The 57,671-nt window shown below is 38.2% G+C and carries 60 protein-coding genes and 1 riboswitch (2 of these 61 cut by a window edge); of the genes, 30 read left to right on the plus strand and 30 right to left on the minus strand.

Annotated features, from left to right (window positions below; translation table 11 throughout):
• Window positions 1-151: the end of a response regulator transcription factor gene (locus ACJJVU_RS15200; RefSeq protein ID WP_013750197.1), read on the plus strand. The gene continues 479 nt to the left of window position 1, outside the view; only the last 151 of its 630 coding nucleotides appear in the window; its start codon lies off the left edge, out of view; the stop codon is at window positions 149-151.
• Window positions 152-168: 17 nt separating this feature from the next.
• Here the strand turns inward: ACJJVU_RS15200 and ACJJVU_RS15205 are convergent, their stop codons facing one another.
• Entirely contained in the window at window positions 169-513 is a 345-nt protein-coding gene (locus ACJJVU_RS15205) for a DUF1801 domain-containing protein (protein ID WP_405227179.1), read from the minus strand.
• Between the two features lie 37 nt (window positions 514-550).
• Between ACJJVU_RS15205 and ACJJVU_RS15210 the strand changes: the two genes are divergently transcribed.
• The 11 genes from ACJJVU_RS15210 (at window position 551) to ACJJVU_RS15260 (ending at window position 9,423) form a co-directional block, all read left to right on the plus strand.
• Window positions 551-1,531: a transglutaminase domain-containing protein gene (locus ACJJVU_RS15210; protein WP_405227181.1), complete on the plus strand. Its 981-nt coding sequence runs from the start codon at window positions 551-553 to the stop codon at window positions 1,529-1,531.
• A gap of 63 nt (window positions 1,532-1,594) precedes the next feature.
• A complete protein-coding gene (locus ACJJVU_RS15215; protein WP_405227184.1) occupies window positions 1,595-3,406 on the plus strand; it encodes a sodium:solute symporter family protein in 1,812 nt (603 codons plus the stop codon).
• Complete coding sequence (locus ACJJVU_RS15220; RefSeq protein WP_405227187.1) at window positions 3,406-3,891, plus strand: hypothetical protein; 486 nt, start codon at window positions 3,406-3,408, stop codon at window positions 3,889-3,891. Before ACJJVU_RS15215 ends, ACJJVU_RS15220 begins: the two co-directional genes overlap by 1 nt.
• Before the next feature lie 3 nt (window positions 3,892-3,894).
• Complete coding sequence (locus ACJJVU_RS15225; protein ID WP_405227190.1) at window positions 3,895-4,812, plus strand: glutaminase; 918 nt, start codon at window positions 3,895-3,897, stop codon at window positions 4,810-4,812.
• Window positions 4,813-5,161: 349 nt separating this feature from the next.
• The gene (locus ACJJVU_RS15230; RefSeq protein ID WP_405227193.1) at window positions 5,162-5,812 is read left to right on the plus strand and encodes a hypothetical protein; all 651 of its coding nucleotides are present in this window, start codon (window positions 5,162-5,164) and stop codon (window positions 5,810-5,812) included.
• A gap of 59 nt (window positions 5,813-5,871) precedes the next feature.
• On the plus strand, window positions 5,872-6,165 hold the full coding sequence (locus ACJJVU_RS15235) for a winged helix-turn-helix domain-containing protein (RefSeq protein WP_405227196.1): 294 nt from the start codon (window positions 5,872-5,874) through the stop codon (window positions 6,163-6,165).
• Window positions 6,166-6,215: 50 nt separating this feature from the next.
• Window positions 6,216-6,686 (plus strand): Coq4 family protein, encoded by a 471-nt coding sequence (locus ACJJVU_RS15240; protein ID WP_405227199.1) that lies wholly within the window; start codon window positions 6,216-6,218, stop codon window positions 6,684-6,686.
• Complete coding sequence (locus ACJJVU_RS15245) at window positions 6,683-8,107, plus strand: DUF4153 domain-containing protein (RefSeq protein ID WP_405227202.1); 1,425 nt, start codon at window positions 6,683-6,685, stop codon at window positions 8,105-8,107. The genes ACJJVU_RS15240 and ACJJVU_RS15245 overlap by 4 nt, the downstream gene beginning before the upstream one ends.
• Window positions 8,076-8,381, plus strand: a complete 306-nt coding sequence (locus ACJJVU_RS15250) for a hypothetical protein (RefSeq protein ID WP_405227205.1) — start codon at window positions 8,076-8,078, stop codon at window positions 8,379-8,381. The genes ACJJVU_RS15245 and ACJJVU_RS15250 overlap by 32 nt, the downstream gene beginning before the upstream one ends.
• A 2-nt stretch (window positions 8,382-8,383) precedes the next feature.
• Entirely contained in the window at window positions 8,384-9,046 is a 663-nt protein-coding gene (locus tag ACJJVU_RS15255) for a DUF1361 domain-containing protein (protein WP_405227207.1), read from the plus strand.
• Window positions 9,046-9,423 (plus strand): DUF2809 domain-containing protein, encoded by a 378-nt coding sequence (locus ACJJVU_RS15260; protein WP_405227210.1) that lies wholly within the window; start codon window positions 9,046-9,048, stop codon window positions 9,421-9,423. Before ACJJVU_RS15255 ends, ACJJVU_RS15260 begins: the two co-directional genes overlap by 1 nt.
• On the opposite strand, the gene mnmD is transcribed toward ACJJVU_RS15260, so the two are convergent.
• Both mnmD and ACJJVU_RS15270 read right to left on the minus strand, forming a co-directional pair.
• Window positions 9,413-10,096 (minus strand): tRNA (5-methylaminomethyl-2-thiouridine)(34)-methyltransferase MnmD, encoded by a 684-nt coding sequence (mnmD, locus tag ACJJVU_RS15265; RefSeq protein WP_405227213.1) that lies wholly within the window; start codon window positions 10,094-10,096, stop codon window positions 9,413-9,415. The two genes, ACJJVU_RS15260 and mnmD, sit on opposite strands and share 11 nt — an antisense overlap.
• Window positions 10,097-10,172: 76 nt before the next feature.
• A complete protein-coding gene (locus ACJJVU_RS15270; RefSeq protein ID WP_405227216.1) occupies window positions 10,173-10,697 on the minus strand; it encodes a DUF4920 domain-containing protein in 525 nt (174 codons plus the stop codon).
• 81 nt (window positions 10,698-10,778) lie between these two features.
• Here ACJJVU_RS15270 and ACJJVU_RS15275 point away from each other — a divergent pair, with 81 nt between their 5' ends.
• From ACJJVU_RS15275 to ACJJVU_RS15320, 10 genes are all read left to right on the plus strand, one after another.
• Entirely contained in the window at window positions 10,779-11,843 is a 1,065-nt protein-coding gene (locus ACJJVU_RS15275; RefSeq protein WP_339849295.1) for a branched-chain amino acid aminotransferase, read from the plus strand.
• A 137-nt stretch (window positions 11,844-11,980) separates the two neighbouring features.
• Window positions 11,981-12,766: a M48 family metalloprotease gene (locus ACJJVU_RS15280; protein WP_298330133.1), complete on the plus strand. Its 786-nt coding sequence runs from the start codon at window positions 11,981-11,983 to the stop codon at window positions 12,764-12,766.
• An 81-nt stretch (window positions 12,767-12,847) separates the two neighbouring features.
• Entirely contained in the window at window positions 12,848-14,362 is a 1,515-nt protein-coding gene (gene gpmI / locus ACJJVU_RS15285; protein WP_405227221.1) for a 2,3-bisphosphoglycerate-independent phosphoglycerate mutase, read from the plus strand.
• Window positions 14,363-14,374: 12 nt separating this feature from the next.
• The gene (locus ACJJVU_RS15290; protein ID WP_405227224.1) at window positions 14,375-14,986 is read left to right on the plus strand and encodes a thioredoxin family protein; all 612 of its coding nucleotides are present in this window, start codon (window positions 14,375-14,377) and stop codon (window positions 14,984-14,986) included.
• Entirely contained in the window at window positions 14,976-15,548 is a 573-nt protein-coding gene (locus tag ACJJVU_RS15295) for a thioredoxin family protein (RefSeq protein WP_405227226.1), read from the plus strand. Before ACJJVU_RS15290 ends, ACJJVU_RS15295 begins: the two co-directional genes overlap by 11 nt.
• Before the next feature lie 129 nt (window positions 15,549-15,677).
• Window positions 15,678-16,064, plus strand: a complete 387-nt coding sequence (locus ACJJVU_RS15300) for a DUF805 domain-containing protein (RefSeq protein WP_405227229.1) — start codon at window positions 15,678-15,680, stop codon at window positions 16,062-16,064.
• 109 nt (window positions 16,065-16,173) lie between these two features.
• On the plus strand, window positions 16,174-16,632 hold the full coding sequence (locus tag ACJJVU_RS15305; RefSeq protein WP_405227536.1) for a BT0820 family HAD-type phosphatase: 459 nt from the start codon (window positions 16,174-16,176) through the stop codon (window positions 16,630-16,632).
• A complete protein-coding gene (map, locus tag ACJJVU_RS15310) occupies window positions 16,632-17,453 on the plus strand; it encodes a type I methionyl aminopeptidase (RefSeq protein ID WP_405227232.1) in 822 nt (273 codons plus the stop codon). The genes ACJJVU_RS15305 and map overlap by 1 nt, the downstream gene beginning before the upstream one ends.
• Window positions 17,454-17,456: 3 nt before the next feature.
• A complete protein-coding gene (locus ACJJVU_RS15315) occupies window positions 17,457-18,221 on the plus strand; it encodes a class I SAM-dependent methyltransferase (protein WP_405227235.1) in 765 nt (254 codons plus the stop codon).
• 35 nt (window positions 18,222-18,256) lie between these two features.
• Entirely contained in the window at window positions 18,257-19,801 is a 1,545-nt protein-coding gene (locus ACJJVU_RS15320) for a T9SS type B sorting domain-containing protein (protein WP_405227238.1), read from the plus strand.
• On the opposite strand, the gene ACJJVU_RS15325 is transcribed toward ACJJVU_RS15320, so the two are convergent.
• From ACJJVU_RS15325 to ACJJVU_RS15360, 8 genes are all read right to left on the minus strand, one after another.
• Window positions 19,798-20,793 (minus strand): FAD:protein FMN transferase, encoded by a 996-nt coding sequence (locus ACJJVU_RS15325; RefSeq protein ID WP_405227240.1) that lies wholly within the window; start codon window positions 20,791-20,793, stop codon window positions 19,798-19,800. The genes ACJJVU_RS15320 and ACJJVU_RS15325 overlap by 4 nt on opposite strands.
• Entirely contained in the window at window positions 20,793-21,155 is a 363-nt protein-coding gene (locus ACJJVU_RS15330; RefSeq protein ID WP_298330150.1) for a Na(+)-translocating NADH-quinone reductase subunit F, read from the minus strand. The genes ACJJVU_RS15325 and ACJJVU_RS15330 overlap by 1 nt, the downstream gene beginning before the upstream one ends.
• 135 nt (window positions 21,156-21,290) lie before the next feature.
• Window positions 21,291-22,598, minus strand: a complete 1,308-nt coding sequence (gene nqrF, locus ACJJVU_RS15335; RefSeq protein WP_013750223.1) for an NADH:ubiquinone reductase (Na(+)-transporting) subunit F — start codon at window positions 22,596-22,598, stop codon at window positions 21,291-21,293.
• 2 nt (window positions 22,599-22,600) lie between these two features.
• Window positions 22,601-23,332 carry an NADH:ubiquinone reductase (Na(+)-transporting) subunit E gene (gene nqrE, locus ACJJVU_RS15340; RefSeq protein ID WP_013750224.1) on the minus strand — a complete coding sequence of 244 codons (732 nt, stop codon included), beginning with the start codon at window positions 23,330-23,332 and terminating at the stop codon, window positions 22,601-22,603.
• Between the two features lie 50 nt (window positions 23,333-23,382).
• Complete coding sequence (locus ACJJVU_RS15345; RefSeq protein ID WP_013750225.1) at window positions 23,383-24,030, minus strand: NADH:ubiquinone reductase (Na(+)-transporting) subunit D; 648 nt, start codon at window positions 24,028-24,030, stop codon at window positions 23,383-23,385.
• Window positions 24,030-24,776: a Na(+)-translocating NADH-quinone reductase subunit C gene (locus tag ACJJVU_RS15350; RefSeq protein ID WP_298330155.1), complete on the minus strand. Its 747-nt coding sequence runs from the start codon at window positions 24,774-24,776 to the stop codon at window positions 24,030-24,032. Before ACJJVU_RS15350 ends, ACJJVU_RS15345 begins: the two co-directional genes overlap by 1 nt.
• A 2-nt stretch (window positions 24,777-24,778) precedes the next feature.
• Window positions 24,779-26,002, minus strand: a complete 1,224-nt coding sequence (locus ACJJVU_RS15355; protein WP_405227246.1) for an NADH:ubiquinone reductase (Na(+)-transporting) subunit B — start codon at window positions 26,000-26,002, stop codon at window positions 24,779-24,781.
• 3 nt (window positions 26,003-26,005) lie between these two features.
• Window positions 26,006-27,352: a Na(+)-translocating NADH-quinone reductase subunit A gene (locus ACJJVU_RS15360; RefSeq protein ID WP_405227249.1), complete on the minus strand. Its 1,347-nt coding sequence runs from the start codon at window positions 27,350-27,352 to the stop codon at window positions 26,006-26,008.
• A 455-nt stretch (window positions 27,353-27,807) separates the two neighbouring features.
• Between ACJJVU_RS15360 and ACJJVU_RS15365 the strand changes: the two genes are divergently transcribed.
• The 3 genes from ACJJVU_RS15365 to apaG all read left to right on the plus strand — a co-directional run bounded on the left by ACJJVU_RS15365 (window position 27,808) and on the right by apaG (window position 30,721).
• Entirely contained in the window at window positions 27,808-29,061 is a 1,254-nt protein-coding gene (locus ACJJVU_RS15365; RefSeq protein WP_405227252.1) for a type IX secretion system plug protein domain-containing protein, read from the plus strand.
• Between the two features lie 77 nt (window positions 29,062-29,138).
• Window positions 29,139-30,332, plus strand: a complete 1,194-nt coding sequence (locus ACJJVU_RS15370) for a DUF3667 domain-containing protein (RefSeq protein ID WP_405227255.1) — start codon at window positions 29,139-29,141, stop codon at window positions 30,330-30,332.
• 2 nt (window positions 30,333-30,334) lie between these two features.
• Window positions 30,335-30,721 (plus strand): Co2+/Mg2+ efflux protein ApaG, encoded by a 387-nt coding sequence (gene apaG / locus ACJJVU_RS15375; RefSeq protein WP_013750231.1) that lies wholly within the window; start codon window positions 30,335-30,337, stop codon window positions 30,719-30,721.
• Here apaG and ACJJVU_RS15380 read toward each other — a convergent pair.
• Together ACJJVU_RS15380 and ACJJVU_RS15385 are read right to left on the minus strand one after the other, a co-directional pair.
• Window positions 30,690-31,700 (minus strand): DUF6695 family protein, encoded by a 1,011-nt coding sequence (locus ACJJVU_RS15380; protein ID WP_405227258.1) that lies wholly within the window; start codon window positions 31,698-31,700, stop codon window positions 30,690-30,692. The two genes, apaG and ACJJVU_RS15380, sit on opposite strands and share 32 nt — an antisense overlap.
• A complete protein-coding gene (locus ACJJVU_RS15385; RefSeq protein WP_405227261.1) occupies window positions 31,697-32,413 on the minus strand; it encodes an NRDE family protein in 717 nt (238 codons plus the stop codon). Before ACJJVU_RS15385 ends, ACJJVU_RS15380 begins: the two co-directional genes overlap by 4 nt.
• Window positions 32,414-32,605: 192 nt before the next feature.
• Between ACJJVU_RS15385 and pruA the strand changes: the two genes are divergently transcribed.
• Entirely contained in the window at window positions 32,606-34,237 is a 1,632-nt protein-coding gene (gene pruA / locus ACJJVU_RS15390) for an L-glutamate gamma-semialdehyde dehydrogenase (protein WP_339849247.1), read from the plus strand.
• 82 nt (window positions 34,238-34,319) lie between these two features.
• On the opposite strand, the gene ACJJVU_RS15395 is transcribed toward pruA, so the two are convergent.
• From ACJJVU_RS15395 to ACJJVU_RS15415, 5 genes are all read right to left on the minus strand, one after another.
• Window positions 34,320-35,564 (minus strand): sulfate adenylyltransferase subunit 1, encoded by a 1,245-nt coding sequence (locus ACJJVU_RS15395; protein WP_405227265.1) that lies wholly within the window; start codon window positions 35,562-35,564, stop codon window positions 34,320-34,322.
• Between the two features lie 3 nt (window positions 35,565-35,567).
• The gene (gene cysD, locus ACJJVU_RS15400; protein WP_298330183.1) at window positions 35,568-36,467 is read right to left on the minus strand and encodes a sulfate adenylyltransferase subunit CysD; all 900 of its coding nucleotides are present in this window, start codon (window positions 36,465-36,467) and stop codon (window positions 35,568-35,570) included.
• Between the two features lie 12 nt (window positions 36,468-36,479).
• Window positions 36,480-37,103, minus strand: coding sequence for a phosphoadenosine phosphosulfate reductase family protein (locus tag ACJJVU_RS15405; protein ID WP_405227268.1), 624 nt, complete (start codon window positions 37,101-37,103; stop codon window positions 36,480-36,482).
• On the minus strand, window positions 37,103-37,366 hold the full coding sequence (locus tag ACJJVU_RS15410) for a DUF2061 domain-containing protein (protein ID WP_204161766.1): 264 nt from the start codon (window positions 37,364-37,366) through the stop codon (window positions 37,103-37,105). Before ACJJVU_RS15410 ends, ACJJVU_RS15405 begins: the two co-directional genes overlap by 1 nt.
• Window positions 37,367-37,478: 112 nt before the next feature.
• The gene (locus ACJJVU_RS15415) at window positions 37,479-37,904 is read right to left on the minus strand and encodes an Rrf2 family transcriptional regulator (RefSeq protein ID WP_108877849.1); all 426 of its coding nucleotides are present in this window, start codon (window positions 37,902-37,904) and stop codon (window positions 37,479-37,481) included.
• A 254-nt stretch (window positions 37,905-38,158) separates the two neighbouring features.
• On the opposite strand from ACJJVU_RS15415, the gene ACJJVU_RS15420 reads away from it, so the two are divergent.
• The gene (locus ACJJVU_RS15420; protein WP_405227272.1) at window positions 38,159-39,298 is read left to right on the plus strand and encodes a fibrinogen-like YCDxxxxGGGW domain-containing protein; all 1,140 of its coding nucleotides are present in this window, start codon (window positions 38,159-38,161) and stop codon (window positions 39,296-39,298) included.
• 19 nt (window positions 39,299-39,317) lie between these two features.
• Window positions 39,318-39,887: a hypothetical protein gene (locus ACJJVU_RS15425; protein ID WP_405227275.1), complete on the plus strand. Its 570-nt coding sequence runs from the start codon at window positions 39,318-39,320 to the stop codon at window positions 39,885-39,887.
• Window positions 39,888-39,909: 22 nt separating this feature from the next.
• On the opposite strand, the gene metF is transcribed toward ACJJVU_RS15425, so the two are convergent.
• From metF to ACJJVU_RS15460, 7 genes are all read right to left on the minus strand, one after another.
• Window positions 39,910-40,875, minus strand: coding sequence for a methylenetetrahydrofolate reductase [NAD(P)H] (gene metF / locus ACJJVU_RS15430; RefSeq protein ID WP_405227278.1), 966 nt, complete (start codon window positions 40,873-40,875; stop codon window positions 39,910-39,912).
• 3 nt (window positions 40,876-40,878) lie between these two features.
• Complete coding sequence (metH, locus tag ACJJVU_RS15435) at window positions 40,879-43,569, minus strand: methionine synthase (RefSeq protein WP_405227281.1); 2,691 nt, start codon at window positions 43,567-43,569, stop codon at window positions 40,879-40,881.
• Window positions 43,569-44,567: a homocysteine S-methyltransferase family protein gene (locus ACJJVU_RS15440; protein WP_339849231.1), complete on the minus strand. Its 999-nt coding sequence runs from the start codon at window positions 44,565-44,567 to the stop codon at window positions 43,569-43,571. Before ACJJVU_RS15440 ends, metH begins: the two co-directional genes overlap by 1 nt.
• Window positions 44,564-45,736, minus strand: coding sequence for a trans-sulfuration enzyme family protein (locus ACJJVU_RS15445; protein WP_405227285.1), 1,173 nt, complete (start codon window positions 45,734-45,736; stop codon window positions 44,564-44,566). The genes ACJJVU_RS15440 and ACJJVU_RS15445 overlap by 4 nt, the downstream gene beginning before the upstream one ends.
• On the minus strand, window positions 45,736-46,824 hold the full coding sequence (locus ACJJVU_RS15450) for an aspartate kinase (protein ID WP_405227288.1): 1,089 nt from the start codon (window positions 46,822-46,824) through the stop codon (window positions 45,736-45,738). The genes ACJJVU_RS15445 and ACJJVU_RS15450 overlap by 1 nt, the downstream gene beginning before the upstream one ends.
• Window positions 46,812-47,789, minus strand: a complete 978-nt coding sequence (locus ACJJVU_RS15455) for an alpha/beta fold hydrolase (protein WP_405227291.1) — start codon at window positions 47,787-47,789, stop codon at window positions 46,812-46,814. The genes ACJJVU_RS15450 and ACJJVU_RS15455 overlap by 13 nt, the downstream gene beginning before the upstream one ends.
• A 74-nt stretch (window positions 47,790-47,863) precedes the next feature.
• Window positions 47,864-49,156: an O-acetylhomoserine aminocarboxypropyltransferase/cysteine synthase family protein gene (locus tag ACJJVU_RS15460; protein WP_405227294.1), complete on the minus strand. Its 1,293-nt coding sequence runs from the start codon at window positions 49,154-49,156 to the stop codon at window positions 47,864-47,866.
• 179 nt (window positions 49,157-49,335) lie between these two features.
• Window positions 49,336-49,457, minus strand: a riboswitch (SAM riboswitch).
• Window positions 49,458-49,896: 439 nt separating this feature from the next.
• Here ACJJVU_RS15460 and metK point away from each other — a divergent pair.
• Entirely contained in the window at window positions 49,897-51,150 is a 1,254-nt protein-coding gene (gene metK / locus ACJJVU_RS15465) for a methionine adenosyltransferase (RefSeq protein WP_339849216.1), read from the plus strand.
• Window positions 51,151-51,293: 143 nt separating this feature from the next.
• Here metK and ACJJVU_RS15470 read toward each other — a convergent pair whose 3' ends face one another.
• The 5 genes from ACJJVU_RS15470 to ACJJVU_RS15490 form a co-directional block, all read right to left on the minus strand.
• Window positions 51,294-51,836 (minus strand): CIA30 family protein, encoded by a 543-nt coding sequence (locus ACJJVU_RS15470; RefSeq protein WP_405227297.1) that lies wholly within the window; start codon window positions 51,834-51,836, stop codon window positions 51,294-51,296.
• 65 nt (window positions 51,837-51,901) lie between these two features.
• Entirely contained in the window at window positions 51,902-52,525 is a 624-nt protein-coding gene (locus ACJJVU_RS15475) for a TMEM175 family protein (protein WP_405227300.1), read from the minus strand.
• Window positions 52,526-52,603: 78 nt separating this feature from the next.
• Window positions 52,604-55,342 (minus strand): carboxypeptidase regulatory-like domain-containing protein, encoded by a 2,739-nt coding sequence (locus tag ACJJVU_RS15480; RefSeq protein ID WP_405227303.1) that lies wholly within the window; start codon window positions 55,340-55,342, stop codon window positions 52,604-52,606.
• Window positions 55,343-55,510: 168 nt separating this feature from the next.
• Entirely contained in the window at window positions 55,511-56,419 is a 909-nt protein-coding gene (locus ACJJVU_RS15485; protein ID WP_405227305.1) for a GLPGLI family protein, read from the minus strand.
• A gap of 82 nt (window positions 56,420-56,501) precedes the next feature.
• Window positions 56,502-57,341 carry a GLPGLI family protein gene (locus ACJJVU_RS15490; RefSeq protein WP_405227308.1) on the minus strand — a complete coding sequence of 280 codons (840 nt, stop codon included), beginning with the start codon at window positions 57,339-57,341 and terminating at the stop codon, window positions 56,502-56,504.
• A gap of 134 nt (window positions 57,342-57,475) precedes the next feature.
• Here ACJJVU_RS15490 and ACJJVU_RS15495 point away from each other — a divergent pair, with 134 nt between their 5' ends.
• Window positions 57,476-57,671: the beginning of a sensor histidine kinase gene (locus ACJJVU_RS15495; protein WP_405227311.1), read on the plus strand. 1,466 nt of this gene lie beyond the right edge of the window; 196 of the gene's 1,662 nt are visible here — the first part of the coding sequence; it begins with the start codon at window positions 57,476-57,478; its stop codon lies beyond the right edge, outside the window.

Genomic DNA, 57,671 nt, shown 5'->3' on the forward strand with positions numbered 1-57,671 from the left:
AGAGATGACTTATAATGAGATTGCAGATGTTATGTTTTTAAGTCCAAAAACGGTGCAAGGATATCGTGATAGTGTATTCTCAAAACTCAACTTAAAAAACAGGACAGGCTTGGTGATTTATGCACTTAAAAATGGGCTATTTAGACCATAATAATGTGCTAACTTAGGTTAAGTTAATCTAGCAACTGCTTTGAGTACTTCCTCTAGCCTACGCACATCAATCTCCTCTGGAGCATGATATCTAAGCGAGCGTAATTGCTTTCGGCCTTCTCCAGTGATTAATACATCATCAAATCCCTGTACAAGTATCCCCTTAGGAAAACCTATATCTACAAAAGTTTTTCTGAAATTTAAAAAGCAGAACATTTTACCGTTTAAGCTATAAAATGGTAAATGCCATTTATAACCCTCCTCTACGTCAGGAACGGTACGCTTAATCACTGCTTGCAACTCCATAAGCATAGAGCACCAAGGCTCTGGTTTAGTGAGGATGTATTCTTCGGCTGGGTTCATTGTTTTGTTTTATCTTTAATTTTTAAAACTAAAGATCTTGAAAATAAAACATTTAGCAATTACATTTCTCTTTTTCTCACTTTTTGCAAACAGTCAGACAATTGAAGAACTGGAGCTACAGGTAAATACTTACCCAAAAACACTAAATACCATTGAAGACATTGCTTATAGAATCCACAATGACTTCAACTCCAAAGAACTACAGGCAAGAGCTGTCTATACATGGATTAGTAAGAATATCGCATACGATTTAAGCAGTTATTACAGCTTTAGATCTCCTCCATTGATGATATATCGTTCATCAAAAGAACAAGCGAGACAATTAAGAAACTTAGAGGAACAAAGGATTACAAAAGCTTTAAAAAACAGAAAGGGAATTTGCGGTGATTATGCATCTTTATTTGTCGCCCTTTGCGAAAAATTAGAAATTCCCGCAAAAAAAATCCGTGGTTATACAAAACTAAACCCCAATTTTATTGGGGCAGATCCTGGCATGAAAGATCATGTATGGAACGCTGTATACTTGAATGAGGAGTGGCACTTGGTAGATACTACGTGGGGAGCCGGTTATGAAGTTGAGTATAAAACGAAATGGGAATTTCATTTTTCAAATAAATTTTATAAAGCTCCACCAGAGGTTTTTATTCAGCACCACTACCCTGGAAATCCAACTTGGCAATTACTCGAAAAACCAATATCAAAAAAAACATTTTTCTCAAAACCAGTATTTTACACCTACTACAGCTCATCAGATGTTAATCTAGCTGATGATCACGAAGGTATTTTAACAGAATATAAAAAAGACACTTATCTGATTTATTTTGATAAGCTCCCAAAAGGAAAGGATATTTATTATCAAAATGCATCATTTAAATTTGCTAAAAAGCTTTTTATCCACAGAGAAAACAACAAATTGGTAGCAAAAGTTAAAGTCAAAAATCCCAGCCAACCTTTTCTTACACTCTTTACTGATAACAAAGCAATTGTAAATTTTAAATTAGAAACGGCATCTCAATAAATATAGATGCTATTTTAAATCATTATCTTCCTACTCTAATTTACCATACATTATCCTTTGTTTATGATTGACTTATCTGGCTTAGACATTGCCATTATTATTGCTCTTTTTGTAATCATTTTAGGCGTAGGTTTTTACGTAGGCAAAAGCGCAGGAAAAAATACCACGCAGTACTTTCTATCGGGTCGTAATATGCCGTGGTGGCTTTTAGGGCTTTCTATGGTAGCAACAACATTCTCTACAGATACTCCTAATCTTGTTACAGATATTGTACGTACTAACGGCGTCTCAGGTAACTGGGTATGGTGGGCATTTCTCGTTACTGGATTACTAACGGTATTTGTCTATGCAAAACTATGGCGTAAGTCTGAGGTAAAAACAGATATCGAGTTTTACGAACTGCGCTACGGTGGCGCTCCTGCTCGTTTTTTACGAGGATTCAGAGCTATCTATCTTGGTATTGTATTTAACGTACTCGCCATGGCTGGTGTAACTCTTGCCGCAATAAAAATAGGAGAAGTTATGCTTGGTCTAGATCCCATCACAACAGTGGTTGTTGCTGGAGTGATTACCGTTGTTTTTAGTGCCATAGGCGGATTTAAAGGAGTGGTTTATACAGATTTTATACTATTCTTTGTCGCGATGGCAGGAGCATTTGGCGCTGCATATTACATCGTAGGCATGCCAGAAATAGGCGGACTAGAAGCTCTAATTTCGCATGAAAATGTAAAAGACAAAATCAATCTCCTTCCAGATTTTAACGACACAGAAATGCTTATCACACTTCTCATCATCCCGCTAGCAGTACAATGGTGGAGTTCCTGGTATCCAGGTTCTGAGCCTGGCGGTGGAGGCTATGTAGCACAACGTATGCTTGCTGCCAAGGATGAAAACCACGCTATAGGAGCAACCTTTTTCTATAACATCATGCACTACGCCTTACGCCCATGGCCGTGGATTTTAGTAGCATTAGCGTCACTTATAGTATTTCCAGACCTCGCAAGTATACAGGAGGCTTTTCCAAATATATCTGAAGATAAACTAGGACAAGATCTAGCGTACTCTGCAATGCTCACAATGTTACCTAGCGGATTGCTAGGTCTCGTGCTCGCATCACTCTCTGCCGCATATATGAGTACCATAAGTACACACCTCAACTGGGGAGCATCTTATGTAGTAAATGACGTGTATGCACAACAAATTAAACCTGATGCAACAGAAAAAGAACTCGTTGCTGTAGGTCGTATTACCACGGTAATTCTTATGGTGATAAGCGCACTAATTGCCCTTGCACTTACAAATGCACTACAACTATTCAACATCATACTGATGTTTGGTGCAGGTACTGGGCTTATTTTTATTTTGAGATGGTTCTGGTGGCGTATTAATGCGTGGACAGAGATCAGCGCCATGCTTGCCTCTGGTGTGATTTCTATCCTCATAGAGTTTACTTCACTGGGTGAAATGCTTTTTGGAGCTAGCGGCATTTTGCCAGCGTATGCAAAATTTCCTTTTGTGGTATTTAGCTCGACGCTTATTTGGGTTGTTGTCACCTATCTCACACAACCAGAAACTAAAGAAACACTTTATGCGTTCTATAAAAAAACTCAACCTGGAGGCCCAGGATGGAAGAAAATTATACTTCAAGCAGACCAAGAACAAGTAAACATCATAAAAACTACAGAAAAGTGGAGTGTACCTATGGGTATTGTCGCAATGCTGCTGGGTTGTGTATTAATTTACGGAACGTTATTTACCACCGGTTACTTCATTTATGGCCAACTTACTAATGCACTTATTGGATTGAGCATTTGCGTTGTATCTGGAGGATTACTACTCACTGTCTGGAAAAAAATAAAAGGAAAAGTACTATAATGAGACTATCAATATTTATCACCATTTTGTGTTTGAGCTTAGGACTACAAGCGCAAGAAACTACGGAGACATATCAAAAGGCTGTCGCTTTAATCAAAAAAACGCCAGAATTTAAACAGACGGGAGCCACTGTAATTACAGCTTCGGCAGAGACCGTAAGTTTTACAAATCAAGCCTATGCATTCTGGCTAGATGGTATGGACACTCGTTTTGCAGACAAAGATTTTGAGAACTTCTTTGGTGATTTATATCAACCTATTGAGATTCCTGCTTTTAAAAAAACACGAGATAAAAGAAGATTACGCTACCAGCTTTATGTTTCTGAGACCGAGAATGATATGTTTGTGATAGAAATGCTTTCGCGAAAGCGTAAACGTACCGCAAAGTATCCTACATTTTATCAAGGAGGAAGTACCTCATTTTTATTTGAAAAAACAGCAACCGGCGTACGACTCGTTGAGACACTAACATTGCAGAATAATTAGAGTATGATAGATTGCCAAAACATACTAGATAACACATACCAGAAAGTGTTGAAAATGGAGCATGTAGGTGATGTGGCTAGCTATATCCCTGAGCTATCGACCGTAAATTCAGATCAATTTGGCGTTTGTCTCATTACAAAAAGCGGAGAACAGTTTACTTGTGGTGATGCCACGGTAAAGTTTTCTATACAAAGTATTGCTAAGGTATTATCCTTAAGCCTTGTACTTTCAAAAATAGGCGATAAACTCTGGGAACGCATGGATTTTGAACCTTCTGGAACTGCTTTTAATTCGCTGGTACAACTGGAGAGTGAGAACGGAATCCCGAGAAACCCTCTTATTAATGCTGGGGCGATTGTAATGTGTGATATTATTTGTGACCTCTTTGATGATCCTAAAACGGCATTATTAGATTACGTGCGAGAAGTATCAGGAATTAAGGATTTACAATACGCAACTGATATCGCAGCCTCAGAGCAGGCAACGGGATATCGAAATTATGCGCTAGCAAATTTTATAAAGTCCTTTGAGAACATTCATAACACATGTAATCAAGTAACAGATTTATACTTTCACCTCTGCTCTATAGAGATGACGTGCGAGCAGCTGGCTTATACTTTTGGGTTTCTTGCAAATCAAGGTAAGCAGATCAAAACAGATATGAAAGTAGTAAAACCCGCTCAGGCAAAACGCATAAATGCCATTATGCAAACCTGCGGCTTTTATGATGAGGCTGGTGAGTTTGCCTTCCGTGTGGGTCTTCCAGGGAAGAGTGGCGTGGGTGGCGGTATGGTGGCTATTTTGCCTAACGCATTTTCTATCGCCGTATGGAGCCCAAAACTCAATAAGCATGGTAACTCTTACCGTGGCATGAAATTTCTAGAATACTTTACAGACGAGACTCAGGATACGGTTTTTTAAGAATTCCCTGCCCTTTTTTACATTCATTCTTTCTTTTTTGAGCAGAATAGGTATTGTATGTTTTGCAAGGTACTACCCGCTTTACATTACAATTCCTCATTACGCTAGCGCTCCATTGCGGGATTTTCATTGCAATCGGGGCTATGAAGTCATGCAGTTGTTTCTTTACACATGCCTTATCTATCTAAGAATAAGTAATAACAGTTTCTTTCCAAGAGCCTACATTCCCTCATCACCTACCTAGATTACCATTAAGCACATATCTCACAAACACTTAGAAAAAAATAATTTGTAATGTGATATGAAATTCAAAATTAAAGTTTAACTTTGAATTTCAAAGTACTTTAATATGGAGTCATCAAAATATCTAGAAGACATTGCCAGCATCAAAACAATGATGAGTAAATCTTCACGTTTTATGTCATTGAGTGGCCTTTCTGGTATACTTGCTGGAGTGTATGCTCTTATAGCTGCCATTATTGCACATTATTTAATACAAGGACATATTCAATTATTTGCTTCAAATAGAGAAGATTTTTTAAATCTCATTTTACGCATTTTTGCAACAGCAGAGCTTGCAGGAAACTTAATCATATTATTTCTCGTTACATTACTTCTTGCAATAGGAACTGGTATTATTTTAACTTATAAGAAAGCAGCTAGAAACAAAGAATCCATCTGGGACAGTTCGTCAAAACGCCTTATTGCAAATTTTGCCATTCCATTAATTGCAGGAGGTATTTTCTCTATCGTACTAATTCAATATGGTATTGTTGGTCTTATTGCTCCAGCAACACTTATCTTCTATGGCCTAGCCTTAGTAAACGCGAGTAAATACACACTAGGAGATATCAAATTCCTAGGACTTGCAAATGTGATTATTGGTCTCTTTGCTACTCAATTTATAGGATATGGATTGTATTTTTGGGCATTGGGATTCGGTGTATTTCATATTATTTATGGAGCAATCATGTATAATAAATATGATAGAAGGAACTAATATTTTCGCGAAAGCGTACACCACACCATACATCATAGAGACGCTACAAAAACACAATAATGTCCATCATAAACAACATAAACAAAGCTTTTGATCATCGTATCCGCCTAGGGATTATGAGCGTGCTTATGGTGAATGAAAAGGCAGATTTTAAAGAATTAAAAGAGCTTCTAGGAGCCACGGATGGTAACCTTGCAAGTCATGCAAAAGCATTAGAAAAAGAAGCCTACATCATTGTCCAAAAAGCATTCATTGGCCGCAAGCCTAACACGAGTTATAGTGTCACAACAAAGGGTAAAAATGCATTTAAAAAACACATTGAAGCGCTTGAAAAGTTATTAGGCAACAACTAAATATATATTTTTTTATCATTTTACTTTGAAATACAAAGTACTTTATAATTATGGAAACACTTCGTTATTTATTACTAGAACGCCTATATGAATGGAGTAAAATCCCCTATAGATTGCTTTTTAAAAAAGAAGCTGCTTGGGGAATTTCTCTTAAAGAATTACTAGAGTACTCACCAGAAACGCTAGGTTATCATCTAGGCTGCTTTTTACTTACTCATCACTTCACTTCAGAACCTCAACTAGAAGATCACGACGTCTTTCACGTACTTACTACTACTAGTATTACTGTGCCTGACGAAATCGCCATGCAATGGCTACTCTTTGGGAATGGAAAGCGATCTCTATACCTCTTTATTGCACTCACCGTAGGTTCAACATTATTTATAGATCATTTTAAGTCATTTATAAAAGCTTTCAAGAGAGGAAAAAAGGCAAATCGATTTTATAACCTCAATTACTTAGAGCTTCTCACAGAACCACTCGCAGATTTACAACATACTTTAAAAATCAAACTTTCATGAAAAATTCAATAATCAGATGTCTAGGCGCTATACTTTTTAGTCTTCTATTTTACGGTCAAAGCCTTGGCCTCAATATGCTATTATTTTCAATAATTGCAGTAGTAGCGGTTCTTATCATTCGTCCGGAAACCAAGTCCAACAAATCATTTCTCCTTGCTGCAGGGCTCTATCTATTGAGTACCGTATTTGTATTTACAGTAAATAGTTTGCTAGCGATGACCACTTGTATTTTGGCTTTTATTGTATTTGCAGGTAGTATCTCGGGAATTAAAAACGCAGTATATGTCCAGTGGCTCAACGGACTGTATCAATCTTTGCTAGGTGCTTTACATAGTACGATGAATCCTAATAAAGACATCCCTAAGGTAAAAAGTAATCACAATTATAAATTTATCATCCTTACCACAGCTATTGTCACTACGCTGGTAGTGGTTTTTGCGATGCTTTATGGTAAAGCAAACCCTATACTAGGTGAATGGATTGCGGCTATTAATCTTGATTTTATAAACTTTAATTGGATACTCACTACAGCTATGGGGTATTACTTACTTATAAATCTAACCTCAAAAGCAGAGCTAGACATCATTACTTCTATAGATCGCGATGCTTCCACTACCCTATCTGAACAACCTATATCTGACATTAAAGCTACTACCCTTAATAGAGAACAACTACTGGGCACCATTCTATTAGGAGCACTTAATGCGCTCATTATAATATTTATCACTACAGATATTTGGTATATACTTCATGATCCGCTTGCGGATGCAGCTACACTTTCTACCACGGTACACGATGGCGTGAGTGCGCTTATCACTTCTATTATTATTGCGATTACTACGATATTAATTCTCTTTCGCGGTAATCTTAATTTTTACAAAAAAAGTGAGACACTAAGACGTTTTACCTATATCTGGATTGCGCTTAACATAATTATCATCCTATTCACGGCTTACAAAAACTATATGTACAGCAGTGGTTTCGGGCTTACTTACAAAAGAATAGGTGTCTTTATCTACCTCGCACTATGTATTGCTGGTATGATTACCACTTATGTAAAAATTGCTCGTAAACTCAATCTATTATTTATGCTCAAAGCAAATACCCGTACTGCTTTTTTGCTTGTTATCATGATTTCAAGTTTTAGTTGGGATCGTGTGATTACTACATATAATCTGCATGAAGTAGCCTCTCCAGATGTCAATTATCTCCTCTCTATGGGGAGTAGCAATGGAGATATTTTACACGCTTTCGCGAAAGCGCACCCCGAAAAACCTATGAATCGTACAAGTATTCAACATAGATATGAGCAATGGCAAACTTCTTTATCTCAAGAAACCTGGCAATCCAAAACACTTCTAGGCCTACTAAACCCAAACACCTCAACTTATGAAATTACCGACACCGCAGCACGCAATTAATCGATTTGCGATAAAGCTAGCAGCATTTAGTGCCTGTCTTGGGATCTTATTTGTATTTGTATATATGATTACAAAAGATATTGAAGTTGCTATGGCAGGTTATTTACACCTAATCCCAACAGTAATCGTACATCTTGTGGTTTTTATATGGGTATTCTTTAATGCTGCAATACATCGCAATGAGCTTCCAGAGCATTTTTTGACACTAGTCATTATGCTATTAAATATTCCGCTAGCTTTTGCATGTGGAGCAGTTGTTCTTAATTTTTTATAGTCATGGAAAAAATTATCATCTCAAAACTTAGAGAATTCTATATTCTCATAGGAGGTCTTTTATTATGCTTCATTTTGCTTGCAATACGCATTAAGATGACTGGTTCATTTTTCTTTCTCTTTTTAGTGTGGAACCTGTTTCTTGCATTTATACCCTATGCTTGCTCACTACTTTTAGTAACAAAAAAACAATGGATGCAATCTAGCTGGAAGTGGATTCCAATAGCAATGATATGGTTACTGTTTTTGCCTAATACGCCTTATTTAATAAGTGATTTACAGCATTTGCAACATAGCACCCCAGATGTTATTTGGTACGACATCTTAATGCTGACAGCCTTTGTTTGGTACGCGCTATTTATAATGTACTTAACGGTAAGTGACATGCAAAATCTACTCATTTTAAAATTGAGATCTCGATATATTCTTTATGTTACCATAGGCATATTTATCCTTTGTGGCTTTGGTATTTATCTAGGTAGATTTTTAAGATGGAATAGCTGGGACATTATTCAAAATCCCTTGGGTCTTACTAACGACATATGGAATCAAATTAGGCATCCATTTATAAATAGTAAGACCTGGATAGTCACATTTGGTTACGCAGCTATCATGATTCTATCCTTTTTTGGGCTACAATTCACTCATTCAAAACACAAAAACTAATGCGCTTATCACTTAAATACATCATCGCATTCTTAGTACTACTAGCAACGGAAATATTTATTGCCATTTACGTACATGACGATTTCATAAGACCTTACTTAGGCGATAGTATCGTTGTAGTGTTAATCTATGTGCTTATAATGGGGTTGTTTAATATTCCGAGAAGTTTTGAAAGCAAAAACATGACTGCGCTGGCGGTATTACTATTTGCTTTTATAGTAGAAGGCCTACAAGCAATTTCCTTTATAAACTACACAGGCCTAGCAGATAATAAACTCGCGCGCATTATTCTAGGCACCTCCTTCTCGTGGTGGGATATGCTCGCTTATGTAGGCGGATATCTCTTTATTATAATTATCGCAAAACTTAGAGAATAAGCTTTGTAGCTCTCAACATCTCGCGTTTTCCTGGAGGTCCAGGTAACCGCTCTACTTGAAAGCCTACAGCCTGCATTGCTCTCCTTGCAGCTCCTTGAGCGCAATATGTTGTCAACACACCGTTAGGTTTTAATGCATTAAACATTTTTGTAAAAATCTCTTCTGTCCATAATGTTGGCTGAACTCTTGGACCAAAAGCATCAAAATAAATTAAATCAAAAACCTCAGTATCATTAATATCTTCAAAACGCTGCTTGCGTTTTGTAAGCTTAAAATCATCACTGATTTTTGATTCCTCTTCCCAAGTAGCATCGTGTAACTCGTTGTAAACCTCCGTAGCATCCTCTTCCTCTAGCTGACTAGCATATTCCATTGCTTCGGCTTCTTCTTGAGAAACTGGATACGCCTCTGCACCCACATAATTGAATGACACGTTATATTTTTCTGCTTCAAAATAAGTAAGCAACGCATTGAGTCCTGTACCAAAACCCATTTCTAGTATTGCAATTTTTTTTTGATCTCGATGTTGTGTAACATAGTGTTCTACTCCGGTCATTAAAAACACATGACGTGCTTCTTGTATCGCTCCATGTTTAGAATGATACTGCTCATCCCACTCTGCAATATGTATCGTCTTTGAGCCGTCTGCAGTGGTAATAATTTCTCTTTTCATTTCCTTCACGTCTAGTTGTAAAAAAGGGCAGACATACGTCTACCCTATCTCAATAATTTTATTAAATAAGCGAGACTTAATCTGTTTTAATCAACACACCGTCTGCCATAAAGCGTAACTCGCGCTCAGGCTTTGTGATCGCAGCAATCTCTTCTTTAGATTTTCCAGCATCTTCAGCCATGTGACGTAACTCATCTACAGATACTTCTTCTAGATAAGCTTTACCTTCTACAACGGCATTTCCATCTTTAGTATCCGTAGGCACAAAGAATCCGTAATCTTTAAACTTTACAAAAACTTGTTCCTCATCTGCTATATCTAAGCGCATCCAGCAACCTTTTGAAGCGCAAACATCATTAATTGGTGCTTCAAATTTTACGATAGCCGTATCACCTTCGGCAAGAGCTGCATATTTTTCTGAGATCTCGATTTTGGTCATTGCACCTGCTGCAGATATCTTTTCTCCATAGCTTGCGTAGATCTCTTGAGCTTCTTTATTTTCAGTTTCCGCTTTCGCGAAAGCGTTATCACTCTCATTGCTAACCTCTTTACAACTTAGTAATGTCAAGAAAATTAAGAATATCGTTGCATATATTTTCATAATAGGTTGGTTTTTAGTTGAACATCGTAAAATTATGCAAAAATCACTCGACAAGGATGACAAATCATTAAATTTGTTGCTATGGAAACAACCTCTACACTTCGTATTACAAAACGTGACAACAGTAAAATTGCTGATGTTGATTTTAGTAACCTTGCTTTTGGTAGCGTATTTACAGACCACATGTTTTCTGTTGAATATGCAGATGGCAAGTGGCAACAACCAGAAATAGTTCCTTATGGCCCTATCTCTATGGATCCTAGTGCAAAAGTTTTTCACTATGGACAGGCTGTTTTTGAAGGAATGAAAGCATTTAAGGATGATAACGGTGATATCTTCTTATTTCGTCCAGAAGATAACTGGGAACGTATTAATACATCATCTGCTCGTCTTGCAATGCCAGAACTTCCTAAAGATGTTTTTATGGAAGGTCTTACGGAGCTTCTTAAACTTGACGAAGCATGGATCAAAGCTGGTGACGGTAACTCACTTTACATTCGCCCGTTTCACATTGCAACGCAACCTGGAGTATCTGCATCACCTGCAGATAGGTACAAATTTATGATTATCCTTGCTCCTGCACAGTCTTATTACTCTGGAGAAGTGAGCGTAGTATTTGCCGAAAAGTATAGCCGTGCCGCTAGTGGTGGTGTAGGTTATGCAAAAGCTGCAGGTAACTATGCTGCTCAGTTTTACCCTACTAATCTTGCAAAAGAAGAAGGGTACCAGCAAGTAATCTGGACAGATGCAAATACACATGAATACCTAGAAGAAGCTGGTACGATGAACGTATTCTTCCGTGTGGGAGATGCACTTCTTACAGCTCCTACTAATGATACAATTCTTAACGGTATTACTCGTAAAAGTGTTATCCAACTTGCAGAAGCAGCAGGAATTACTGTAGAAGTAAGACCTGTGTCTGTAAAAGAAATTGTAGCAGCTGCACAAGCTGGTGAGCTTAAAGAGATTTTTGGAGTAGGTACTGCAGCAGTAGTTGTTCCTTTTAAGAGCTTTGCTTATAAAGGTGAAGATCACAAACTCAACGCACCAGAAAATAGCTACGGTATGAAGTTTAAAAAAGACCTAAACGACATACAGTACAACCGCACAGAAGATAAATATGGCTGGAGAGTCGCTGTAAAATAAGAAACGATTATTCTACATATACAATCCAAGTAACGCAAGTTGCTTGGATTTTTTTGTTTTCTATAACACCCATAATACTGCAAGACTTATGAGTTTTTATTACCTTGTAATCATAACTAAAATAACCATCTTATAATATGAAAAGAGGTAGCGGTCTTAAGATCAGATTACTTATTGGAGTTGCCATCGTTGCATTTGCACTTTTTAAGAATTGCAGTAATCGCGAGGAGAACCCATATACAGGAAAAGTACAGGCGATAAGTATGTCTCCAGATGAGGAGATCGCGATGGGAATACAGTATGCACCTCAAATGGCAGAGCAGCATGGCGGTTTACACCCAGACCAGCAACTTCAAGCCTTTGTAGATCAAGTAGGAAATAAGCTCGTACAAGAAAGCATGGCTCGCGAGACTCCGTATAATTATGATTTTCACCTACTACGAGATGAGCAAACGGTAAATGCTTTTGCACTCCCAGGAGGACAAATATTTATAACCTATGCCCTACTCTCAAAACTTGAAAATGAAGATCAAGTGGCTGGCGTATTAGGCCATGAAATAGGTCACGTCCTTGGAAAACATAGCGCAGAGCGTGCCGAAAACTCTAGTATGTGGTCTACCATCTCTATGGGGGCAGAGGTAGGCGGCGGCATGGGCGGTGCTGCAGGTTCTATAGGTCAGAGTGTATTGTTGGGTAATGGTCGTGATGACGAGTTAGAAAGTGATGACCTAGGTGTACGTTTTATGATACGCGCTGGGTATGATCCGTATCAGATGATAGGCGTGATGAAAATACTTAAGGCAGCAAGTGGTGGCAGTAGCCAGCCAGAATTCTCTAGCACACACCCAGATCCAGAGAATCGTATTGAGCAAATAAAGGAGAGTATCCAGAAATATGGTTACACGGGTCCAGCTACAATGTAGCGCAACCGTTTTCGTCAAAACATACCCAAAACCTCGCTCTCGCGAGGTTTTGTTTTTATCTTTACTATTCAACTTAAGATCATGAATAAGAAAACAATCCTAATGATACTTGATGGATGGGGCATGGCTCCAGACAAAAAAGTATCTGCCGTAGACCAAGCGCAAACGCCATTTATAGATAGCCTTTATAATAAGTATCCACATGCCCAATTACTCACTCATGGTGAGAATGTAGGCCTTCCAGAAGGGCAAATGGGCAATAGTGAGGTAGGCCACATGAACCTAGGTGCTGGTCGTATTGTATATCAAGATTTTGCTAAAATCAATAAAGCACTCAAAGATGATACGCTTAAAGATGAGCAAGTATTGAAAGATGCTTTCGCTTTCGCGAAAGAAAACAATAAATCTGTTCACTTTCTAGGTCTTGTTTCTGATGGAGGTGTACACTCACACATCAACCACCTTAAAGGACTTATTCTCGCTGCCGAAAATGCAGGAGTTCCTCAATCTTACATCCACGCATTTACAGATGGTCGTGATGTAGATCCAAAATCTGGAAAAGAACTTATAGGAGATATTTCTGCTTTCGCGAAAGCGCACAACGCACAACTAGCATCTGTAATAGGTCGCTACTATGCGATGGATAGAGACAAACGATGGGAACGTGTTGCTCTTGCATATAATCTAATTACCAAAGGTGCTGGAACACCTACTAAAGATGTTGTACAGTCTATTCAAGATAGCTACGATGCTGGTAAGACGGATGAGTTTATAGATCCGCTTTTTGCAACCCAAGATAACGAGAGTTTATCTACCGTTCAAGAAGGTGATGTAATTATCTTTTTTAACTTTAGAACAGATCGTGGTCGCGAACTAACAGAAATGTTGTCTCAAAAAGACTTTCCTGAGCAAGACACTCAAAAGCTAGACTTGTACTACGTTACCATGACAAATTATGATGACACGTTCACAGGTATGAAAGTCATCTATGATAAAGATAACTTAGTAAATACCTTAGGAGAGGTACTTGCAAATGCTGGAAAAAAGCAAATACGCATCGCTGAGACTGAGAAGTACCCACACGTAACATTTTTCTTTTCTGGAGGCCGTGAAGAACCCTTTGATGGAGAGTCTAGATTGCTAGCACCCTCGCCTAAGGTTGCCACCTACGACTTACAGCCAGAAATGAGCGCCTTTGAAATACGTGATAAAATTGTTCCAGAAATAAACAAAGGAGACGTAGACTTTGTATGTCTCAACTTTGCAAATCCGGATATGGTAGGTCATACGGGCGTTATGGAGGCAGCAATTAAAGCTTGTGAGACTGTAGATACTTGCGTTAAAGATATCGTTACCACCGCCGAAGAAAATGATTATACTGTAATCATCATTGCAGACCACGGTAATGCAGAGGTGATGATCAACCCAGATGGATCGCCTAATACGGCACACACGACAAATCCAGTACCGGTGATACTAGTCGATAAAGACATCAAGAAAATCAACAATGGTATTCTATCTGATGTGGCGCCTACAGTTTTAAAGCTACTAGGCGTAGACCAACCACCAATTATGGATTGTACACCTCTAATATAAATTACATATACAATGAAGCATTTTTATATAACACTCGCACTTCTTGCACTTATGTCAAGTTGTGATAGCTCAAAAAAAGTAGCAGAAACTACTCCTACGCCTCAAGTTGCAGAAACCGTAGAACCGAAAACACCTGTTAAACCTGCACTCCCAGCAGTAGTGGTAAAACCTGCTCCTAAAGTTAAAACAATGTTAGTAGGTAAAGAAGATAGAAGTGCACTAAAGCAAGCTCCTTTTGATAGTTGGTTCAATCCTAACTATGCAAAATATGTAGTAAATACAGATTACATAAAAGAAATAGAACAAGGACTAAAAGGTGTTACTATCACCACTTTTATGGGAACTTGGTGTAGTGATAGTAAGCGTGAAACTCCAAGAATGTTTAAAATTCTAGATGAAGCTTCTTTTAAAAATCAAGACTTAGAACTTATTACTGTAGATCGTACAAAAAAGAAACCAACAATATATACCGACGGTAATAACATCATACGCGTACCTACTTTCATCTTTAAAAAAGATGGTAAAGAAATAGGCCGTATTGTGGAGCGTCCAGTAGAAAGTCTTGAAGAAGACATGCTTAAAATTTTAAATGGAGAACCTTATAAACACTCTTATGAAAACTAATATTATTGCCTTAGTAGCTATTATAGCACTCACTTTCTCTTGTAAAGAAAAAACCACTACCGAAGAAGTTGTGGTGGTAGAAGAAGTAGAAGTAATTGACGAAAATGTGGACGACAATGGGATTGCCATCCTTTTGGGCGCACAAGAACGAGAAATCCTAGAGTCTGAACCATATAACGAATGGTTTATGAATAGCTATAAGAATCACACGATAGACGTGGAGTCTCTTACGGCTATCAAGGAAGGCCTTAAAGATGTAAGAATTACCATTTTCATGGGAACATGGTGTGAGGACAGCCAGCGTGAGGTACCTGCTTTTTTCAAAATCCTTGACGAAGTAGATTACGAAAGTGAAACTGTAAAACTTATCACTGTTTCACAAGATAAAACAGCTCCAGAAGAACTAATAAAAGGAAAAGATATAACAAACGTACCTACATTCATTTTCATGAAAGATGGTCAAGAACTAGGTCGCATTGTAGAGTATCCTCTAGAAAGCTTAGAGAAAGATATGGCAAAGATTCTATCTGGCGCAGATTATAAACATGCTTATGCCGAGTAAATAAACAACAGTTATTAATTTCAAACCCCTCATCTTCATGAGGGGTTTTATTTTAAACATAATTTTTAAGGGAGCTATATATATTTATTAGTTTAGCGCATTAAACATTGATCAAAAAACAATTAATTTATGAAATGGTATTTAAAAGTAGTAGGAGATAATTATGCAAACTTTGAAGGAAGAGCACGTAGGGAAGAGTATTGGATGTTTGCGCTTTTTAATGTTATTTTCGTCATGCTTGCTTATATTCCACTTATTGCTGGAGCCGCAATGGAAAGTGAAGCACTAATGATGGCAGGAGGTCTATTACTTTTTCTTTACATAGTCGCTCTATTTATACCTAGTATTGCGGTAGCAGTACGCAGGCTTCACGATCAGGGTAAAAGCGGTACTTGGTATTTTATAAACTTTGTTCCATTTATAGGTGGCATTTGGTTTCTTATACTAATGATAACAGAAGGAACTCATGGTACTAATCAATATGGCCCAGATCCTAAGGGTGACTTGATACAATAACAACGATTTAATTTATAACAAAGGGCTTCTATAAAACTTATAGAAGCCCTTTGTTATTATATAAACGTAACCGTAGTTCTTTTTGTAATTTTGCATAAACTTTAAAGCAATCGAAACAACAAAAACCATAGCTGTAGATTTTGACGGTACCATTGTAGAAAATGCGTATCCTGGAATTGGTAAGCCTATGCTATTTGCTTTTGATACCCTTAAAAAATTACAACAAGAAGGAAACCGCCTTATTCTATGGACCTATAGAAGTGGTGCTCGCTTAGATGAAGCGGTTCGGTTTTGTAAGGATAATGGCATTACATTTTATGCCATAAATAAAAGTTATCCCGAGGAAGCTTTAAGTGAAGATATAAGCCGCAAGATCAACGCAGATATTTTTATTGATGATCGCGATGTACGTGGTATGATGGGATGGGGTGAAATCTACCAAATATTAGGTAGCAGTGCCGAGACATCACCCACGCTTAAACAGAAACGCAGTAAACCTGTTAGAAAAAAAACGAAAAAGAGCTTTATGTCTCGCATAGAGGAGCTTTTTAAAGACGAAAACGCATAATGGCAATTATACAGAAAACAAGAGAAGAGATAGAATTAATGCGTGAGAGTGCGCTAGTAGTATCTCGCACCTTAGGCATACTTGCTGGAGAGGTAAAACCGGGAGTAACCACACTATATCTCGATAAGATAGCAGAAGACTATATACGTTCACAAGATGCGATTCCAGGTTTCTTGGGGTTATACGATTTCCCTAACACACTTTGCATGAGTCCTAATGACCAGGTTGTTCATGGAATTCCTAACAACAAACCTCTTGTAGAAGGAGATATTATCTCTATAGATTGTGGTGCTATAAAAAATGGTTTTTATGGAGATCACGCATACACATTTGAAGTAGGCGAAGTAGCACCAGATGTAAAGAAATTACTTGAAGTTACTAAGCAATCTCTTTACGTGGGAATAGAACAACTCAAAATAGGTAACCGCACTGGTGATGTAGGCTACGCCATTCAAAAATTTACAGAAGATCATGGCTATGGTGTAGTACGCGAACTCGTAGGTCACGGTTTAGGAACGACCATGCATGAAGATCCAGAAATGCCTAACTACGGTAAACGTGGACGTGGTAAGAAGTTTATAGAAGGGATGGTAGTAGCCATCGAGCCTATGACTAATATGGGAACTCGCAATATCACACAGCACAATGACGGCTGGACGATAACTACACGTGATAACAAACCAAGTGCTCATTTTGAACATGATGTAGCCATACTTGATGGAAAGCCGGAGCTACTATCCACTTTTGCATACATCTATAAAGCATTAGGAATTGAGAGCGATGAGGAAACTCCTTTTCGTCAGCAAGCTTTAGTGCTGTAACTAGTGAAAAAGCTTTTCAAATTTTTCTTAAACGCCATTCCGCGACCTTTATTAATCAGGGCTAGTTATGTGGTGAGACCTATTATGGCTACCTTTTTGAAAGGTGACCGTTACGAGGACCCTATAGACGGAAAAACATTTAAGAAATTTTTACCGTACGGTTATGGTACTCCAAGAGAGAATGTACTATCTCCATCTACGCTCTCACTCGAACGTCATAGACTCTTATGGCTTTGGTTACAATGGGAAACAGATTTCTTTACTAAACCAAGAAAAACGTTGCATTTTGCTCCAGAGCAAGCTTTTTATAAACGCTTTCGCGAAAGCGCACACCTAGATTACACCACCACAGATTTAAACTCTCCGCTAGCAGATGTGAAAGCAGATATATGTGATTTGCCTTTCGGCGAAAACAGTTATGATCTCATATTCTGTAATCATGTATTAGAGCATATCCCTGATGACACTAAGGCGATGCAAGAATTATATCGCGTATTGAAACCTGGTGGAATGGCAATTTTACAAATTCCTCAAGAACTTGATAGAGCCATAACATTTGAAGATGACACCATCACAGATCGTGATGAAAGAGCTAAGATTTTTGGACAATATGACCACGTTCGTGTCTACGGTCGCGACTATTTTGACAAGCTAAGAAGTATAGGGTTTAAAGTAGACGAAGTTAATTACACAAACACCCTATCTCAAGAAGAAGTAGATAGATATAGGCTAGCTCAAGGTGAGATATTACCTATTTGTTATAAATAATCGTATTTTCATGCATTGCTAATTAATCTAATCCAATGGGACATCCAGCTAAAACGATTTGTTTGTTTTTCCTTTTTAGCTCTTACGTTTTATTTGGACAAACTTCAAATGACTGCTTAAATTCCATACAAGTGTGTGGCAGTTTACAATTAGGTATAGAACCAGCAGGAGTTGGATTTGACGAATTTTCATTACCTAGTAATACTCGCCCACCTTGTTTTTTCGGCTTTTCTGATACTATCTGGCTAAGTTTTACATTTGTATCGGACGGTACATTTGGTTTTACTATCACTCCTACCAATAATACAGATGATTATGATTTTGCTGTTTATGGCCCCACAGACGACTGTAGCTTACTAGGCGATGCCATAAGATGCTCAACTACAAATCCACAGGCTGCAGGAGTTTCAGCAGCCACTGGCTTATCTACAGCAGAACCTAATGGAGATGTATCGGAAGGTCCAGGAGCTAATGGTGATGGTTTTTTGAGCGGTCTGAATGTTCTAGCTGGTCAGACTTATTATGTTTTAATTGATCGCGCGATAGGTAATGAAAGTTTTGACATTGAAACCACAGGAACCTCACAACTACCAGAAACTCCAACTATAAACCCAACTCCAGACCAAGAATTATGTGACTTAGACGGCCCTGTAGACGAGAGAACTATTTTTGATTTAGCTACACTTATTCCATCAATAAATAATCAGAATAATGTAGCCGTGACATTTCATGAAACTCTTGACAATGTAAGCACAGGCGCAGATCCTATTGAATTAGATTATGTCAACATAGCAAATCCACAAACACTTTATTATCGAGTAGAAAATACGCTCACAGGATGTTTCAATATTAATGAATTTGATTTATCCGTATCCATACCCTTTGATGTGACTTTACCCGAAAATCTTCAAATTTGCACTAACGATCCTCAGCCTATTGTACTTATCACAGAACCTAATTATGCCTTCTATGAATGGAGCAATGGTCAATCTGGAGAAAACCTCAATCAAATCACAGTCAACACTCCTGGAACTTATAGCGTTATTGTAACAGATATCAGTGGTTGTAGAGCGACAGAGAGCACTACGATTGCTGGAAGTTCTATTGCAAATATCACAGAGATATCTGTTACTAGTTTTGCACAGAATAATAATACCGCAATAGTAAATACGGAAGGTCTAGGCGAGTATGAATATGCTATTGATACAGCAAGCAACTTTCAGGACAGCAATACTTTTACAGGACTGACTAACGATTATTATGATTTTTATGTAAGAGATAAAAATGGATGTGGCACTGTTACTAAAAGACAACTCATTTTAGATTACCCTCGCTACTTCACACCTAATGGTGATGGATATCATGATGAGTGGAAAATCATTGGTATTGGCGATATAGAAGATATAGCATCCATTTACATATTTGATCGATATGGTAAATTACTAAAGCAGCTATCACCTCAATCTAGTGGATGGAATGGAATATACAGAGGAAAATTACTTCCTTCTAGTGACTATTGGTTTTTATTAAAATTTAATAACCGAGAAGACGTTGCTGGACATTTTCTATTAAAACGTTAATCCTGTATATACTTATTAAATCCCTCCGTCATATAGACCCCGCCGTCATAAACTAAGTAAGCCTCTACGTCTTGACCTTTTAAAGCTTCCTTAGCACGATCAAGGCCCATCGCCATACATGAAGTTGCCCAAGCATCTGCCGTAGCGCAATCTACTGCGATAATGGTTGCACTAAGCACATCACTGCGCTCTGCAGAACCCGTAAGCGGATTTATAGTATGTACATATTGCTTACCAGTAGCTTCATCAATTCGGTTTTTTCTATAATTACCAGACCCAGCCATGGCTTTATCTTTTAGACCGACCAATGCGCTATGCGTTCGTTTCTCTAAGGGCGAGTCAAGATTTTCTATTCCAACTACCCATGACTCCTGCTTCCTTTCGTTGAACCCAGAAGCTACTATTTCCCCCCCTATATCTACAAGAAAATTACGATACCCCTCTTCATTCATGAAAATTGCAACTCGATCTACACCATAACCTTTTGCAACGGCATTAAAATCAAAATATATCTCTGGATAGGTTTTATGGATTTTATTATCTTCAGTAAGAGTTACCTTATCCCAACCCACATACTCCATTAATGAATCAAGAACTGTACTATCAATTACTTTAAGCGCCTCAGTATCTCCAAATCCATATGCATTTCGCAGTGTTCCCACAGTAGGGTCAAAATAGCCTGAGGTGGCTTTGTTTAGCTTTCGCGAAAGCGTATATACATCCCTAAACATACTATCAACAACAATAGTACTATCGCCACTATTAATTTTAGAAATGTCACTATTTGGCAAATAAGTACTAAGTGATGTATTGACCACATTAATAACAGAATCAATACCTCTTTTGACCTTAATTGCCTCTTGCTCTGCCCCAAAATATTTTACAGCATACGTAGTTCCAAACGCATCTCCTTGAATGATAATCTCATCAACGGTATTTTCTTGTTTGCAAGAAAATACCGTGATAACTAAACATAGTAAAAGTATTCTCATTACATTATTTCTTGAAGTCCGTTATAAATCTCTCGGTATGGCTTATCCTTTTCAACAGGTAGCTGATAGTTATCACCGTGTCCTAACCCTACTCCAGCATAAAAAGTACGCGCTTCAAATTTGAGGGCATGATCTCGCATTCTAATCATCTGCGCTTCGTCATACACATTTGCATCTTCTGGAAACGTACGAGCTCTTACGATAACAAAATGTAGTTTTTTATCCTTGAGAGCCACAAATTGCGGGTCCTTTTTGAGCTTAGAATTTACTGCCATAAATTCGTAGCCTTGACTAGTAAGATCATCACCCACGATATTCATCGCGAGGTTATGAAGCTCTTGTTCTGTAAGAAGTTCTGCCATTGTACAAAGATAATATTCACGTACAATTATACCTAACCACCCGATAATTTTGAAAGAATCGAGGAGGCTAGAAACACAAAACCCGATACATTGCTGTATCGGGTTTTCAAATTTTCGCGAAAGCGAAATTATATACTATCCTCCAAAGTCATCAAAACGGATGTTCTCATCTGGAATTCCATAATCTTCGCCCATTTTCTGAACAGCGTTGTTCATAAGTGGAGGACCACAGAAGTAAAGCTCGATATCTTCTGGAGCTTCATGTTTACTTAAATATTGATCAATTACTACTTGGTGAATGAAACCAACAAAACCGTCTCCTTCTCCATCTGTAGAATCTTTTACTTTCCAGTTATCCTCTTCCATAGGCTCAGAAAGCGCTAGGTAAAACTTGAAGTTAGGAAATTCTCTTTCTAACTCACGGAAGTGCTCTAAGTAAAATAACTCACGTTTAGAACGTCCTCCATACCAATAAGTAACCGTACGTCCGGTTTTAAGGGTTTTGAAAAGGTGATACAGGTGTGAACGCATAGGCGCCATTCCTGCTCCACCACCTACGTAAAGCATCTCAGACTCAGACTCGTTTATGAAGAACTCTCCATAAGGACCAGAGATCACTACTTTGTCACCAGGCTTCTGTGCAAATATGTATGATGAAGCAACCCCAGGGTTAACATCCATCCATTGGTTTTTTGCTCTATCCCATGGCGGCGTAGCAATACGTACGTTCAACATAATCTCACGACCTTCGGCAGGGAAGGAAGCCATTGAGTATGCACGCTCTACAGTCTCATTATTCTTCATAGTAAGAGGCCATAGACCAAACTTATCCCATTCTGCTTGAAACTTATCTGGAGTTTCATGCTCTTCTGGGTGAGCAGTAATGTCAATATCTTTATAGTTGATTGTACATTCAGGAATTTCAATCTGAATATAACCACCAGCTTTGTACCCCATATCTTCAGGAATCTCTACTACAAATTCCTTAATAAATGAAGCTACATTATAGTTACGTACTACTGTTGCATCCCACTTCTTAATCCCAAATACTTCTTCTGGGATAGTGATATTCATATCTTGCTTCACTTTTACCTGACAAGCAAGACGCGCTCCATGAGCAAGTTCCTTACGAGAAAAGTGTGGCGTTTCTGTAGGCAATGCTTCTCCACCTCCTTCAAGAACGTGACACTCACACTGTATACAAGTACCTCCACCTCCACAGGCAGATGGTAAGAATATTTTGTTGTTACCTAATGTAGAAAGTAATGTACTTCCAGAGGCAACCTCTACTTGTTTCTCTCCGTTAATTGTAATTGTTACAGGTCCCGATGGAGATAGCTTTTGCTTTGTAAAAAGCAATAATCCCACGAGCAGTAACGTAAGTACTAAAAAGGCAGCGATTGTCGCGATGACAACGCCGGACATTGATGCGGCTAGTATCATAATTAGTTTTCTTTTTCGTTAGCAATTTTGTCAACAGCGATCATAGCTACCGGTTGACCTTCTTCTTTTACTTCTATCTGTGCAGCTTCTACTGCTGGAGCTTCTTCTTCATCACCTCCAGTAAGCATTCCTCCAAAACTCATAAATCCTATTGCCATCAATCCTGTGATGATAAAAGTAATTCCCAATCCTCTTAAAGGTGCAGGAACATTTGAGTAACGTATTTTCTCACGAATGGCTGCAATTGCAAGAATTGCTAAGAACCAACCTATACCAGAAGATATACCGTAGTTGAAGGCAAGACCTAACGTTTGGATATCTCTAGATTGCATAAACAATGACCCTCCTAAGATGGCACAGTTTACCGCGATAAGTGGCAAGAAAATACCAAGTGAGTTATACAGTGATGGCGAGAATTTCTCTACTACAATTTCCACCAGTTGTACCATTGTTGCAATAGTTGCAATAAATAATATAAACGATAAGAAACTTAAGTCATAATCTGCATATTCAGGACCTAACCATGCTAAAGCACCGTCACGTAATATGTACTGATCAAGTAACCAGTTAATAGGCACTGTTACCGCAAGTACAAATATTACTGCAGCTCCAAGTCCTACAGCAGTAGTAACTTTTTTTGACACCGCTAGGTAAGAACACATCCCTAAGAATGTTGCAAATACCATGTTATCGATGAAAATGGATTTAAAAAATAATTCAATATGCTCTAACATATCTTTGATTTTATAGGTTTACGCTTTCGCGAAAGCGTGAAAATTAATTCTTAGTTCTCTTCTACTAAAGCAGGATTTCTTGATCTCTGTACCCAGATAATCAAACCTACCACAATAAGTGCCATAGGTGATAGCAACATAAATCCGTTGTTCTCATATCCTATACTGTATAGTCCTGTTTTTTCAATAGGATCTCCAAGTACTTTAAATCCAAGAAGTGTTCCTGAACCTAAAAGCTCTCTAAAGAAACCTACCATAATAAGTATCACACCATAACCAAGTGCATTACCTATTCCGTCTAAGAATGATCTGTAAGGTCCGTTTCCTAAAGCAAATGCTTCAAAACGCCCCATGATAATACAGTTTGTAATAATCAGTCCTACAAAGACAGATAGCTCTTTACTCAACTCATAAGCAAATGCCTTAAGCGTTTGATCTACCACAATTACCAACGTTGCTACAACGATAAGTTGTACAATGATTCGGATTTTTGAAGGAATCACATTACGTAAAAGCGATATTACTACGTTACCAATCCCGAGTACAAAGAGTACAGAAATTGCCATTACAATAGATGCTTTTAGTTGCGCTGTAATTGCAAGTGCAGAACAGATACCTAATACTTGAATAGTAATTGGGTTATCATCTGCAAGCGGATCAAGTATAAGTCTTTGATCTTTTTTTGATAGTATCGCCATTATGCTTTGGTTTTAAAATCTTGAATAAATGGAACGTAATTCTTAAGTGTACTCTTAATCATTGCACTTACACCATCACCTGTGATAGTAGCTCCTGCAAGAGCATCTACTTTATTATCTTCTTTACGTTCGTTTTTTGGATCGTTATTACCCTTTGCTACAGTGATTCCAGAATATTGTGTCTTAGACATTATCTGCTCTCCTGTAAAGTCATCCATAAAATAACGCTCCTTGATATTTGCACCAAGTCCAGGCGTCTCACCTTTGTGATCAAAATACACACCTTGTACAATCAAGTTATCATCTAAAGCTACGTAACCCCAGATAGCATCCCAAAGTCCTTTACCGTACATAGGTACAACATAAAACTTCTGACCATCTTTCTCACCTACAAACAGAGGCATCTTACGCTCATTTTTAGGTAATTTACTTTGCTTCTTCATATCTACAGTAAATGCCTCATCACTTTGTGTGATTTTACCACTCTGTATAATGTAAGCTTCCTTGATGTATTTGTCATACTCTGCCTCTACCTTATCAGTAGGGATAAAGTTAACACCTCCTTCACCTTCAATATTTTCATTCACACCCATTGCATACAGAATGTTCTGTTGCTTTTCAAAGCGCTCATTTTCTTTAATTGCTGGCTTAAGACCTGTTGCAAGTCCTGCAAGCACTCCTCCTACTACAACTACCATAATAGTTGCAAATAGAATCGTATATCCGTTTCCGTCTGTCTTTGCCATCGTTATGCTGTTTTAAGTTTAAGACGTTTCATTCTCTTCTTCACATTCCCTTGAACCACGTAGTGATCAATAGTAGGAGCAAATACATTCATTAATAAGATCGCAAGGAATACTCCTTCTGGGTATGCTGGGTTAAATACACGAATCATGATAGAGATAAATCCTATTAAGAATCCGTAGATGTATTTCCCTTTGTTAGTTTGCGATCCTGTTACAGGATCTGTCGCCATAAATACAGCACCAAATAAGATACTACCTATAATAAGGTGTTGCCAGAAAGGAACACTCATTAATCCGTAAAATTTACTTGAACTATCAATCCATCCTGCGTCAACCACACCATTAAAGATAAGCCCCATTACTAGCGCTCCTGCTACAGCAGAAAGTATAATTCTCCAACTTGCTATTTTTGAAAAGATCAAAAATGCCGCTCCAAAAATGATTAAAAGTTTTGATGTCTCTCCTACAGAACCTGGTATAAAACCAGCAAACATGTCCCAGTAGTCATATACAACAGTACTATTCTGTGCATAACTACCTAAGATAGTTTCTCCAGAAATAGCGTCTGGCTGTCCAGCCATATCTACTGCTTGGTGTACCCACACTTTATCTCCGGACATCCAAGTAGGATATGCAAAGAATAAGAAAGCACGGATCGTAAGTGCAGGGTTAAGGATGTTCATCCCTGTTCCTCCAAATACTTCTTTACCTATTACTACACCAAAGATTACTGCTACAGCAAGCATCCATAATGGAATATCAATAGGAACAATAAGTGGCACAAGCATTCCAGTTACTAGGTAACCTTCTTCTACCTCGTGTCCTTTTATAACTGCAAAAATAAATTCTACTAAAAGACCTACACCGTAAGAAACCACAACAAGTGGTAATACTGTCCAAGCTCCCATTGCAAAGTTATCCCAGTTCCAGAAATTTCCATCAAAGAAACCTACAGCCTTATACTCTGCTGCTGTTCCAGCTACTTCTGCAACTGCGTAGTAATGCTGGTATCCAGCATTAAATATTCCAAATAACAAACAAGGAATCAATGCGATGATTACCGTGTTCATTGTTCGCTTTAAATCATCTACCGCTCTAATGTGACCACCACTATGTGTCGTCTCATTAGGAGCGTACAAAAAAGTGTGAAGTGCGTTGAAAGCCGGAGCCATCTTCTTCCCTTCATACTTCATTTTAAGCTTATGTAAACTTTCTTTCATTCCCATAACTTACCCTATTTCTTTATACATAACATCTAATCCCTTTCTGATAATTTCTTGATGTGGCTGTTTAGACACACACATGAATTCAGTAAGTGCAAAATCTTCTGGAGCTACTTCATACATACCAAGTGCTTCCATCTCATCTAGATCTTCTACCATACAAGCCTTAAGGATTTGCATAGGGTAAATATCTAAAGGAAAAACCTCTTCATAGTTTCCTGTTACTACAAACGCACGGTGCTCACCATTTGTATTAGTATCAAGATCATACTTTTTATTAGGTTGCATCCATGAGAACGTAAGTGCTCTAGATGGAGATATTTTATCAAAAACTGGCTTATTCCACCCAAAGAATTCATAATCATCACCTTCTGGGATAGCTACAAACTCTGTTGCATAAAAACCTAGAGCTCCTTCTGGACTCACTTTACTACCAGTAAGTACATTACCAGAAATAAAACGATTATTATCTCCCTCTACTCCTGCAGCATATGCAAATGTAGAAACCTCTGCCCCTATCATTGTCTTATAATACTTAGGCGCTTTGATAGATGAACCAGATACAGATATTACACGTTGTGCATTAAACTTACCCGTAAGCAACAACTCTCCAATAATAGCTAGATCCTGTGCAGCAATCGTCCACGCAGTTTCTCCTTTATTGATTGGGCTTGTTTTATTTATTAAAGTTCCAACGTTCCCAGCTGGGTGCGGTCCTTTTACTGTATGAGTTACAACATCCTTAAGTCCAGAAAATATAGAAGAGCTTGCTCCTATAGAAACATGAACACCTCCAGAAGTAAGCGTTGCAAGCGCAGAAACTGCTGCTTGTAAGTGTGCTTCCTTACCTGCAAGTACAAAATCAAGGTCTGCAGCGAGTGGCCCTGTATTTAATCCAGAGATAAAAATCGCCTTTGGAGTTACTGTTGGGTTTGCAACAACATCATAAGGACGTTGCTTGATAAATGGCCAAACCCCTCCTTCAAGTAATCTCGCTTTTATCGCCTCTGCACTTGCAGATGCACCTAAAGCTCCTAGATCACGAGTAGCACCAGCATAATCTGCTTCAATTACAATATCAGTAATCACACGGCGTGCGCCACGCTTGATTTCTGTAATTGTTCCAGCTACGGGAGATACAAATTTGATTTCTTCTTGAGACTTTGAGTAAAATATTACATCTCCTGCCTGTAGGGTCGCTCCTTCTTTAACGACCATTTTAGGAGTAATGAGATGAAAATCTGAAGGTCTAATAGTAATGGTACGCGATCTAGGCGCCTCAGAAATTGTTTTTTCTGCTTCGCCTACTAATCGGATATCAAGACCTTTTTTGATTCTGATGTCTTTTGACATATGTCAGTAGATTTATGTTATCTAAAATCCTCTTAAATTGAGGTTTGCAAATTTACATAATACCGTCCGTATTTCCGAGTGTGACTAAGTGAAAGTATTATTTATAACATTTCTAAATAATGTTTTACACAACTCATTAAACAAAGCTTCTCAAAACACTATATTTCAAACGTTTTCACCGTAAAAAATATCTCTTTTTAAGATTCTTGTTAAGCCTATTTGGCTAAGACTCTGCAAAATTAATTTTAAAATAACATCAAATTAAGGCGCACAATTCTTAAAAAGGAATGTAAAATGCTTGCAATCTTACATTATGCTCCATTTTTAGGATTCACTTCCCGCTATCACATTTTCGCGTAAGCATAATCATCAAACATCATCCTTTGCCACACCATATTGATTAACGCAATATCTCGGCATCAAAATTGTTTATATTTGGTATCCATCCATGTTTTATGAGACCATATTTCACCATTTTATTGATTGTACTTTCGATGTCTGCTGCTGCTCAAGCAGTGCAAGAACTTCCAGAACCTGCATTTATAAAAACTGTACAGTTTAATGAAAACAGTACTACCGGTACCTCGCTGCCTATTATAAAACTGGGGAGCAGTTTGCGACTTTCTTTTGACGATATTATAGGAGATGAGCGTGATTATTTTTATAAGATAACACATCACAATGCAGACTGGACACCTAGTAATCTCGTACGTTCTGAGTTTATGGATGGTATGGATAATGTGCGTATCCTCGGGTTTGAAAACTCAGTAGCCACCCTACAACTTTACACTCATTACGACCTGAGCATCCCTAACCAGATGACTAAGAGACTTACTAAAACAGGTAATTACCTCTTGAGTATTTATGATGAGGATGACAATCTTGTTTTCTCTCGTAAGTTTATGATTTTTAATCCTCAATATAGTGTGGGAGCAGAGGTTAAGAGGTCTCGCGACTTGAGATATATAGACAGCAAACAAGTGTTGCGCTTTTTTGTAGACTCTGGAGACGACCTCATCATCAACCCAAAAACTAATTTACACACCGTTCTCATCCAAAATAACAACTTAAAAACGGCTATTACAGGCATAGATCCTCAATACAATATAGGAAGCAAACTTGAGTATCGCTATGATCAAGAAACAGCTTTTTGGGGTGGTAATGAATTTTTCAACTTTGAAAATAAGGATGTACGATCTTCTACTTTTGCTATACGAAGTATAGAGCTTAAAAGTCTTTACCACAACTACCTCTATACAAACCCTGCTCGTTATGATGAGCCGTACACCTACAATCCAGATATTAACGGTAATTTCTTAATTAACACTTTGCAAGGTCGCACACCACTTACAGAAGCAGAGTATGTGTGGATTCACTTCTCTTTACAATATCCAGAAGTTAACGCCGGACAATCTATCCATGTCTATGGAAACTTTAATAATTATGTAATCGACAAAAGCACTGCTCTTACTTATAATAGTGACTCACGCCGCTATGAATTACCCTATTTGCTTAAACAAGGATTTTACAATTATCGCTACGTACTAGTAAACGCAGATGGAAGTATTGAAGAGAAAGATAATATAGACGGTAATTTCTGGCAGACAGAAAATGATTATCAGATATTAGTATACTACCGCAAGCCTGGCGGGCGCTTTGATGAGTTATTAGGATATGGCACCACAAACTCTAGCCAGATTACAAACTAATTACAACATATGTAGTTAGCATTATTTCTTTACGCTTTCGCGAAAGCGTATCCTTCTAAAAATCCTATATTTATATCGTGAAGGAAACAGAAATCAAACCAACTAGCCGAAAGGCGATGCGATATAGAGGCGTAGAGTGCTTAAACTGCAAGCACCCTCTAGAACTCTCTGACCGCTTTTGCGCATACTGCGGTCAAATAAACACCACCAAAAGACTTACGCTCAAAGATTTTTTTAATGAGTTTATACTAAGTGTATTTACTTATGATTCTCGATTTAGATACACTGTAAAAGATTTATTGTTTAAACCAGGCACCATCACTAGGTATTATGTAGATGGCAAACGTCTTAAATATGCAAACCCTTTTCGGTTTTTTCTAAGCGCCTCTATTTCTTACTTTATAATACTAGCCATCATAGGCTTTATAAATGGTAATAATGATCTAGACTTCACAGATGATGGAGCCATACAGTTCAATGTTGATGAAGCAAAAGGAGATATTGACGCAATAAAAGACATAACGAAAGATATCAACATAAATGAACTTCAAAACCTCAATCCAGAAGATGCAGACCTGCTAGAAGAAAAAATTAATAATACTATAGAAAATAGTGTCTCAAAACTTAAAGAGCGAAAAAAGACAAAGGACTCCACAAAGAGAGCCGTCAAAAAAGCTCCTTACAGCACCCGTTCTGAAGCCTCTATTGACGGGATGTATCTTTCTAAAATTGCAACAAAGGGCGAGATTTTTTATGATTTCTTTGAGTATACAGAAATAAGTGATCCAGTAGCTGCTCTAGATAGTTTAAACTTTAGCAAGACTAGAACAAACATTTTTTTATATAGCAAGAATGAAGATATAAAACGTGTGAAAGATAATCCAGCACGTTTTATTAGGTTCTTAGCTTCAAAAATTCCTTTCTTCTTATTCTTTTTCGCACCTATTTTCGCACTCTTTTTGTGGCTGATTTATTCAAAAAAGCGATTCAACTATATGGAGCATCTAGTGTTCATATTCCACATTTTTAGTTGGGTCTTTTTAGTACTACTTATAGCCATCATTCCAGACCTACTTATTGGGGATGAAATAGTTGCATCACTCCTACTTCTATTAGTCGGTCCATTTTACTTTTACAAGGCACTTCGCAATTTTTATAAACAAAAAAGAAGGTGGACGCTACTAAAATTTGTATTTTTAAATATCATATTCTATTTAGGAGCAACAATATTTGCCGTAATTTTCTTTGCAATCACTGCATTTTTATTTTAAGAATGGTACAACAAGTTACACGAGGAATCAAGATTTCTGTAGAGACTACCTTTGAGGGCACATTTTATAAAAATCATAAAATGCGCTATGCCTTTGGCTATAAAATAACGATTGCAAACCAGAGTAAAGATAGCGTGCAACTTATGGCTCGTCACTGGAGAATAACAGATGCCCTTAGCGCACCAGAGACCGTTGCCGGAGAAGGTGTCATAGGTAAAAAACCTGTTCTTAAACCTGGCGAAAGCCACACCTACAGTTCTGGATGCTTGCTCAACTCTGCCTTTGGTGCAATGCAAGGTTTTTACCAAATGGTAAACTTTACTACTACACGTAATTTTAGAGTAAAAATCCCAGTATTTAAGCTGAGTGCACCGTTTGCTTTAAACTAATAGCCGAGAATTTTTGAGAAGTAAGCTCAAGGCGAAAAAGTGAATCTCCCTGCTCAAGCGTGCAATATGCACAGTTACTATCATACACAAAACGATAATCACTCACGGCAGAGAAACCGTTTGGAAATGCTGCGACACCTTCAAAGTCCTGCTCGCCAAACTCAGTAAACCTTCTTACAATACCTTTTATCTCAGAGAGAATCTCAAGATGAAAATAAGCACTACTACCTGTGCCCTCTAGAAAGTGAACGTTTTCTGGCAACACAACCTCATCTTCAACAGTGTATGCAGCGGGAACTCGTCTATCAAAGTAGTTTGTGAGATTCTCGCGTAGCGCAGTAGAATTATAAGGTGTAATCACACCATTAAAAACCTGATAAACCCCTTCTTGGGATGCGCTTTTCTCTACATTACCAATGGTACTTGGCGTAAATTTTTTATTACGCTTTAAGTATTTAATAATTGCCTTTTCCTCAGTACTAGCGAGTATCGTTTCTGTAACAAAGCGAGCGCAATTACTTCCTATTTTCCCAAATGCTTTATAAGGAACGCTTCCTTGATTTTGCAGTAAGTGAATGTAAGCAAGTGCTTTCTCATAATTAATGGCCGAGCAAAGCGAAGCTACAAGTCTTCCAGACCCATGCGTTTTTTCTGGATGTGCATCAAGCCAAAGCAAAAGCTCATCTAGATTTTCAAGCGTTCCATTATTTACAATTGCCTTTACAGGTACTTTAAGTTCTACATCTGTATTCGCACCTCGCACACGACCTTTTCCTTTGGGAGTAATATATCTGCCAAAGTCAAAATATTTTGCTTTACCAGTCTCATTTTCTATAAGCACTAATGCAGCATGACCCGCTTTGATGTGCGTGCGCGTACCAAGTCCCATGAGCGGTAAAATTTTACACATGAGCTCATCAGACATTTTTACAAACGTATCTGGAAAAGCGAGCACTATAATCTTTCCATTATATATCACGCAGGTATCATTTCAAATTGAGCGGTGTGAACTTCTTCCTTTTGAAGATCATTGTACGTCATCTCACAAGTGTCATCTATTTTTTCTACCTGAGTAACGCTTACTGTTTTTAACAAGCCGCGATTAATTTGCAGGTCTACATGTGCATCACCTTCTCCTGCTTTGGTATGAAAATCAAATAAACTTTCCTTACTCCAATCTGTTGTTTCCTTAAAAGCTGCAAACCAAGTACGACGTTTATCTTTCATGGTGGCATCATATAAGGTAGATGAAGACCATATTTTCGGCTCATTACCTAAGACTGTTATATGTGCTTTCTCACCATCCCAAACTAATTCTGTAGCCTTGAGTGTATTACTCCAGTCTATAGCTACAATCGTAAAAGGCTCAATACCCTCATAACTGAACGTATCTATAGCCTCAGACAAATCGGCTGCCTTAAGAAGTTCTTTTACCACTATGCCACGGCTCATTGCATAGCTTTCCTTTCTCACATGAATTTCAAAACCTCCGTTAAGCAAGCATATCATCCTATTTTTTTCAGAAATGCCTATCCACGTACCGCCAGCGACAGCGTCTTTTGGGAATAGCATTTTTGTTCCATCCACATCATAAAAGTCTGGAGTGAGGGTGGTTCTACCCACCGCTTCATCACGATTAGACGTAAGAATGAACGTATTATTTTCTTTAGGAATATAGGTTACAGTACACATTGAGGGATAAGTCGCAGTTTAATGGGTGAAATTACGAAAAAAAGAATAGTAAGGTTTCCTAAGGTTTGTTTCTAAGTTACGCTTTCGCGAAAGCGTAAAAATCCCACTTGTTACACTCTTCCCAAAGACCTGTATCATCCTATCTTAAATTTGTAACTTTACAACTCGTAAAAAACAAAACAAAAAAACATCATGGGAAAAGGATTTTTTCAAGTTCCAGTTGCTGTAAACGAAGAGGTAAAATCGTATGCTCCAGGCTCTCCAGAACGCGAGGCCGTAGCAGCAGCTTATAAAGAATTATTTAATGCACACACAGAAGTACCGATGTACATCAACGGTAAAGAAGTGCGCACAAAAAATACACGCACGATCACTCCACCACACGATCACAAAAAAGTGGTAGGTGAGTATCATCTTGCAGAAAAAACACACATTGATCAAGCAATTGCTGGAGCACTAGAAGCTCGTACAGAGTGGGCAGAGCTTCCATGGGAGCAACGTGCAGGTATCTTTCTTAAAGCTGCAGAGCTTATTGCAGGACCATACCGCGCAAAGATTAACGCTGCAACGATGATTAATCAATCTAAGACTATATATCAAGCAGAAATTGATGCTGCTTGTGAGCTTATAGACTTCTTACGTTTTAATGTGCAGTTTATGACAGACATCTATAACGAGCAGCCAGAGTCTACTTCTGGAGCTTGGAATAGATTAGAATATCGTCCACTAGAAGGATTTATCTATGCGATTACTCCTTTTAACTTTACAGCGATTGCTGCAAACCTTCCTGCTGCTTGTGCACTTATGGGGAATGTAGTAGTATGGAAGCCTTCTGATAGCCAGATGCTTTCGGCTAAGATTATTCTTGACATCTTCCGTGAGGCTGGTGTGCCAGATGGTGTAATCCAAGTTGTACACGGAGATCCTATCATGATTACAGATACAGTACTTGCAAGCCCAGATTTTTCTGGACTACACTTCACAGGATCTACTCATGTATTTAAGGATATCTGGAAAAAAATAGGTGAGAACATTCACAATTACAAGACATACCCACGTATCGTAGGTGAAACTGGCGGTAAAGATTTTATCGTTGCTCACCCTAGTGCTCCTGCTAAGCAAGTTGCAACAGCAATCTCGCGTGGTGCTTTTGAATTCCAAGGACAGAAATGTAGTGCAGCAAGTCGCGGTTACATTCCTGCTTCTATATGGGAAGAAGTAAAAGAGTATGTTATAGAGGATGTGAAGTCTTTTAAAATGGGTTCTCCAGAGGATATGACTAACTTTATTACTGCTGTAATACACGAAGGATCTTTTGACAAGCTTGCAAAATACATTGACCAAGCAAAAGAAGATGCAAATGCAGAGATCATCGTAGGTGGTGGACACGACAAGAAGAAAGGTTACTTTATTGAGCCTACTGTTATTGTAACTACAGATCCTAAGTACACAACGATGCACACAGAGCTTTTTGGCCCAGTGATGACTATCTACGTATATGAAGATAAAGATTGGAGTGACATGCTTACTCTAGTAGATGAGACTAGTGAGTATGCACTTACGGGAGCTATACTTTCTACAGATCGTTATGCTGTACAAGAGGCTACTAAAGCTCTTAAAAACGCTGCAGGTAACTTCTATATTAATGACAAGCCTACAGGAGCAGTTGTAGGGCAACAACCTTTTGGTGGAGCTCGTGCATCTGGAACTAATGATAAGGCTGGTTCTATGCTTAACTTACTACGCTGGGTAAGCCCACGTATGATTAAGGAAACATTTGTAACTCCTACAGACTACAGATACCCTTTCTTAGCAAAGAAGTAATACTCTAAAACAACTATTAATGATAAAGCCCATTCTTTTTAAAGAATGGGCTTTGTTTTTTTTACACACTGTGATGATTGGCTTACTGTATAAACCCAACACCAGCTGTTGTATTTGTAATGGGGTCAATAATGATAAATGAACCTCCTTGCTTATGATCTGTATAACGATCATAAAAAAGTGATTTGGCAAGTTTAAAATGTACCGTTGCAATTTCATTAATCGCCACTTCACTAGCGCCAGTTTCTGGTGTAGAAAAATCTGTTGGGATAATTTCTTGTATTTGAGACACCTTTGCAAGTATGCGCTGCGTCGTGTGCTGCAGCTCGTACTTTTTACCTGCCGTAAGCACCATGTCATCCATCCAGCATACGGTTGCCGTAAGCTCTTTGGTTTGCTCCGGAACTTCGGTAGACTTTACAATAACATCACCTCTGGTCACATTAATATCATCTTCTAGCGTGAGTGTTACAGAATTACCCGCTTGGGCTTCTTTATAAGAATCTTTGTAGCTGAATATGTCTTGAACTTTTGATGACTTTAAACTAGGCAGTACCGTTATCTCGTCTCCTACCGCTATTGAACTTCCATACACCTTACCTGCATACCCTCTAAAGTCATGAAAGGCGTTGGTTTTTGGTCGTATTACCGTTTGTACTGGAAAACGCATAGGCGTATCGCTCGCTGCTTCTGGTGTTACGTTTTCTAAATATTCTAAAATAGATGGTCCTTCATACCAGCCCATTTTCGCGGAAGCGGAAGCTACGTTATCACCTGTAAGTGCACTTATAGGAATAAACGTTATCTCTTGATCTTTATAACCACTCTTTGCTCTAAGTGCATCAATATCATTTTTAATGCTATCAAAAACAGACTGATCATAATCTACCAAGTCCATTTTATTTACTGCAATTACCACGTGCTTAACTTGCAGAAGCGCATTGATAAAGAAATGCCTAAATGTTTGCTCGATAACGCCTTTTCTAGCATCTATGAGAATAATAGACACCGAAGCATTTGATGCTCCAGTAATCATATTACGGGTATACTCGACATGCCCAGGGCTGTCTGCTATAATGTAACTTTTAGTAGGTGTCGAGAAATAAATGTGAGCTACATCAATCGTGATTCCTTGTTCACGTTCTGCCACTAATCCATCTGTCGCAAGTGAAAAGTCTAGGTAATCATACCCTAACTTTTTACTGCTTTTTTCTATAGCCTCAAGTTTATCATCAGTAAGTGATTGCGTGTCGTATAACAACCTACCTATTAAAGTACTCTTTCCATCATCTACACTTCCAGCAGTTGCCAGTTTCAATACTTCCATAATCTAAAAATAACCTTGTTGTTTACGTTTTTCCATTGCTGCCTCGCTGCGTTTATCATCTATACGCGCTCCTCGTTCTGAAATACGGCTTACTTTAATTTCGTTTACTATCTGCTGTATAGTAACTGCTTCAGAAGCTACAGCTGCAGTACATGTCATATCACCTACGGTTCTAAAGCGTACAACACGATCTTCTACCTCTTCATTGTCGTCTCTATACACGCAATCTGAAGCACTCCATATCATTCCATCACGCTCAAATGTTTTTCTTGTGTGTGAAAAGTAAATACTTGGAATTTCAATTTGTTCTTGTTGTATGTAGCTCCACACATCAAGCTCTGTCCAGTTTGAGATAGGAAAAACGCGAACGTTTTGTCCTAATTCTATATTACCGTTAAGCAAATCGAATAATTCTGGTCGCTGGTTTTTTTCATCCCACTGTCCAAAATCATCTCGTACGGAGAAGATACGTTCTTTTGCACGTGCCTTTTCCTCATCGCGACGAGCACCACCTATACACGCATCAAATTTAAACTCTTCAATAGCATCCAGAAGTGTGGTAGTCTGAAGACTATTTCTACTCGCATACTTTCCAGTTTCTTCTGTTACTTTACCTTGATCAATAGCATCTTGTACATTACGTACAATTAAATTGAGTCCAAGTTCCTTTACTAAATCATCTCTAAATTTGATGGTCTCTGGGAAGTTGTGACCCGTATCTACATGTAGTAATGGAAATGGGATGGCAGCTGGATAAAATGCTTTTTGAGCAAGTCTCACCAAGGTGATACTATCTTTCCCTCCTGAAAATAATAATACTGGATTTTCAAACTGAGCAACTACCTCTCTAAATATATAAATGGATTCACTCTCGAGTGCATTAGTCTTTAATATCTCTTTCATATGTCTCTCTGCTTAGAGATGTAAACCACATTCTCTATGTTCTAAAACTTTTGTTGGATCATTATAATTGTGTTCATTAGGCAACTTATGATCTACTAAGTACTTGTCTAATTCACTATCTGACCAATAATAAAAAGGGCTTACTTTAAGAACGCCATCTTTACTTAAACTTAAAATATCTAGATTATCTCTATGTGCCGTTTGACCTTGTCTTAAATTAGTAAACCACACATCTGGTTTGTGTACTTCCATAGCTCTACGGAAAGGTTCTAATTTTACCTGCTCTGTAAATTCTTTATGACTTTCATCTGCAACCGAAGGATTACCCATAACTACATCACGATGAGCACGGGTTTGTTGTGGTACATATAAGTCAATAGAAAGTGCTAGTTGATTAATAACCTCTTCTGCATGTTTATAGGTTTCTGGAGTATTGTAACCTGTATCACACCATACTACATTAATCTTATCGAACTCTTGAGAAACCACGTGTAAGATGGCCGCCTCATAAGGTCTGAAATTTGTTGTTATTACAGGTTTTTCAGCATGTTCTAATGCCCATTTTACAATATCTGACGGGCTTTGTGATTTTAAATCACTATTAAATTGTGTTATTTGCTCTTGAGTAAACTTCATTATTTTCCCCATTTTATTAAATTCCAAACACGCTCATGAAAAAAATAGAGCGCCATTTTTGATACTAATTCTACTGCCCCTATACTCAACGCTAAGGCTAGCGTACCAGTTACAAACCACGAAATAGCGATTGTATCAAGTGTCCCTATTGCTCTCCAGCTTATGGATTTCACAATACTGCGCATAGGTTTTTCTGCCGAAGCAGGAGTTTTCTCTTTAGAAGTATTTTTTGATTGTTTTAAAACAAGCGAATCGATAATCATTTCAGAATTATTTATTCCTATCGGATTACTAGGGTTAATCGGCAAATGTAAAATTATTAACTTAGGTTAACAAGAATAATTGCTATTTTAAAGGAAAATGCTAATAATAGAACTACGAACTAGCAGCCGCTACAAGGTCTGCAAGCGTGTTCTTTTCTAACACGAGTAGTGTGTTGTCTCTTATTTGAATCATTAAACTATGAACAGAACATGCATCCTCATCTTTACAATCTGCACAACGTTCATAATAATTGAGAGATACACATGGTAGCATGGCAACGGGTCCTTCAAGTACTCTCATGACCTCAACCATTTTGATATCCTTAGGCTCACGTCGCAGTTGGTATCCACCGCCTTTACCTTTTCGGCTGGATACGAAACCCGCTTTTTTAAGCGTAAGCATAATACTTTCTAGGAATTTTTGAGAGATATTTTCACTTTCAGCAATGGTGCCTATTTGCACCAAAGCATCTTCCCGTTGTTCACGGGCAATGTACGTTAAGGCTTTAATGCCGTATTTAGTTTTTCGCGAAAGCATATCTAAAACGAAAGTACTAAAAAACTCTACTTAGAAATAGGGATAATTTATAATTAAAAAATACTGGCATATACGTATTGAATATTAATTCTAAAATAATTCTATCTCATCATGAGCTTTAAAATGTTTAACGACACCGAAAAATCATACACTATTCACACCGAAAATTTCTGCAAAATTCCCCTAACTTATTTATTACAAGTACATAAAGAACCTTTATTTTTGATAAAAGAAAAATCCCTCAACTTCATTAAATGTTTAAAAATTTCTTTTTTTTATTCCTTTTTGCATTATCTATCTCTTATTCTAATGCGCAAGTTGGTATAAATACTACAAATCCAGATCCATCATCGGCTCTTGACATATCATCTTCTAATCGTGGATTATTACTACCTAGAATGACAGCCGTAGAGAGGGATGCTATTGTTTCACCTGCAGAAGGATTATTTATTTATAACACAGATAGTACTTGCTTTCAATTTTATAAAGCAACTGGATGGTCTGATTGCCTTGCCGAAGCCCCTACCACTTCCTTAGATTGTACTTCTCCAGTAGCAAATGGAACTTTTGCTACTGGGTTTCCTCTTGCTGGTAATGGCACTATCACCATAGATGTCCTAGTAAATGTAGTAGGCCCCTATTTGATTACAACAAACACCGTAAATGGTTATAGTTTTACGGGAGCAGGGGTATTTACAAATGCAGGCTTAACAAGTGTAACGCTAACTGGTGTTGGCATACCGCTTATTACTCAAACAGATACTTTTACAATATCCCTCGCTGGAAATTCCAATTTATGTACTGTAAACGTTACTACAGATTCCATACTACGCAACTGCCTAGAATATCGAAATAGCGGATCTACAACAGATGGCATATATACTATTGACACAGATGGCGCTGGGCCGCTGGCACCATACGACTGTTACTGTGATATGACAAATGACGGTGGGGGTTGGACCCTTGTCTTTAATCATAACATTGCAGGAGGATATTGGCTAAATGACACCCAAGCCAGTGAGTTCAATGTTTTATTACCAGGACTTACAACGCCTAAATATTCTATTTTGAGTAGACTAGATGACATTAAAAGTGATAGCGCGTATGAGTTTAGGATCTACTATCCTACATCCAATTTAAGAAACCACTGGAAACAAGATTTTGATCCACGAAGTGGACCTGGCACTAGCCCCGTAGCTGGTTACGTGCCGATTAGTATTGATATGACTCAAAGCGGTTGGGGAGGCTTAGAAACATCAGGAGGATCTACTTATCTAGACGGCTCTGTAGGATTTGGTAATTGGTTTTATTCTATTGGGAGTGTAAATCCTTGGGGAGGAGGTATTCCTGCAAATGCTAGTGCTTCAAATGCTGTCCAACTATATATTAGATAATAGTTTTAAACGTAAAGAAATGTCTAAAACACAGTTTTCATTACTATTATCATTGCTTTGGTTTTCTGTGAGCCTAGCACAAATAGGTGTCAACACCACCTCTCCAGATCCATCTGCCGCGCTAGATATAGTATCTAAAGACAAAGGAGTCCTACTCCCGGCATTAACCACCCAAGAGCGCGATGCAATACCCTCACCTACAGCTGGACTCTTTATATATAATAGTGACGATCATTGTTTTCAGTATTACAAAGGAACTGTGTGGTCTACTTGCCTTGCCGAACGTGGTGAGAATAATTTAGATTGTACGTCAATAGCAATAAATGGGACCTATATAAGCGGGACTACTCTAAACTCAAGCAATACCATCACTATTGATGTGCTCGTTAAAGTCATTGCTCCCTACACAATAAGTACAAATACTACTAATGGCTATAGCTTTAGTACTACAGGTATCTTTCCTAATTTAGGAATAAATACGATTACACTCACTGCCTCTGGAACTCCTATAACAAACCAAACAGATACGTTTACCATCGCTCTAGATGGAAATCCAAACACGTGTACTACCGCTATTGTTGTAAACTAATGGCAACTCTTAATACCATATCTTAAAAAATAGCCTCTGCTATCTGTCTAATATTATCACTCTTACCCATAGAGTAGTAATGAAGTACGGGTACACCCGCAGCCTTTAGCTCCTTGCTTTGCTGTATACACCACTCTATCCCTACTTGCCGAATGGCTGCTGCGTCTTTTGCATTTACGACTTCCATGACTAATGCATCTGGAACATCCACACTAAAACGCTGCGGAATTAAATTGAGTTGCTTCTTTGTCGCTAGCGGCTTGAGTCCTGGTATAATGGGTTTTGTGATACCTGCGGCTCTGCACTTATCTACAAAGTCGAAGTATTTCTGATTGTCAAAAAACATTTGAGTTACAACATAACAGGCACCAGCTTCTAGCTTTTTCTTCAAAAAATGAATGTCACTTTCAAGACTGGGCGCTTCCAAGTGTTTCTCTGGATAACCCGCCACACCTATGCAAAAATCTGTTTTGGCACTGTTCTGCAAATCTTCATCTAGGTAAGTGCCGTTATTTAAGTCTATAATTTGCTCTACGAGGTCTTGTGCATAGATATTTCCGTTTTTATTGGGCTTGTAGTAAGTCTCACTCTTTACCGCATCGCCACGTAAAGCCATCACATTCTCTATGCCTAGAAAATCCATATCTATCAAAAAATTCTCTGTATCTTCTTTTGAAAAACCACCGCACAACACGTGCGGCACTGCATCTACTTGATAGCGGTTTTGTATTGCAGCACAAATACCCACAGTACCAGGTCGCTTGCGTACCACCTTTTTCTCTAGCAACCCATCCTCACGCTCCTTATAAATGTATTCCTCACGGTGATAAGTTACATCTATAAAGGGTGGCTTAAATTCCATAAGCGGATCTATATTATCAAAAATAGTGTTGATATTTTGCCCTTTGAGAGGTGGCAAGATTTCAAATGAAAAATCGGTTCTCTTCTCTTCTATTGCTTTTGCTATGTGATCTCTTACTTTTGTCATAATCTACTCTGCTATATTTGGGGTGAGCCATTTTTCCGCTTTCACGAAAGCAATGTTTTTGCGGCTCGCATAGTCCTTTACTTGATCTTCTTTTATTTTTCCTAGTCCGAAATACCTCGCCTCAGGGTGCCCAAAATAATAACCACTTACACTTGCCGCAGGCCACATTGCCAAACTCTCTGTAAGTGAAACACCTATTGACTCTTCCACACCAAGCAACTTCCAGATGGTTTCTTTTTCCAAATGATCTGGACAAGCCGGATAACCTGGTGCTGGGCGTATTCCTTGGTATTTTTCTTTAATTAATTCTGTATTTGCTAGTGCTTCTCTGGCGGCATATCCCCAGTGCTTTGTGCGTACTTCCTTGTGCAGATATTCGGCAAAGGCCTCGGCGAGTCTGTCTGCAAGTGCTTTTATCATGATGGCGCTATAATCATCTAGTGCATCTTCAAACTCTTTTGCCTTTCTGGCTGTTCCAAATCCTGTCGTGACACAAAAGGCTCCCATATAATCTTGTAAACCACTTTCAAGCGGTGCAATAAAATCTGACAGTGCGATATTTGGCTTTCCTACAGCCTTTTTGGATTGTTGGCGTAGCGTTCTAAATGTTACCGAATCTTCACTCTGCTCCTGACTTATTACAATATCATCTTGGTTATTTGCATTTGCTTTAAATAGTCCAAAAGTCGCCTTGGCAGTAAGCCATTTTTCGGCAATGATTTGCTGGAGCATTTGTTGCGCATCGGCAAATAGTTCGCTGGCTTGTGTTCCTACCACCTCATCAGTCAAAATCTCTGGATACTTACCGTGTAAATCCCAACTTCTAAAAAACGGACTCCAATCTATAAAAGGCACCAGTTTCTTGAGATCTAAATTTTCAATCACTTGTACACCTAGTTGTTTTGGAGCGACAATATCTTCGGCTTTAAAATCTATTTGATATTTATTTTCCCTTGCTTGCTCAATCGTTACGTATTCTTTGATACGTTGTCTTGAGTTAAAATTTTCGCGAAAGCGTGCATACTCATCTTTTAATTGATCTTTAAAAAGGATACTTGAGTCTTTCTTTAATAAATCACCTACAATAGTTACTGCTCTACTGGCATCATTTACGTGTACCACCGCATTGTTATAATGAGTATCAATTTTTACAGCGGTGTGTGCTTTACTCGTGGTTGCACCGCCTATTAACACAGGTATCTTAATATCTAGACGTTGCAACTCCTTAGCTAGATATACCATCTCATCAAGACTAGGCGTAATCAAACCGCTTAAGCCTATAATGTCTACATTTTCGGAAATGGCTGTCTGGATGATTTTTTCTGGTGAAACCATCACTCCGAGATCAATAATCTCATAATTATTACAAGCAAGTACTACAGAAACAATATTCTTCCCTATGTCATGTACATCTCCTTTTACCGTTGCCATGAGTATTTTACCCGCACTTTGATTACTGCCAGAGGTTCCATTCTTAAGTTTTTCTTCTTCTATAAAAGGTAAGAGATAGGCAACGGCTTTCTTCATTACCCTAGCAGATTTAACCACCTGAGGCAGAAACATCTTCCCACTTCCAAACAAATCTCCCACTACATTCATCCCCGTCATCAAGTGACCTTCTATCACTTTAATAGGAATATCGACAGATAAGCGGGCTTCTTCTACATCTTCTAGAATATAGGCATCTATTCCTTTTACAAGTGCTCTGGTGATACGACTTTGGATATCTTCTGTTCTCCAGGCTTCTGCCTCCTTTTCTGTAATTTCTTTTTGGCCTACGGTTTCTGCAAATGTTAATAATCGTTCTGTGGCATCATCTCTTCTATTGAGAATTACATCTTCTACACGCACTAGTAAATCTTCTGGAATGTTATCATAAATCTCCAGCATAGCAGGGTTTACAATACCTATATTCATTCCAGCCTTGATAGCGTGATATAGAAACACGGAGTGCATGGCCTCACGCACTGCGTTATTACCTCTAAAACTAAAAGACACATTACTTACCCCACCACTTACTGAACAATGAGGTAGATTGTCTCTTACCCATCGCGTGCCTTCTATAAAATCTATCGCATTGCGTTTATGCTCATCCATTCCTGTCGCCACAGGAAAAATATTAAGATCAAAAATGATGTCTTCTGGTGGAAAATTGACTTCATTAACCAAAATCTCGTAACTACGTTTTGAAATCTCGATACGACGATTATAATTATCTGCCTGTCCCACCTCATCAAAAGCCATGACGACTACGGCAGCACCGTATCGTTTTATTTTTTTTGCTTGCGCTATAAATTGCGTCTCACCCTCTTTAAGACTTATAGAATTTACTACGCACTTCCCTTGGACGACTTGAAGACCAGCCTCTATAATTTCCCATTTTGAACTGTCTATCATTATAGGAACACGAGAGATGTCTGGCTCTGCAATGACGAGGTTTAAAAACTTAACCATCGCCTCCTTTCCATCAATAAGGCCGTCGTCCATATTGATATCTATGATCTGCGCACCATTTTCTACTTGATCTCTAGCTACAGATAGTGCCTCGTCAAATTTCTCTTCTTTTATAAGCCGCAAAAATTTCTTTGAACCCGCAACATTTGTACGTTCACCCACATTTATAAAATTACTTTCTGGAGTAATTATTAGTGGCTCTAAGCCTGAAAGACGCATATATCTGGGTGTAGTATTCATTATAAGGTTATTGATCGTGGAGTCACTCCTTTTACAAGTTGAGCAATAGCTTTAATGTGAGCAGGTGTAGTGCCACAACAACCACCCACTATGTTCACGAGGTTTTTATCGATATATTTTTTAATCTGCGCCGCCATTTGTTCTGGTGTTTCATCATACTCACCAAAGGCATTAGGCAAGCCCGCATTGGGGTGAGCAGAAATCCCGTAGTTAGTGACATTTGCAATAGCCTCTAGATGTGGTTGTAATTGAGAAGCACCTAGCGCACAATTAAAGCCAACACTAAGTAGTGGAATGTGAGAGATAGATATCAAAAAAGCTTCTGCTGTTTGCCCAGAAAGCGTGCGTCCCGAGGCATCGGTAATCGTACCGCTCACCATGATTGGTATGTCTGAGTTGCGCTCTTCCTTTACTTCCTCTATTGCAAAAAGACAAGCTTTTGCATTAAGGGTGTCAAACACGGTTTCCACAAGTAACATATCCACACCTCCATCTAGCAAAGCTTCTACTTGCTGTTTATAAGCAACTCTAAGTTCTTCAAAGCTCACTGCACGATAGCCTGGATCATTTACATCTGGAGACATGCTTGCTGTTTTGTTTGTAGGCCCTATACTTCCTGCTACAAATCTTGGCTTGTGCGGTTCTTTTTCTGTAAAAGATTGAGCAACTTCCTTAGCAATTTTCGCGGAAGCATAATTTAAATCATACACGTACTCCTCCATCTCATAATCTGCCATTGCGATAGTCGTACTTGAGAAGGTGTTAGTCTCTACGATATCTGCTCCTGCTTCAAAATACTTGCGATGTACCTCTGCAATCGCAGCAGGCTGTGTGAGAGACAGCATATCATTATTCCCTTTTACAGAGAGATGAAAATCCTTAAAGCGCTCTCCTCTAAAATCTTCTTCAGAGAAGTTATATGCTTGCAGCATGGTCCCCATAGCTCCGTCAAGAACCAAGATTCTTTCTTGTAATGCGCGTGTTAGTTGGCTTTTCATAATTGATTAAGAGCTTGAAAAATGTCACTTTTAATATCTTCAATATGTTCTAAACCCACAGAAATACGGATTAACCCATCAGTGATTCCCACGGCTTCACGCTCATCTTTTGACAATTTTCCATGGGTTGTACTTGCGGGATGACTTACGATTGTTCTAGTATCTCCAAGATTTGCAGTGAGGGAGCACATTGTGATAGCATCTAGAAAGTCACGTCCTTTTTCTAAACCTCCGTGTATCTCAATAGTCACAATATTTCCACCAGCTTTCATTTGCTTTTGAGCAAGTTCATACTGTGGATGCGATGGTAAAAATGGGTAGCGCACCTGCTTCACTTTAGGGTGAGATTCTAGCGATATAGCAAGTTCGTGAGCGTTTTTACAATGACGCTCCACGCGCACCGCTAGCGTTTCAAGACTTTTTGAAATTGTCCAAGCATTAAATGGAGATAATGCAGGTCCCGTCACTCTAGCAAATCGATATATCGTATCTATTAATTGCGCACCTCCCACGGTGATTCCTCCCATGGTGCGACCCTGCCCATCCAGTAATTTTGTAGCAGAATGTATTACAAGGTCTGCTCCATAGCGTATAGGCTGCTGTAGATAAGGTGTTGCAAAACAATTATCTACTATAAATATGAGATTATGCTTTTGCGCAAGCGCTCCCAGACGCTCTAAATCTGCAATTTCTGTGGCAGGATTTGTGGGAGACTCTACGTATATAATTTTTGTGTTACGCTTTATTTTTGAGGAGATTTCGTCTAGCTCAGTAATATCAAAATAGGTATGAGTGATTCCCCATTTAGGTAGATGTTTTGTAAATAAAGTGTGCGTATTCCCAAAAATCGCTCTCGCCGAAAGCACATGATCACCACTGTCAAGTAAGGCAGCAAACGTGCTAAAAATAGCACTCATGCCAGTGGCAAAAGTCACGCCTTGCTCTGCTCCCTCTAGCAAACAGATTTTTTCCACCAGCTCTGCACAGTTAGGGTTTGTGTAACGGCTGTAGATGTTACGCTTTTTCTCTTCGGCAAAAGAGGCTCTCATTTCTTCGGCGCTGTCAAATACAAAACTCGAAGTGAGATAAACCGGCGCGGCATGCTCTTGATGCACAGAGCGCTCAAGCTGCGTGCGTATGGCAAGTGTTTCTGGGTGGTGCTTACTCATTAATTAAGGCTTTGCGTTATCTTAATTATATCACTTAAAACACCTCTTGCCGTAACTGCTTTACCAGCTCCCGCGCCTTGAATCACAAGCGGCTGATCACCATATGAAGCGGTATAAATCTCAAAAACAGCATCTGCTCCTTGCGTTTGACCTAGTGCGGTAAACTTAGATTCCTGCACTAGCTTTACCTCCAGTTCTTGTGTTTTGACATTGAGTTCTCCCACGTGACGGAGCACTTCATGTCTTGAGAGTTTACTTTTACTTTCTGTAAAAATAGTATCAAGTGTTTTTACGCTTTCGCGAAACTGAGACAAGGTAGTTTTTCCGTTAAGCTCCTTAGGAACTAGAGATTGGATTTTTACATCTCCAAACTCCTTTGCAAGGCCTATCTCTCTACTTAAAATTAATAGCTTGCGAGCAACATCTTTCCCCGAAAGGTCTTCTCTTGCGTCTGGCTCAGTAAGTCCAAGCGCGTCTGCTTCTAATAATATGTCTGAAAAGTCTTTATCTTCTTTAGAAAAATTATTGAACAAGTAACTCAATGATCCAGAAAAGACTCCTCTTATCTTATGGATCTCTTCTCCACTTTCATAGAGGTTTTTAATAGTTTCTATAATAGGTAATCCGGCTCCAACGTTTGTTTCGTAACCAAATTTCTTCTTATTAAGTGTCAGCGATGCTCTCAACTTTTTATAGAAATCGTAAGACAGTGTATTTGCAACTTTGTTTGCCGTCACGATATGAAAACCATGCTCCACAAGGTTTATGTAATTATTTGCAAAGGTTGCGCTAGCCGTCACATCTACTGCAACAAATTCTTGCTCCTGCGTGTGCTCATTATCGTTTTGTTCTTTTATTGTTTTCGCGAAAGCGTAAATATCATCTAGCGTATAAGGCTGTGCTGCGGTCTCAAAATTAGAACTCCAACCAGAGGTGACGTTATCTTTAAATAGCGCCAACTTAGAATTTGCAATACAAAAAATATTGAGCTTTCTATTTGTCGTTTTTTTATTAAAATCTGTGATCTGCGTGATGAGGGTACTCCCCACATTACCGATCCCAAAGATGACTATATTTATTTGTGACATAACTGTTTTTGAAAAATAGGTTGTACGATAGCAGCCAGCTGCTCGTATTCAATTAAAAAGGCATCGTGACCGTGGATGGAATTTATTTCATGATAGCTAGACGTAATTCCAGTTTCTTGTAGCGCAAGGTGTGTGTCATATATCTCATCTGCTAGAAAAAGTCCGTCGGTATCTATTGCGACAAGATGCACTTTTGCTGTAAGTTGGTTCACTACTTCATTAAAGCTTTGCTTACCCTTTGTGATATCTGCCGTAAGCAATAATTGATTCATTAATTTATAAGAAGCAATAGAAAATCGTTCTGATAATCGCTTACCGTGATGATCTAGCCAACTTTGAATATTATATAAAGAAGCTTCTTTTTTAGTGCGCTTAAATTTTTCTTTAAAAGAGGCAGGCGTCCGATAAAAAGTCATCGCATGAATGCGTGCATCATAGATCGGTTTCTGAGAGTGATTCAATAAACTATCTTGAATATGGCATTGTGCAATCACCCAGTCTGTTGCTTTCCAGTCTGTCGCTATTGGGATAAGATGCTCTGCGAGGTTAGGTCTTTGTGTTGCAAGTTCCCAAGCAATCTGACCACCAAGCGAACCTCCTATAATGGCAAAGAGTTTTTTAATATCTAAATGCTCAAGTAAGGCTATTTGAACCTTTGCAATATCACTATTAGTAAATGCCCTATAATTAAGCACTAGATGATTTTGATTATTATCATAACCATTCCCAGGAATATCCATTGCAAGTATGGTATAGCAACTTGTATCAATCGCTTTATCTACACCAATCAAGTCACTCCACCAACCGTTTTCTCCAGTTACAGAAGAGTTTCCCGTAAGCGCATGATTTACTAGCACGACAGGCGCTGTACCTAATGGCTCACCAAACAATTGATACGTGACATGTAAATGACACGTATATCCCGAGTGTGTTTTAAAATCTTGTAAATCAATGTGTAAAAGCATAGCCTATCTATAAGTTAAAAAAGGGAGTCCCTATGAACAGGGGACTCCCGCACTAATTAATTAACTAAGATTAATTACACTAAGACGTTTTTATCTACTCGCGCAAATGCTGCTACGAGATCTTCTTTTAAATCTGCTATATCCTCAAGACCTACAGAAAGACGTATTAAATCTTTAGTCACGCCTGTGCTTACCTGATCATCATCACTAAGCTGTTGATGGGTTGTACTTGCAGGGTGAATTATGAGCGACTTACTATCTCCTATATTTGCTAGCAGTGAGAAAAGTTTAGTTTCATTTGAGATTGTTTTTGCGCTCTCAAAACCTCCTTTTACACCAAAGGTCACAATTCCACTCTGTCCATTAGGCAAGTATTGTTTTGCAAGGTCGTTGTACTTACTAGAAGCAAGACCTGGATAGTTTACCCATGCCACCTCATCCCGAGTTTGTAACCACTCTGCAAGTTCAAGCGCATTTTTAGAATGCTTCTGTAATCTAAGTTCTAGTGTTTCTAGACCTTGTAAGATTTGGAATGCATTAAACGGACTTAAGGCAGCGCCATGATCACGCAAACCTTCTATACGCACCTTAGCAATAAACGATGCTTCCTTAATCACATCCCAATAAACTAAACCGTGATATCCGGCGGAAGGCTCCGTAAATTCTGGAAACTTACCATTACTCCAGTCAAATTTTCCAGCATCTATAATAACTCCACCTAATGCGGTACCATTACCATTTATGTATTTTGTAAGTGAGTGAATCACGATATCTGCACCGTGCTCGATTGGGTTGAGTAATGCTGGTGTTGCTACGGTGTTATCTACAATGAAAGGGACTTTGTGCGCTTTCGCGAAAGCGGAAATACCTTTTAAATCTAAAACGTCAAGCTTAGGATTACCTAATGACTCTACAAAGAAAGCTCTCGTATTTTCTTGTGCTGCCTTCTCAAAATTTTGAGGATCTGAAGGATCTACAAAAGTGGTTGTAATCCCAAAACGTGGTAATGTCACACTGAGAAGATTCCATGTGCCTCCGTAAAGACTACTAGAAGCTACAATGTGATCGCCTTGCTTTAATAAAGTGAGTAAAGTCGTGTTGATGGCCGCAGTCCCTGAGGCGGTCACCACAGCTGCTAGTCCGCCCTCTATGTCTGTGAGGCGTTTCTCAAGCACGTCATTTGTTGGGTTATTGAGACGTGCGTAAATAAAACCTGGCTCAGACAGGTTAAATAGATTTGCTGCATGGTCTGCATCTTTAAAAACATAAGCCGTGCTCTGGTAGATAGGCACCGCTCGAGTTCCTCCATTTGCTGCATAATCGTGTCCTGCGTGCAACGCTTTGGTTGCTAATTTTTGTGTACTCATTTTTCTCTTTTTTGTCCCAGTACTACTAGGATTAATTTTAGCCATTCACTTCGTGTGAACGGATTAAAAACAAAAGCCAAATATTTCCAATGCGAATCCTTATCTCAAGGTCGAGGAAATGTTTAAAGAAAAATATTATAAGAAAAAACATAAGCGCATACCTGTGAGGTACTTGCTCGATGTTATCTATCCTCAAGTTTCGGTAATGAGCGATTCTTGGGTAGAATGTAGCACCTTCTTTCTAAGTGAAAGGGTTGCTAAGGCTTCATAGGGTCATTCCCTCAGCCTTTCTTGATAACATTTATTCTGTTCATTATTGCGCTTTCGCGAAAATCTGAACTGTCATTGAACTTTGTGAGCACAAATATTGTAAAAACAAATCTACAAAAACAAACTTTTTAGAATATTTTTCTAAAAAGTTTTATTAAAATCACTATTTCAGTAAAATATTCCGCTTAAATAATTTTTACAGTATAATATTCTAATCGAGGTTATGAGAGCTTTAAATTTGCTCTTCAAATTTTCACAAAACAATAACATAACCCTACTAAATTGGTAGGATAATGGATTGTTTATATTATTAAAGTTTCTTTACCTTTGTGCCATAATTACGAGGACAGATTTGACTGCTTGCAACCTCAATAAAAAATGGCTAAAATCAAACATAAGACTTTAACGTTTCTTATGTTATGTTTCTACCCAGCATACGTCAAATCTACTTCTTGACAAAAAATTAAAAAATGGCTTATTTATTTACCTCAGAATCTGTTTCTGAAGGACACCCAGATAAAGTTGCAGATCAGATTTCTGATGCGCTTATTGATAATTTTCTCGCTTTTGATCCGCAATCTAAAGTTGCTTGCGAGACCCTAGTTACCACTGGACAAGTAGTACTTGCTGGTGAAGTACGATCTAGTGCTTACTTAGATGTTCAAAAAATCGCTCGTGAAACCATTAATAAAATAGGTTACACGAAGGGTGAATATATGTTTGACGGTAACTCTTGTGGTGTATTATCTGCCATACACGAGCAGTCTGACGATATTAACCGTGGTGTAGATCGCGACTCAAAAGAAGAGCAAGGAGCTGGAGATCAAGGAATGATGTTTGGTTATGCTACAAAGGAGACAGAAAACTTTATGCCACTGGCACTTGAGCTTTCTCATAAATTACTTATTGAACTAGGTAACCTACGTCGTGAAGATGATGAGATTACTTATTTACGTCCAGACGCAAAAGCGCAGGTGACTATAGAATATAGTGATGAAAACGTACCTCAACGTATTGATGCTATTGTAGTTTCTACACAACATGATGATTTTGATGAGGACGAAGCTATGCTAGGTCGCATACGTGGAGATATTCAAGATATTTTAATACCTCGCGTAGTAGGTTTATTACCAGAAAATATTGCAAATCTTTTTAATGATGATATTAAGTATCACATTAACCCAACTGGGAAGTTTGTAATAGGTGGACCTCACGGAGATACTGGTCTTACAGGTCGTAAGATTATTGTAGATACTTATGGTGGTAAAGGAGCTCACGGAGGTGGTGCTTTTTCTGGAAAAGATCCATCAAAAGTAGATCGCTCTGCTGCTTATGCTACACGTCACATTGCAAAAAATCTTGTTGCTGCAGGCGTTGCAGATGAGATTCTTGTGCAGGTTTCTTATGCCATTGGTGTTGTAGAGCCTATGGGAATCTTTGTAGACACGTACGGTACTTCTAAAGTAAACTTATCTGATGGTGAGATTGCAAAGAAAGTTACTGCACTATTTGACATGAGACCAGCTGCTATTGAAAGTAGATTAAAGCTACGTTCTCCTATGTACAGCGAGACTGCTGCTTACGGACACATGGGACGTACAAACGAAGTAGTTACAAAAACCTTCAAGAGCTTTGACGGTAAAGAAAAGAATATCGAAGTAGAATTATTTACTTGGGAAAAACTTGATTATGTAGAGAAAGTTAAAGAGGCTTTCAATATATAATTCACTGATATACGTATTAAAAAGGGAGCCTAATGGCTCCTTTTTTTTTGGTTTATACATTATCATAGCGATAGCTTTATGATTACTCGAATGCGCTCACTGTTATGCGATTTCTCGACAGGCTCGAAATGACTTAGATGTAATTACTCAAATACGATTTTATCTACTTCAATCAGAAAATCTGTAGCGGCTTTTGTATTTGAGATAAGTCCTAGACGTATAATATCTGCAAGATCTTCTTTACCTGGGTGACCTTCCAAAGGTTCACCAAGTCTATATGTTCCAAAATCTGAAAGATTGTAAGTGACAGTTTTCCACTCACCTTCTGTTATCGGTAAATTGATTTTATAATTCGGTCTCCAGAATCTTTTATACTTATTGAGCGTAAGCCCAAAGTCTTGTCCCGTAGACTTATATCGTACAGTCACGGTTGTATAACCCGACAAATCATAAGAATGGTAAGGAGTGCGCAGCGAGGCAAAACCTCCATTATTCTCGAGACTTACGCTTCCGCGAAAGATGATACTTTCGCTAGTTTGCTCAATGCTACCTGTAGATAATCCTCCCATAACACCATCCAAGACGACAAACCAGTCATCACAGGTGTTGCAAGAAGTTCCAAAATCAAAAGAGAGCGGTGTCGTGTTCATAGTAGTTGTGATCAGTAAGGCTAAGAGATATTTCATAGCGTTTTTCTTTAAAGTTACGCTTTCGCGAAAGCGTGAACCTTATACTTACCACATTTTTAACACTAACTCGTTACTGACAATTTTTTCTTAAAACGACGATCAATAACAAATTGAACTACAAAAAGAAGTAAAAATATAAAACGAGAAAGACTAGGCATGGAGATCGCTACAACACCTGCAATAACCCAAACAATCATCACATTAAGACCTCTAGCTCTGTACCAACGGTAACGTAACCTTGTAAAACCTGAGAGTTGCTTTTCTGAGTGAAAGACATAACGCAACATCACTATATTAAAAAACCCTATCACACTAAGGTTAATACAGTAAAATATGAAAGGCCCAGCTTGGTCAAAGCCATTTATATACATCGCTGTTGAGAATGGTAAAATAACGATAGCAAGTAGAAAAAAGATATTTATCCAAAGTAATCTACCAGAAATCACACTTACATAACGCATTAATTTTATGTGACCCATCCAGTAGAGTGCACTAACCATAAAACTCACAAAAAGCCCTATAAAATCAGGTATTCTAGCTGACAGAACACTACGGAAGGGTTGTGTATTAATCTCACTTATAGTAGGAACACCCACCTCTAGAATGAGCAGCGTCATTACTATAGAAAATACAGCGTCTGAGAAATTAATTACTCTTGACTTATCATATGTTTCTTTAATCATCATCCTAAAATAATAATAAAAAATAAAAACGACCTCTTTTTACAGAGGTCGTTATGCAATATCTACTTAGCAATTAGCTCATTATAGATTATATTTTACTGTAAACATCGCTATTCTAGGTTGTACAAAATACTCTGTATTTGAAATTTGAAAATCATTCACGTTGTTACTTGAAATGGTATCCACATTTAAGAGGTTTGTAGCCTGTATACGGAACTCCCACTGACTATCTGGCTTCTGGTAATACAAGTTTGCTTCTAGAAAAGAATACATATTATCAATCTCTGTACTATCATCATTATCATCATAGTTATAAAGACTCCAGTCTGCACCTAATGTAAAGCCTTTACCGAAATTCCACTCTGCGTTTGCAAAAGGTCTATTTGTAAAGAAGGTTCTATCTGTCACGCCATTATCTGAGTTTGTGCTTGTAAAGTTGTAACCTATTTCAAAATTTGGCGCTTCTTTAAAATTTGTCTCTGCACTTGCTCTATAATTCTGTGTTAGGTTTTTTGTGTTTCTATCTTCACCGTTGATAATGTTATTAAGATCACTATAGCTTCCATTTGCACTCACGTTAAGTTTCCACTTTTTAAAACGTTTTGAGAAACGTGCGTTAGCACTTAATGTCTCATCTGCAAAGTTTGTGTTGTTTACTGGACTAGCTACTTGGTTTATCCCTACAAATGACCCAGAAGTCTTTATAGGATCTACTCTGCGAGAATAATTTACTCCTCCAAAGAGACTCGTAAAGTTGAACATGCTAAAGCTAAAGTAATTGATACTTGCATTGTGATAGATAGCATTTTCTATCTCTCTGTTACCACGATATAAACTATTGTAGTTATTAAATAATAAGCCTTCAGCAAAATTATTTACGTCTGTATACTGCGCTGTCATCTGGTAGTTAACTCGTAAACTTTTCCCTTGAGAGAAATCTAATACCGTAAATAAGTCTGGCAGTAATCTCACATCACTATCTTCTGTTGTTGTGCCTAGTTGCTCACTCTTTGTAGTATAATTATGTAATGTCAATCCTGGAGTAATTGTAAAAATTCCTGTTTTAAGTTTATAGTGAAGTCCTACAAACACATCACTAAAGTTAAATGCAACATCATTACCTATAATAGTACCATCCAGTGTCTCGGTAAGATCATCTACCGTTCCTGTTTCTAAAATTTGAAATAGATTAGAATTAAAGTCTTGGCGACTTAAGGTTGTTCCTGCAGTAATATTAATGTTACTCTTTTTATTGAGGATGTAATAGTAATCTAATTTTGCATCTAGCTTATTGGTTTTGATATTTTTGTTTTGATTGATATCAAAAAGACCATTTGCACCAGGCATAAAATCAATAGAGCTTATTTCATTTGTCATATCTGCTGGGTCAGGCGCTGTAAATGGCTCTTGAGAAAGCGTAGCATTATAAAACGGATCTTCATCTTGATACAAATGCTGGATAGTCCCTGAGAATATGTTGTTCTCATCAAGTGTGTAGTACAGATTTACATTCTGATTGATAGAAAATGGTTCATTCTCCTTGTCTTGATCTACCACATCTTCTTGTACGGCTCCATCTCGTGTTACGATACTAGTACCGTCTGAAAATTCTGTTTGCTTGGACTTTTTTACGAGCACATCATAATCAAACTGCAAGTTTGCGTTAGGCTTATATACAGAACTCAGTTTTGCCATACCTAACTGATTGCGCTGATCTGTACTCTCATTGAAACCTTGTGTAAATCCCTGATTGATAAAGGTATTTAAAGAGTTATTCACAAAGTTTGTCTTGTTATCTGAAAGTAACGCAAGACCACTTATATCCCATTTCGGGTTAATCGTATATGTAAAGTTGGCCGCTGCAAAACCCGTTTCAATCTCGTTTGCGCGATTATTTTGAGTGGTAAGAAAACCTAGACCACCATCACTTACATTAAAAGAAGTCCCACCTCGCTGATTAAAGTTTCTAAAACCCCCGGTAAAATTAAAGTAGTCTCTAAAGGTAAATGGCACCTCTCCCGTATTATTAAAATCTGTGATAATATTAATACTCCCTTTAGGGCTATAGTAAAATAGTTTTGCTTTACCTAAATATCTAAACTTCTCTCCATCACCAGCACCTGCTGTAAGATCTCCAAACCAGAAATTTGTTTTACCTTCCTTAAGACGTATATTAATCGCGACGTTATCTTGATCATTACCTAGACCTCGCATTTGAGAGACCTCATTATAGTTTTTAAGAACCTCAACCTTTTTAAGTGCATCTGCAGGGATGTTTTTTGTAGCAAGTTTAGAGTCTCCATCAAAAAAATCTTTACCCTCAATCATCACCTTAGAAACAACCTTTCCTTCTACCTCTATCTCACCATCATCATTAACCTCTATCCCAGGGAGCTTTTTGAGAACGTCACCTAGTTTTTTCTCATTTCCATTTGTAAAACTATCCGTGTTATAAACAATGGTATCACCTTTAATGGTAACAGGCATCTCATATACCAACTCCACATTATCTAGCTGATTAGGATCTTCCTTTAACGTAAAGTCTTTAGTAATATCTTGGGCATCTTGAGCAACATTTATTTCTTCATTTACAGATTGCAATCCCAAGTAACTCACTTTAATATCATAGGTAATTCCTGTAGTAAGATCAAGGCGGTAGCGTCCTGATGCATCGGTAATACCATAAGATTCTAATGTACCTTCGGCTTTATTTGTAGCGATAATGTTTGCTAGTTCAAGTGGCGACCCTATAGAGTCTTTTACAACACCTCTAAGCGTTATAGACTGGGCAAAGAGCGTCAAGGGTAATACTAGAAGCATTACCAATGTTATTTTTTTTAGTATCATTTAGGTTGGTTGGATTAGCCACACCTGTTATCAAGAGATATCAGGTATGATCATTATATTGATTGATGTTATTGTTTGCTTAATTTCATTTTTAGATAAGATCTGTATAAACTTCAACAAACTGAAAGCTTACTTAGTTTATTAAAAACGTCTTCCTCCTTGCTGCCCTCTTCTATTCCCTCCACCAAAACGTTCTGCCATTTCTTTTGCCTTTTCCTCAACGATGGCTTGGTATTCCTCTCTACTCACTTCTTTACCTTTTACAGGCGGCTCGATAGCGATAGGCTCCTGAGGATTAAGCACCACTTTAGTACAAAGGATGGTCGTATTGTTTGTGCTTAACTCTAAAATGAGTCCTGGTAAACCTCCAAACTCATCTGGTCCGTGACTCGCAGGGATCATAGGTGTGTACCAGGCAACTATAGTTTCTGTCTTAGGCTCCTCTTCAGCTATTTCAATGTCGCTTGATGTACTAGCAGTAGCTGTACTATCTTCTTTTTTCTCACGATCTCTCTGTCCTTGTCTCGCTCCTCTTCCCATGCGGCTCCACATGTTTTGTTCTATATTTCTAGTCGCTACCGCTTTAAAAACTGGATATTGTCCTATTACCTTGCTCTCTTTTACGAGCTCCCAGTTTAAATTATTTAAGGTGTCTTTTACTAAGAAAATTTTACCCATCATGTCATTTTCACGAGCATAATCATTTGTTGCACGGTTAGAGTAGATACCTCCTTGTGTAAAACCTCCTCCAAAACCACGTCCACCTCCACCTTGTCCAGGCGCTTGAAGTTTTTCTTCTTCTTTATAAAAAGACTCATCTTTATTAAAGCTCAGTGTATATTCCTTTTCTAAGAAATTTTTCATGCGCTCTGCAATCTGCTTTTTACGAGCTTCCGTCAGTTGCTGTCCACCACGATTAAAGCGTGACATATCTATCGTAGTTTTAGTTTGGTAAGTGGCAACACCTTCTATTTTCTGTGCTTGAACAGCTGTACCTACTGTAAGTGTCACAAATGCAATGCACAACCACTGGGATATTTTAAGAGTCATATTTCTAATTATTTATACTTTAGACTTTTAAAGTAGCGCATAGTTTGATGAGCTTTTAAATTTTAAGAGAATTTTAAGAACTCTAGTTGCGGATGATTTCTGTGGTTGTAAACACGCGACTTCCATTTTTACCTCTTTCACCTCCGTGACGTTCCATCATTTCATCCATTTTTTCTTCTTGAATATTATTAAATTCATCCTGGGTAACCTCTTTACCTTTTTCTGGCAACATTATTTGCACCTCCTTTTTTGGGTTCAAAACTACTTTTGTGCACATAAGTGAAAATTTACCGTCGCTCACCTCTAGTATTAAGCCAGGTAAACCCCAGTACTCATCTGGCCCATGATTTGCAGGAATATCTAAGGTATACCAAGCGGTAGTCGTTCTAGTCTTTGTAACAGACTCCTCCTCTTCCCCCGTCTCTTCATTAAAAGATGGCTGCTCATATTCTTCTGAGATGGTAGCTTTAAAACAAGTGTATACTCCTATGTTTTTGATTTCTTTTTCTAATATCCATTTTGGTTTAGGTAGTGAGTCGTTCACTAAGAACTCCTTTCCCATAATCTGAGTTTCCTTTAATAGCTTTAACTCTGCAGTATTGTGGTAGGTAACGTCTTTGCCTCCAGAAACTGTTACTGTAATTCCATTTGTAGATGGCGCCGGAGCAGCGAGGCTTTCTTCTTGTTGGTAAGTAGATTCTGCGCCTACAAAGGCAAGTGTATACTCTTGCTGAAACTGTTTTTTCATCTGAGCTTGAACTTGCTTTTGTATTTCGGCGCTCATTCCATCGCTCTTATCATTATCCATTTTGAAGTCAAAAGACCGTTGTGATTGATAAGTTGCTACTCCTGAGAGTTGTTGTGAATACGCTTTCGCGAAAGCAAAAACTGTAACTAGCATGGTAATAATAAGTGATTTCATAATTGATTGCTTTTTGATTGACATGATTTATTGATGATTCAAATATCTAAAAATAAACAAGATACTAACGTTAACTACCGTTAACGAGTGTTAACCAATTTGCTTAAGAGTTCCTTATAAAGCATCTTTGAATTATGGAAGACAAGAGGTACACTTATATTATATACTTTATCGTTACCGTGATTACACTGACGCTAGCAATCCAATTATATTGGAACTACAAAAACTATGAGGCTGGAAAAGTACAGCTTGTGCGTGATGTGCAAATAGGTCTTGATCTAGCAGTAGACCAATATTATGAGGAGCTAGCTGCACAAAATACCATAGGTA

The organism is Dokdonia sp. Asnod1-B02, from assembly GCF_045063955.1.
Classification (GTDB): Bacteria; Bacteroidota; Bacteroidia; order Flavobacteriales; family Flavobacteriaceae; genus Dokdonia.

Bases quoted from the DNA above. Each gene is read 5' to 3' on its own strand.
- ACJJVU_RS15345 (WP_013750225.1), bottom strand. From the start codon at position 24,030: ATGGCGATACTATCAAAAAAAGATCAAAGACTTATACTTGATCCGCTT.
- ACJJVU_RS15330 (WP_298330150.1), bottom strand. From the start codon at position 21,155: ATGGCAGAACTTCTTACAGAACAAGAGCTTCATAACCTCGCGATGAAT.
- ACJJVU_RS15270 (WP_405227216.1), bottom strand. From the start codon at position 10,697: ATGAAAATATATGCAACGATATTCTTAATTTTCTTGACATTACTAAGT.
- pruA (WP_339849247.1), top strand. From the start codon at position 32,606: ATGGGAAAAGGATTTTTTCAAGTTCCAGTTGCTGTAAACGAAGAGGTA.
- apaG (WP_013750231.1), top strand. From the start codon at position 30,335: ATGGTACAACAAGTTACACGAGGAATCAAGATTTCTGTAGAGACTACC.
- ACJJVU_RS15485 (WP_405227305.1), bottom strand. From the start codon at position 56,419: ATGACTCTTAAAATATCCCAGTGGTTGTGCATTGCATTTGTGACACTT.
- ACJJVU_RS15440 (WP_339849231.1), bottom strand. From the start codon at position 44,567: ATGAAAAGCCAACTAACACGCGCATTACAAGAAAGAATCTTGGTTCTT.
- ACJJVU_RS15235 (WP_405227196.1), top strand. From the start codon at position 5,872: ATGTCCATCATAAACAACATAAACAAAGCTTTTGATCATCGTATCCGC.
- ACJJVU_RS15290 (WP_405227224.1), top strand. From the start codon at position 14,375: ATGAAGCATTTTTATATAACACTCGCACTTCTTGCACTTATGTCAAGT.
- ACJJVU_RS15205 (WP_405227179.1), bottom strand. From the start codon at position 513: ATGAACCCAGCCGAAGAATACATCCTCACTAAACCAGAGCCTTGGTGC.
- ACJJVU_RS15260 (WP_405227210.1), top strand. From the start codon at position 9,046: ATGCGCTTATCACTTAAATACATCATCGCATTCTTAGTACTACTAGCA.
- ACJJVU_RS15395 (WP_405227265.1), bottom strand. From the start codon at position 35,564: ATGGAAGTATTGAAACTGGCAACTGCTGGAAGTGTAGATGATGGAAAG.
- ACJJVU_RS15355 (WP_405227246.1), bottom strand. From the start codon at position 26,002: ATGGGAATGAAAGAAAGTTTACATAAGCTTAAAATGAAGTATGAAGGG.
- metK (WP_339849216.1), top strand. From the start codon at position 49,897: ATGGCTTATTTATTTACCTCAGAATCTGTTTCTGAAGGACACCCAGAT.
- ACJJVU_RS15475 (WP_405227300.1), bottom strand. From the start codon at position 52,525: ATGATGATTAAAGAAACATATGATAAGTCAAGAGTAATTAATTTCTCA.
- ACJJVU_RS15420 (WP_405227272.1), top strand. From the start codon at position 38,159: ATGTTTAAAAATTTCTTTTTTTTATTCCTTTTTGCATTATCTATCTCT.
- nqrE (WP_013750224.1), bottom strand. From the start codon at position 23,332: ATGTTAGAGCATATTGAATTATTTTTTAAATCCATTTTCATCGATAAC.
- ACJJVU_RS15245 (WP_405227202.1), top strand. From the start codon at position 6,683: ATGAAAAATTCAATAATCAGATGTCTAGGCGCTATACTTTTTAGTCTT.
- metH (WP_405227281.1), bottom strand. From the start codon at position 43,569: ATGAATACTACACCCAGATATATGCGTCTTTCAGGCTTAGAGCCACTA.
- ACJJVU_RS15325 (WP_405227240.1), bottom strand. From the start codon at position 20,793: ATGAGAATACTTTTACTATGTTTAGTTATCACGGTATTTTCTTGCAAA.
- ACJJVU_RS15360 (WP_405227249.1), bottom strand. From the start codon at position 27,352: ATGTCAAAAGACATCAGAATCAAAAAAGGTCTTGATATCCGATTAGTA.
- ACJJVU_RS15480 (WP_405227303.1), bottom strand. From the start codon at position 55,342: ATGCTTCTAGTATTACCCTTGACGCTCTTTGCCCAGTCTATAACGCTT.
- mnmD (WP_405227213.1), bottom strand. From the start codon at position 10,096: ATGAAAAGAGAAATTATTACCACTGCAGACGGCTCAAAGACGATACAT.
- ACJJVU_RS15230 (WP_405227193.1), top strand. From the start codon at position 5,162: ATGGAGTCATCAAAATATCTAGAAGACATTGCCAGCATCAAAACAATG.
- cysD (WP_298330183.1), bottom strand. From the start codon at position 36,467: ATGAAAGAGATATTAAAGACTAATGCACTCGAGAGTGAATCCATTTAT.
- ACJJVU_RS15250 (WP_405227205.1), top strand. From the start codon at position 8,076: ATGAAATTACCGACACCGCAGCACGCAATTAATCGATTTGCGATAAAG.
- ACJJVU_RS15445 (WP_405227285.1), bottom strand. From the start codon at position 45,736: ATGAGTAAGCACCACCCAGAAACACTTGCCATACGCACGCAGCTTGAG.
- gpmI (WP_405227221.1), top strand. From the start codon at position 12,848: ATGAATAAGAAAACAATCCTAATGATACTTGATGGATGGGGCATGGCT.
- ACJJVU_RS15320 (WP_405227238.1), top strand. From the start codon at position 18,257: ATGGGACATCCAGCTAAAACGATTTGTTTGTTTTTCCTTTTTAGCTCT.
- ACJJVU_RS15225 (WP_405227190.1), top strand. From the start codon at position 3,895: ATGATAGATTGCCAAAACATACTAGATAACACATACCAGAAAGTGTTG.
- ACJJVU_RS15365 (WP_405227252.1), top strand. From the start codon at position 27,808: ATGAGACCATATTTCACCATTTTATTGATTGTACTTTCGATGTCTGCT.
- ACJJVU_RS15425 (WP_405227275.1), top strand. From the start codon at position 39,318: ATGTCTAAAACACAGTTTTCATTACTATTATCATTGCTTTGGTTTTCT.
- metF (WP_405227278.1), bottom strand. From the start codon at position 40,875: ATGACAAAAGTAAGAGATCACATAGCAAAAGCAATAGAAGAGAAGAGA.
- ACJJVU_RS15240 (WP_405227199.1), top strand. From the start codon at position 6,216: ATGGAAACACTTCGTTATTTATTACTAGAACGCCTATATGAATGGAGT.
- ACJJVU_RS15220 (WP_405227187.1), top strand. From the start codon at position 3,406: ATGAGACTATCAATATTTATCACCATTTTGTGTTTGAGCTTAGGACTA.
- ACJJVU_RS15275 (WP_339849295.1), top strand. From the start codon at position 10,779: ATGGAAACAACCTCTACACTTCGTATTACAAAACGTGACAACAGTAAA.
- ACJJVU_RS15490 (WP_405227308.1), bottom strand. From the start codon at position 57,341: ATGAAATCACTTATTATTACCATGCTAGTTACAGTTTTTGCTTTCGCG.
- nqrF (WP_013750223.1), bottom strand. From the start codon at position 22,598: ATGATACTAGCCGCATCAATGTCCGGCGTTGTCATCGCGACAATCGCT.
- ACJJVU_RS15460 (WP_405227294.1), bottom strand. From the start codon at position 49,156: ATGAGTACACAAAAATTAGCAACCAAAGCGTTGCACGCAGGACACGAT.
- ACJJVU_RS15405 (WP_405227268.1), bottom strand. From the start codon at position 37,103: ATGAAGTTTACTCAAGAGCAAATAACACAATTTAATAGTGATTTAAAA.
- ACJJVU_RS15215 (WP_405227184.1), top strand. From the start codon at position 1,595: ATGATTGACTTATCTGGCTTAGACATTGCCATTATTATTGCTCTTTTT.
- ACJJVU_RS15470 (WP_405227297.1), bottom strand. From the start codon at position 51,836: ATGAAATATCTCTTAGCCTTACTGATCACAACTACTATGAACACGACA.
- ACJJVU_RS15415 (WP_108877849.1), bottom strand. From the start codon at position 37,904: ATGCTTTCGCGAAAAACTAAATACGGCATTAAAGCCTTAACGTACATT.
- ACJJVU_RS15300 (WP_405227229.1), top strand. From the start codon at position 15,678: ATGAAATGGTATTTAAAAGTAGTAGGAGATAATTATGCAAACTTTGAA.
- ACJJVU_RS15350 (WP_298330155.1), bottom strand. From the start codon at position 24,776: ATGGCAAAGACAGACGGAAACGGATATACGATTCTATTTGCAACTATT.
- ACJJVU_RS15255 (WP_405227207.1), top strand. From the start codon at position 8,384: ATGGAAAAAATTATCATCTCAAAACTTAGAGAATTCTATATTCTCATA.
- ACJJVU_RS15410 (WP_204161766.1), bottom strand. From the start codon at position 37,366: ATGATTATCGATTCGCTTGTTTTAAAACAATCAAAAAATACTTCTAAA.
- ACJJVU_RS15295 (WP_405227226.1), top strand. From the start codon at position 14,976: ATGAAAACTAATATTATTGCCTTAGTAGCTATTATAGCACTCACTTTC.
- ACJJVU_RS15280 (WP_298330133.1), top strand. From the start codon at position 11,981: ATGAAAAGAGGTAGCGGTCTTAAGATCAGATTACTTATTGGAGTTGCC.
- ACJJVU_RS15385 (WP_405227261.1), bottom strand. From the start codon at position 32,413: ATGTGTACTGTAACCTATATTCCTAAAGAAAATAATACGTTCATTCTT.
- ACJJVU_RS15450 (WP_405227288.1), bottom strand. From the start codon at position 46,824: ATGTCACAAATAAATATAGTCATCTTTGGGATCGGTAATGTGGGGAGT.
- map (WP_405227232.1), top strand. From the start codon at position 16,632: ATGGCAATTATACAGAAAACAAGAGAAGAGATAGAATTAATGCGTGAG.
- ACJJVU_RS15455 (WP_405227291.1), bottom strand. From the start codon at position 47,789: ATGCTTTTACACATTGATTTACAAGATTTTAAAACACACTCGGGATAT.